Source organism: Thiomonas bhubaneswarensis (assembly GCF_001418255.1).
GTDB classification, from domain to species: domain Bacteria; phylum Pseudomonadota; class Gammaproteobacteria; order Burkholderiales; family Burkholderiaceae_C; genus Thiomonas; species Thiomonas bhubaneswarensis.
The window spans coordinates 415232-472902 of the sequence record NZ_LIPV01000001.1; the positions used below are offsets into that span (position 1 = coordinate 415232).

Genomic DNA, 57671 nt, shown 5'->3' on the forward strand with positions numbered 1-57671 from the left:
ACGTAGCCGCCACCCACGAACTGGCGACCGATGAGTCGCACTTCCGCGGCCTTGCACATCGCGTCGGCCGCTTCGATTGCGGGCACCAGGCCGCGAGTCTCGATCATGCCCAGGGCAATGCCCATACGTTCAGCCATTTGTCACTCCTTGTCTAAAAGTCGACTGCTCACCAAATTGCACCGAGCCGGCGCCCGACGTGCTCCCTTGCTCACGACTGCGTGGAACACCCGCTGACGGGTTCATTCCTCCCAGCCCTCGATGATTCCGCAGATGGTCAGATCCGTGGTCACGGTCGGATCGGGCATCGCCAGCCGCGCTGCGCTGCCCAGGGTGGTAAACACCCATTTCCCGACCGGCACGCCCACCGGATCGGTGGCCACCTCGATATTGCCCTTCAAACCCTGCAACACGCGCAAGGACGCCGACTTCAGCCCCGGCACACGCCGGGTACAGACCAGTTCGTCCTTGACGCGCCAGATTTCCATCAGCCCTCCGGGTTCCAGCTGTCGATGATGCCGACGATGGTGAGATCGGAGGGAAAGTCCTTGCTGCCCGCGGCCTCGCGCGCCGCCGACGAACCAACGCAGATCACCCAGTCTCCGGGCACGCAGCCCACGGCGTCGACCGCCACGCTGCGCGTGCCGCCCGGCTTGTCCTGGACGACGAGCAGCGGACGGTGGCCGAACGAATCGATCCGATTCGTCGAAACCAGCGTCTTTTCCACTCGCATGATGCGCATCTGTCTGTCCTCAATGTCCTGCGTCCGCCACCGCTTCGTCGACGAACACACAGCGTTCGGTGTCGAAACGGTCGGACAACGCCATGCGGCAGGTCAACAGGTTGCGCGCCACCAGCGCCGGATACCTGGACTCGATCGCCGCCTTGACCCGTTTGGCGCGCTTGAGCGCGCGGTCGCGCGAGCCGGGCACGCGCGACGAGTAATAGAAGTGCACCAGCACCGGAACCGGCAACCCATGGCGCACGTTCAGACCGGTGAAAATCTTGATGCCGACATCCATGTCGGCCGCACCTTCCTCGACCGTGTCGAGATGGGCGAAGTAATACTTGTTGCGCATCTGCACGTAATGCGTGGCTTCACCGGCGCAGATGAATTCCTCGTCGTGGCCCAGCACCGAGTAACGGCCCTGATGGTGGTGAATGACGAACTCGATCTGAGACAGATTGGCCTCGGCCAGCGCCAGCACCAGGCTGCGCATGCCGGCATCCATGTTGCCCCGGCCCTGGGCCCAGCCGTCCATGTGCTGGGCTTCGTCCACCCTCTGGGCAATGTGTGCGCGCGCAGCTTGCGCCGACAGGGCGACGGTCTCGCGGTACAGCTCGGCGGTATCGACGTAGCGATAAGGATTCACGTCGCCATCGGCGTCGGGCAGATGGATGCGCAGCGAATCGTGATCGGTGTCCAGACCGACCAGCAACACGGCGGGCGCCGCCCCCACGCCGTAGGTGCGCTCGATGGCCACGCGCAGCTCGTCGAGACGCTGCTTGGCCGACTCGACGGCCTGCTTGTCGTTGCTGGCATGGAAGGCACAGCCCTGATCGTGCGAGTGCGAACTGCTGAAGTGATAGACGGCGATCTTCAGATAGTTCTGCGATTCGCCCCCGGGGATGCCGCCGGTCAGGCGCTCGAGTTCGCGATGCGCCCAGTCGATCATGTCGGCTTCGACGTCGAACATCGCTCCAGCGTAGGCCTTGAGGTAGACGTTGCGGTTGGGCGCCATGCGGAACACGAAGGGCACCAGACCTTGCAGTCGGCCATCGGCGCAGGGGGTGATGTCGACGGTGTGATAGCCGCAGGCGGCGAGAAACTCGGGCGTGATCGCCATGCGGTCCAGCCACGGCGCCTGGTCGGCGTCGGTGTGGTCGACGGAGTTCTTGAAGCTCTGAAAAATGCAATGGGTATGCAGCGCCCTCATGTCCAGACCGGACACCCAGGCATCGTCGAGCAGTTCCTGCGGCAAGGCGTAGCCGAGGCGATCCTGGGCCAGGCGCTGCGCGCGTTCGGCGAAATCGGACTCGTGCTGCACTGCCGAGATGGCCTTGAGCGTATCGACGATGCCGCGAAAACGCCCGCGCACCGTGCGCTCATAGTCGTACAGGCGCTGGTTGAGCTCGGCATCGACCAGGGCGTGCTCGCAACGCTGACCCGCGCCGATGTTGCACGCGGGATTGCCGCCATCGGCCTGGGCATGAAACGCAGGACGAAATGCCGGGCGCATGATGTGCTGATGCGCTTGCGACGCATCCTGCCCACCGAGGTAGGCACCACTGGCCCGCAAGGCCGCCATGCGCTTTTGGGTATTCATCTCGCGATGCTCCGCCTCAGCCGCGTGCGCCGCCAGAGACGGTCACGGCAGCGCCGCGCTCGGTGTTGCCGGACGAGCCGGTCACGCGAGACGACGGAATCTCGGGACGCTCCACTTCACGGAACGTGGCAGCATTCGACCCCATGCCGCGCGGCTGGCCGCGCATCGACGGGTTGCGGGCGAGACTGGAAGCACCTTCGGTGCCCGTCACGCGCGACTTCTCCAGCCAGACGTCGCCGGAAATGCGCGGGCCTTGCTGGCTGCCCTCGCCGCTCAGACGTTGGGCGGCGCGTTGCACGAGTTCCTGCTGCTCCTGCTGCTGCGCCTGGAAACGCTGGATGTCCTGCTTGCGGAATTCGGGCGTGCCGGTGATCAGGCCTTCGGCCTTGTTGATCGAGCCGGTGATGCGCTCGGTACCCATGCCGTTGCCGGTCACATCGTTGCCGCGCTCGCGGCCGAGCGAGGCATGGCCCGGGGTCACGATGCTGAACTGCACGGGCGCGGGATCGCGGCTCGGCGTCTCGGCCGGGCGGGCGCGCGGCACGAAACGTCCGCTGGTGGCGCAATGGCCGGGCATGGTGTCCGCACCCAGGTAGGGCGTGCCGGTGACCGGACCGCAGGCGCCGCGCTCGTCGCCGGTCATCACCGAACCGCCGGCACCAGGCCGGTCGCCGGTGAGGGCACGCAGCGACACCGTGGCGCTGTCGCGCTGCACGTTGCGCTGCTGTTGCAGCGCGGGCGCTTCGCAAAACGCCTGGAACTGGCCTTGACCGATGTAGCTGTTGCCGCTGATGGGCGCGCAGGCCCCGGCTTCATTGCCGGTGACGCGGGCGGAGCGTCCGGGATAGCTCCCGGTGACGGTCTGGCCATTCCAGGTTTGATCGACCACCACCTTGGAGACGGGGGCGATCACTTCAGGTGCTTCACATACGGCGCCGAGCTGCTGCGCGCCGATGTAATCGATACCGGTGACGGGTTTGCACCCGAACGACTCGTCACCGGACAATTTTGGGCTGGGAGCGACCTCGGAGCCGGTCACGGAACGCCCGCCCAGCGTCTGCATAACGCTGACCTTGGCCGGAGCGGCCGTGGCGACCCCGCCAAAATCCTTGGCGTTGAAATACTGGTTGCCCGAGATGGCGCGGGAGGACCCGGCCTCGTTGCCGGTGACATGGACGCTACGGCCCACATCGGTGCCGGTCACGCTCTGGCCAGCGCGGCTGGACATGACGCTGACCTTGCGCGGCTGCGCCGGTGCGCCGGTCTGGCAGAACTGGCTGAACTGCTCGGACGAGAGATACTGGGTGCCGGTCACGGGGCGGCAGGCACCGGCCTCGTCGCCGGTCATGCTTTTGCGCGCACCGACGCCGGTGCCGGTCACGGTCTTGCCGCCAGCCGTCGTGGTGACCTCGACCTTGTTCGGCGCGGTGTCAGCACTGGCAGTGCTGTAACGGGTGCCGGTGAGGGCGCGGTCGGCGCCCTGTTCGCCGCCGGTCACCTTGACCTGGCGGTCGACCAGCGTGCCGGTGAAGCGCTGGCCCATCTCGGTGGTGCCACGGCCGACTTTCTCGACCGTGGGCTGGGGACGGGTTTCGCAGAATTCCTGATAGCGCTCGGCGCTGAGGTAGTCGGTGCCGGTAATGGCGCGGCAGGAGCCGGGCTCATCGCCGGTGACCTTGGTGGATCGACCGACTTCGGTGCCCGTCACGCGCTGCTCGCGCAGGGTGGTGCTCACCCCGACCTTGGGCGGGTTGGGCGCCGGGCGGGTCTTGCACAGCCCATCGAACTGCTCGGTGCCGATGTACTCGGTGCCGGTGATGGCGCGGCAGGAGCCGGGCTCGTTGCCACTGACCCGCTGGCTGCGCTCGACCTGGGTGCCGGTCACGCGCTGGCCGGAAAGGGTATGCCCTTCCTCGACCTTCACGGGCACGGTGGCACGGGTGTCGCGGGCCTTCATGCGCCCGCTGGGCCGCGAGGCTTCTGCGGCGGCGCCTGCGCGACCGACCAGGGACTGCACATGACGGCGCTGCATCGCCACCTGACGCGCCGTGGCGCCTTTGCTCATGGCGGCCTGCCAGTCCTGGCCCGGCAGCGTGGCGGCGATCTTGGTGGCCTGGGCCACACGGCGCAGACCGGCCTTGCCATCCTGCGCCAGCGCAGCGCGGCGGGCCTGGGCCAGAGCGCGGCCACCGGCCATCGGCACGGCGCGAACGGCAGCCGCCACATCAGCAGCCGGGGCTGACATCGCACCCTGGGTGGACAGCGCCGGGGTGGACGCGGTGTCGGCGCAACCGCAGCCGCAGGACGTCTTCGTGTCGCAGCCACACGAAGCCGACGCCTCACGAACGGCCGCAACCGACGTGGAAGCCGTGGGACGCAGATGCGCACTCGGTCGGCTCGGGCCGCCGTTGCCAGCCTGCTTCACGGCCGACTTGCCTTGCTGCGACATCGCCTGACGGCGCGCACGGGCAGGGCTGAGCTGCACCTGCGGCGGATTCAAGGGCGCGACGGCCGACGCAGCCATCGAGGACGCGTGCACCACGGGCGCTGCCGATGTCGCGGAGGCCGGACGCGACTGCGAAGAAGCGGCAGTCAGCGACGCGGCCATCTCCGGCCTTTGACGCGCAGAGGCGCCGGCTGGCTTGGCCGAACCGGCCTTGCCATGCAGCGCCATGGCCTGGCGCCGCTTGAGTGCCAGCTCGCGACCCGAGAGGGTCGCCTGCGCATGGCGATCGGCAGGGTATGTCATGGTGGACCTCGATGCAGAGAAGTCGTGAATTCAGAAAACTCGGTGTCTGGCGCCGGGGCACTCGGCCCCGGACATCCGGCGCGGCGGCAAACAGACCGTCACGCCCAGGCTGCCATTCGCGTTGAATCAGCGATAGACGACGAACGCGAGACCCTGGCTCTGGGCGTAGTTGTCGTAAGCGACGAAACGCACCATGTGATCAGGAAACTCGCGGTGGCAGGCTTCAAGTTCGGCCAGCACCACATCGACGGACTGCTCGCCGAACATCGGCAGCTTCCACATGTACCAGAAGCTCACCTTGGCGGGCGTGCCGCGCTCGGTGTGCTCGACGGCGGGGTTCCAGCCCTGCGCGATGGCGTAGGCGATCTGGCGACGCACCTGCTCGGGGGTCATTTGCGGCAGGTAGGAGAAGGTTTCGAACTTCTTGGTGGCTTTGTAGGCTTGCACGGTGGCCATGATGAATTCCTTTGAGAGCAAACGGTGTCAGGCAGCGGCGGTGCGCATCGCGCCCGCCGCACCGGGAACGATCACTTGTTGGCGACGTCCAGCTTGTCGACGGTGTCGAACTCGAACTTGATCTCTTTCCAGGTCTCCATGGCGATCTTCAGTTCGGGCGAATGCTGGGCGGCGGCGGTGAGAATCTCGCGACCTTCCTTTTCAACCTGACGGCCTTCGTTGCGAGCCTGCACGCAGGCCTCGAGCGCGACGCGGTTGGCCGCGGCACCGGCCGCGTTGCCCCAGGGGTGGCCCAGGGTGCCGCCGCCGAACTGCAGCACCGAGTCGTCACCGAAGATGGTGACCAGCGCGGGCATGTGCCAGACGTGAATGCCGCCGGAGGCCACGGCGAAGGCGCCGGGCATGGAGCCCCAGTCCTGATCGAAGAACAGGCCGCGCGAACGGTCTTCCGGCACATACGACTCACGCAGCAGGTCAATCCAGCCCAGGGTCGAGGCGCGGTCGCCTTCGAGCTTGCCCACCACGGTACCGGTGTGCAGGTGGTCGCCACCCGACAGACGCAGAATCTTGGTCAGCACGCGGAAGTGGATGCCGTGGTGCGGGTTGCGGTCGAGCACGGCGTGCATGGCGCGGTGGATGTGCAGCAGCATGCCGTTGTCCTGACACCATTGGGCCAGACCGGTGTTGGCGCAGAAGCCGCCGGTGATGTAGTCGTGCATGATGATGGGAGCGCCGATTTCCTTGGCGTACTCCGCACGCTTGAACATTTCGTCCGGGGTCGGCGCGGTCACGTTCAGGTAGTGGCCCTTGCGCTCACCGGTCTCGGCTTCGGCCTTGAGCGTGGCTTCCTGCACGAAGTCGAAACGCTGCTTCCAGCGCATGAAGGGCTGGGAGTTGATGTTTTCGTCGTCCTTGGTGAAGTCGAGGCCGCCGCGCAGGCACTCGTACACGGCGCGGCCGTAGTTCTTGCCCGACAGACCCAGCTTGGGCTTGATGGTGCAACCCAGCAGAGGACGGCCGTACTTGTTCATCACGTCGCGCTCGACCTGGATGCCGTTGGGCGGGCCGTTGCAGGTCTTGACGTAGGCCAGCGGGAAGCGGATGTCTTCCAGGCGCAGGGCGCGAATGGCCTTGAAGCCGAACACGTTGCCCACCAGCGAGGTGAACACGTTGACCACGGAGCCTTCTTCGAACAGGTCGATGGGGTAGGCGATGAAGGCGTAGAAGCAGGTGTCGTCGCCCGGCACGTCTTCGATGCGATAGGCACGGCCTTTGTAGTAGTCCATGTCGGTCAGCAGATCGGTCCAGACGGTCGTCCAGGTACCGGTCGAAGACTCGGCGGCCACGGCGGCAGCCGCTTCTTCACGATCGACGCCCGCCTGCGGGGTGATCTTGAAGCAGGCCAGAAGATCGGTGTCCAGAGGGGTGTACTCCGGCATCCAATAGGTTTGCCGGTACTCCTTAACGCCGGCCTGATAGGTCTTAACTGCCATATCGATCACTCCTTAGCGATGAACGCGACAAAAAAATGCGACAAAAATTCAATGTTCTGGCCAACAGGCTTGTGCGGCCAACCAATCACTGCCAAACCGCAACTCCGTACGAGCCGCCGTGGCGGTCTGACTTGCTGCGCTGCCTGGGATTTCACGCGGCCGAGCAGGCCAGAAAGCCCGGACACAAGCCACATATCCTTGAAAGCGGGTTAAAGAATACCGCCCCGCCATCATAAGAATCAATTTATATCGACAACACTTTCGTTCAATTTATCTGAACGAATGACAGCCTCTCAATTCCTGAACTTGACCGGCCGCCCCACCTGAATGTCGGAGACGAAGACCACGCCCGAATGCGCTTCGAAGAAGGGCTGGAAGCCATCGAGCAGCGGGCCGACCAATTCTTCGGGAACGGCAGCGATGATCATAATCAGCGCATCGTCCTCGTTGAACATGAGGTGGCCTTCGTACATGCCGTGGCTGCCCTTGCCCGACAGGTTGCCGACGATGGTGTAGCCCTTCACGCCCGCGCGGTCGAGCAGGTCGGTGGCGAATTCCTTGTGCGCCCCTTCGAGAATGATTTCCAGCTTTTTCAGCGGATGCAGCTTGATGGTGTTCATGCGACGAGATCCTCCTGAGTCTGGGGCACGAGCGGCGCGCGCTCTTCCCATTGCCCGTTGTTGTAGACGAAAGGCTTGTAGCCCTGGGTGGGGTCGATGACGATGGCGCGTATCCAGCCGCCGAGCACCAGGTTCTTCACCTTGACCACGCTTTGCAGCGCCCGCCCGGCAAAGTCGAGCGGCGCCTCGATGAGGGCGATCAGCCGCATCGGCTCGTGGTAGGGCTGGCCTTCGCGCATCACGGTCTGCATCGGCAGGCCGGTGCGCAGATCGCTCAAGTTTCCGGTCATCACGCCGAAGCGCCCGGCGACGTTGTGATAGGCCTTGCTGCCACTGCCCAGATGGGCATTGTCCACGGTGGAGAAGAAATGCTCGAGGTTGATCCACTCCCCAACCACCACGGGTGCGGCCAGCAGGTTTTCGAGCAGACGGCCCTTGGGGTCGCAGCGCCAGTCGTATGACAACAGGAAGGGGCGCCCTTCCAGGTCTGCCGCCTGGGACAGGCTGCGACGGCCGATGATGCCGTAGACGTTCTTCGACAGCCCCCATTCGGGCCGGGTCTGCGCCCAGTCGACCGCCAGCCGCTGCGCCGCGCGATAGGCCTGCGCGGGATCGAGTTCGCGCGCGTGCGGCAGCAGCCTGGGCATACGCTCGGCCGCAGCCAGCTTGGATGCGGCCCGCAGCCCGTTGCGCAGGCGATCCAGATACACCAGATGACGCGGCGGCAGGAGGTCGAGGTCGAGCAACTCGATGGCGTCGGTCGTGGTGATGTGCAGCGCCGGCAGGAACCAGGTGTCCTCGGGAATGGTGATGCCCATGGTGGCCAGACGCTCACGCACCGCGGACTTGTTGGCCATCTGCGCCAGCACGCGGGCGTTGACCAGGCCGCTGCCACCGCCGCAGGCGCCGCAGTCGAGGGCCGACTCATAAGGGTTGTTCTCGGTCTGACCGTTGTGGCCGACGATGAGCACGAAGCGCGAGAAGTTGCGCGTCAGCCCGATCATGGTCAGCGCCGTGTGCACATAGTTGACCTGCTCGTCGAGCGAATAGCCGATGCGGCCCAGGCGCACGAGCTGGTAGTTGGCGTAGTCGGCATCGATGCGGTAGTCCTCACGCAGCTTCGCGATGAAATCGGCCTCCTGCTTGTCGGCCACACCGAAGGCAGTGCGCAGCCGCGTCGGGCCTTCGCGGTGGCGCAGCGCCGTCTCGCGCAGCTCGCGGATCATGTCGTCGTCCACGCGCTCGCGCTCGATGTGCAGCTCGGCATGCAAGGCCTTGACGATCATCGCGCGCTGCAGGGTGCGGATGATGGAGTCGGCCTGTTCGCGGGTGAGCTTGTCGACCAGCAGGCGGGTAACCGGCTTTTCGGCGTCGATGCGGCTGCGCCAGCGGCTGTAGCCCAGCGGCGCGAGGGTCTTGCCGAACAGATCCAGCCCGAACAGCATGCCCACCGCCTCGACGGTGACGTAGGGCGAGAGCACCGAACTCTTGAGATCGTGCAGCACATGCCCCAGCGTGCTGACGAAGTCTTCGTCGTTGGGGTCGAGCGCGGCGGGAAGCTCCAGCACCAGGTTCTTCGGCGTCACCACCGCCGGGCAGAAATGGCTTTCGCTGCCCTTGCCGTAGCCGAGAAAACCCACGGGCACGCCGAAGAATCCGGCAATGCCGAAGGTCTGGTAGTCGCCCACGCGCTCGAGGTGACGACGGATGGGCTCGGAGCGCACGTCGATGCAGAACATGGCCTGGGCAAACGGCCGCTTGCCCGCGGGCAGGTCCTGCGGCACCTGCACGTTCGCCAGCAGATGGTCGATGGCCTGCGCCTCCATGGCGAGGGTCCAGACCATGCCTTCCTGCGGCACAAACTCTTGCAGCCCCTGCAGCAGCCCTGCCACGCCCTCCGGCGACAACGCGTCAAGCGCCGCGATGGCGTCGGCAGAAGCAGCCAGTTCGCGCAGTTCGCCAGCCTGTTCGCGCCCGAGCTGGGCCTGCCAGAGCGGCCAGTACTGCTTCAACAGGTCATCGCAGCGGGCACAGTCACCGCGCGACAGCACGTCGTCGATGCGCTGCGCCCAGCCTGGCAGCACCTGGCCGGTGTGCAGTGCCTCGCGCAGCAGACATTCGGCGCCGCGCTCTTGCAGCAAGGCGTCGAGCTGGTCGCGCCTCACCGGCGTGCGGCGCTGGCGCGCGCTTTCCTGCAACAGCGCCAGGCCGACGACCAGGCGAATGGCCAGCAGATCGACCACGTCGGCGGGGTAGCGTTGCGCCCAGTAGTAATGCTTGGCGGACGAACGCCAGCGCACGAAGCCTGTCCAGCCGTGCAGCCGGGTGAGTTCGTGGGTGAAATAGGCCGGCCAGTCGTCGGGGTCGATGCCCATCTCGTCCATGACGTGCACCACGGCGTTTTCCGCGTCCTGCACCTGATCGAGAATGCGCCGCACATGCAAGCCCCGCAGGAACAGACGCGCGTTGCGCCGGGCGATGTCACTCCAGGCGGCAAACAGCCCGCGCTCGCGCCCGGGCATGCGCCAGGACGACTGGTCTTCGTCGAAGAAGTCCAGGCAGCTCTTGATCACCAGTTCGTCGAGCTCGTCGGCCATGCGGGTGCCCCACAGCGCATCCACCGCGGCAGGCAGGGTGCGATGGTGCAGGCGTTGCTGCAGACCGGGGAGCAGGCCGGATACATCCACCGCCTGCGAAGACGGCGGCTGACCATGCAGCGCGGCGTGAACGTCCTGCGCCTTCGCTCCGGTCACCACCACATCGCGGTCATGGGGCAGTTGCATCAGGCTCATCAGCCAGCGGGGCCAGTCGATGCCCGGCACCGCAGGCAGGGCCTGCGAACGCCGCGCGATTTCGTCCACCAGCGTGTCGCGCCGCACCTTGCCTTCGCTCTGCCAGTGCTGATAGTTGCTGCGCGGCAAGAACATGCGCGCATGAAAAAGCTCCGCGCCACGGCGCACCGCCTGCTCGAACGGCATGTCCTCCAGGCCGTAGAGCGGGTTGTGGTGAATGAAGGTGCGCATCGGCCAGAAAAACGGAACCGGCTCCCCCGCCACGTAGGCGGTCGATCGCACCCGCAGGCGCTTGCCCAGATTCAGCGCATCCACCATGCCCAACTCCCGATGAGACCCAGAGACACCGCGATCAGCGCCAGCAGCACCCAGACCGCGCCCGCAGAAACCGATAGATCCGACGTCCCCACAGGCCGCGGCCAGGGGTCACCGAACAGACCGTGCTGCCACAGCAAGGCCGCAGCCCAGCTCCAGAGAATCCAGACGGCCAGCACGGTGAACACGCAGACCGCGGGCATTTGCAGCAGCACCGCCATCATGGAGAAGAAGCCCGGAAACGGCGGCGCCGCCAGGGCCGCCACCAGCGCCACCACCACCGCGCCGGTCAGCCGCGGATAGGCCGGACCCAGACGCCCGCGCAGCCCCAGATAGGCGCCCCCTAGACGACGGCGCAGCGCGCAGGCCAGGAGGGTGAGCACGGCAGCCGGCAGGCTCAGCGCCAGCGCCACGGCGATGAGACGGTCGTCCGGCATGCCGAACAGCCAGGCCAGCCAGATCAGAGGCCAGGCCGAGCTGGCCTGCAGCCGCGCCCAGATGAAGAGCTCGCGCACCGCCAACAGTCGCCAGGCGTAGAGCAGGGCGGTGACTGCGGCCAGCACCTGGATGACCCGGGCCAGCGGCCCCACGGGCACCGCCACGCCCCCCAGCACATAAGCCCCGGCCACCGGAAGCGCGACCAGCAACAGCGCGCGCAGCCAGGCGGGCACGGCCTGCAACACGGCATTGACGCCCAGACTGAACGGCAGCAGGGGCAGCAGCACGACGGCACAAACGAGCAGTTCGATCATCATGAGCTCCTCAGACCCACCGCAGCCACACGTTCACCCGCTTGGCCGCCGCAACCGCGCCACGCGACAACTGGGTGTAGACATCCGACACGTAAAACTCGCGCGAGAACAGGGTGTAGAGATTGAGATAGATGGCGTTCCACAGCGTGCCCGGCCGCCCTTCGAGGTCGAGCGACTGGGCATAGAACGTCACCAGCCAGGCCCCCACCAGCACCACGGTGAGGAAAATGATCATCAGGTCGAAGGCCAGCAGGTTGATGCCCGCCGCCGCGTAGGTGGCATCGCGCAGCACCGGGTCGGGGTAGAGGAAGGCCTCGAACACATGCGCGATCAGCGTGTAGCCCACCACCACGATCAGGAAGGACAGGAAGATCATGGTGAGCGAGCGCCACGGATTCTCGCTCGGCAGCTTGTGGATGGAGAAGAACACCTGCGCCCCGGTCACCCAGCCGAAGAACAGCAGCACGACCGCGCCTTGCTTGTGGAAGAAGTCCGCCGCAACCAACCAGTGCGACAGCCCCAGCACCACCGCGGGCACCAGCACCGTGATGAGCGCCGCGATCAGCCAGGGCACCTTCACCGCGCGCAGCGGCCGACGCTCGACCACGAAGGTGTAGATGTCGTCGGCGGGCACGCCGTCGTCGCGCCGGGTATCGCCGATCACATTGCCCGAGCTGAGGAACAGCGTGGCCTTGAACAGCCCGTGTGCGATGAGGTGATAGACCGCCAGCGAGAACGCCCCCAGCCCGCATTCCATGATCATGAAGCCCATCTGCCCCATAGTCGAATAGCCGAGTGATTTCTTGATGTCGTTCTGTGTGAGCATCAGCGCCGAACCGAGCAGCGCCGTCGCCAGCCCCACCACGAAGGCTAGGTGCAGCACGTCCGGCGCGTGAATGAGCAGCGGCGCGAAACGGTTGAACAAAAAGCCCCCGGCATTGACGATGCCCGCGTGCATCAGCGCCGACACCGGCGTAGGGCCGTCCATGGTGTAGGGCAGCCAGATGTGCAGCGGAAACTGGGCCGAGCGCGCAAACGCAGCCAGCGCCACCAGCAGCCCGGCCAGCGGCACCACGGCCACGCCGCCGAGCTGCACATGCGGATCGGCCGCGATGCGGGCGAACAGGCCGGGCAGATCCCACACGCCGTAGGCCTTGACCAGCAACAGCGCCGCCCCGACCAGGGGCAGATCGCCCAGGCGATAAGTGATGAAGGTCCAGAAGGCGTAGCGACCGGTCGCCTGGCGTTCGGTGTTGTGACCCAAGAGGAAATACAGCAGTTGTCCCACCGCAAACCAGGCGGCCAGCAGGGTGAGCAGATCACCGGCGCTGACCATCACCAGGATGGACGCCGTCATCAGATCGAGCAGGGAGAAGAAGCGCACATAGCCCGGCTCATCGGCCATGTAGTTCAGCGAGTACACGTGCACGATCAGACTGATGCCCGCGACCAGAACCGACATGGCCAGACTGAGCGGGTCGAGCAAGAGGCCGATCTGGGTCACGCCGACGAACATGGGCGCGCTCTGGGCGCTGTGCAAGTAGTGAACCAGAAGCACCAGCGCCAGCAGCACGGTCAGCGCGGTGAAACCAATGCTCCAGCGGGCGGCTCGCCTGCGGTTCTGCCCGCACAACAGGGGCAGCAGCGCGGCGGACAACAGTGGCAAGGCCGGCAGGGCCAGCACAGCGACATCGATCCAGTTCATCGGGCTTGAGACTCAGTGAGCGAACGGAGCTGGCGACTCAAGACCGATCGAGCCGCCCCGGCGTAAGGGCCATCAGACCCAGGGCCGATGACGGGTACCTATGCTATTGGCCGTCTTAGGTAAGGAAAATTGATAAATTCTGTTCTTCAGTTCATCAAATCTAAACTTATGGATCGAGTGCTGCCACGTGCGGCGCCTGCGCGCAGGCTGCAGCGCGCTCAAACGTCAGCTTGCTGGGCTTGTTCGGCCGCACCGACCTGCTCGGCCTCCGCGCCGAACACGGCCAGAGTGAGCGCACGCACCGCGGCGCGTTCGGGCTGCAGACTGTCGGGCGGCACGCGGGCGGCCTCGGCGCCGGCCAGCCGTTCCCGGTGCTGGATGCGTCGCAGCTCGCGATAGGCATCGGCTGCAGGTCGGCCCACGCCCGCGGGCAGCAGGCCCAGGGCTTCGGCCATGCCGAGCAGGGCGATGTTGCCCAGATCGGCGGTGAGCTGCGGGTAGTCGGCGGCGTGGGCCAGCACCAGAAACTGCACCGCGAACTCCACGTCGACCATGCCGCCTGGGTCGTGTTTGACGTCGAACAGCCCGCTGCGGTTGGGGTGGCCGTCGGCCACTTTCTGTCGCATGGCGAGGATTTCGGTGCGCAGCGCGTCCCCATCGCGCCGGGTGGTCAGCACGGCGGTACGGATGGCCTCGAAACGCGCGCCGATGGCCAGATCGCCCGCGCAGCAGCGCGCCCGGGTGAGCGCCTGATGCTCCCAGGTCCAGGCGGTGTTGCTGCCCCGGCCGCGCTGGTAGGCCTCGAAGGCCTCCAGGCTGGTGACCAGCAGCCCGGCGTTGCCGTTGGGCCGCAGCCGGGTGTCGATCTCGAACAGGCGACCGGCGGCGGTGTGCGCGGTCAGCCACCACACCAGCTTGCGGGCGAAGGTGGCGTAGATGTCCTGGGCATCGTCGGCCTTGTCGTCGTAAAGAAAGACGATGTCGAGATCGCTGCCGTAGCCCAACTCCTTGCCGCCGAGCTTTCCGTAGGCGATGACGGCAAATGCCGGCTGTTCGCGGTGTTTTTGCGGCAGTTCCCGCCAGCACCACTCCAGCGCGAGCTGCACGGTGGCATCGGCCAGGGCGGAGAGTTCATCGGCCACCTGCTCGACCTTGATGAGCCCGGCCAGATCGCGCGACAGGGTGCGGAACATCTCGGCGTGAAAACCGTGCCGCAGCAGGTCCATGCCTTCGCCGGCATCCCAGCGGCCCGCGTCGAGCGCGCGCTGGTGCTGTTGCAGAAGACCCTGCCGGTAGTCCTCGGCGTTGAAGCGCTCGCTGGGCGGCGTGATCAGCTCATCGACGACGGCCGGATGGCGCTTGATGTAGTCGGCGGCCCAGGCCGAAGATTCCAGCACCGTGCACAGCCGGGAGAGGGCCGCGGGCTGTTCGGCAAAAAAGGCCAGATAGGTTTCGCGGCGGCCGATGGCTTCGAGCAGGTCGATGACCCGGCTCAGGCAGATCTCCGCCGTGGGTCGTTCGGCCGCCATGCCGATGGTGCGGTCGAGCACGCGCAACAGCCGCAGCCGACCCACATCGCTCAGCGCGGTGTAGCGCGGCGAGGTTTCGAGCGCCTTGAGCCGCGCGACGATGGCATCGTGCGCCAAGCCCGCCTTGGCCAGCCGGTGCCGCACCGCGTCCAGGTTTTCCGGCGGCTTGCTGCAGCCGGTGCACTGCGGGCCGTTGTGCAGCAGCGCATCGAACTCGCTGGCGACGAACTCGCGCACGCTGTCGAGCTCGCGCAGCAGCTTGCAGCCCTTGGGGCAGGCGCCACGCCGCTGTGCGTCGTCATCGACGAAGCCCATGGCCCAGGCCAGGGCGTGCAGGTCGGCGTCATCGGCGGGCAGGCTGTGAGTCTGGGCGTCGTCGAGATACTGGATGCGGTGCTCCAGGCGTCGCAGAAACCGGTAGCTCGATGCCAGCCTTTCTGCCGCGTCGGCCTGCAACAGCCCCTGCGCCACGAGCAGTTTCAGCGCAGGCAACGTGGCGCGCTCGCGGATCTGCGGCATGCGCCCGCCACGCACCACCTGCAGGAGCTGCACGGTGAACTCGATTTCGCGGATGCCGCCGCGCCCCAGCTTGACGTCGTTGGCCTTGTCGGGCCGGGCGGCGGCGCGCTTGGTCGCCTCCGCCCGGATCTGCCGGTGCAGGGCGCGCAGGGCTTCGAGCATGCCGAAGTCGAGATAGCGGCGCCAGACGAAAGGCTCGACCACCGCCGCCAGACTCTGTTCTGCCCGCTGCGCCTGCGGCGTCTGCAGCGGCGACACCACGCGCGACTTGAGCCAGGCAAACCGCTCCCACTCGCGGCCCTGCACCAGAAAATACTCTTCGAGCATCGCCAGGCTGACCACCGGGGGGCCGCTGTCGCCGTTGGGGCGCAGCCGCGTGTCCACCCGGAACACGAAGCCGTCGCCGGTGACGTCGGACAGCAGCGGCACGAAGGCGCGCACCACGCGGCCGAAATACTCCCGATTGCTCAGACCGACGGCACCGTCGGTCTTGCCATCGTCGTCGTAGACGAAGACCAGGTCGATGTCGGACGAGACGTTGAGTTCGCGGCCGCCGAGCTTGCCCATGCCCACCACCAGAAACTGCGCCTCGTCGCCGCTGGCGGTGCGTGGCACGCCGAAACGCGCCTGCATCTCGGTCTGCACCGCGCGCAGACCGAAGGCCACCGCGCTCTCGGCGAGGTCGCTGATGCCGGTGCAGACCGCCTCCAGCGGCGATCCGGACAGATCGGCCTCGATCAGCCGCAGCATCAGCGCGTTGCGCACCCGGCGCAGCGCGGTGGGCAGCGCCGCGCCCTGCCGCGTCAGCGTGGCGACGGCGGCATCGAGTTCATCCCGGGTTGGAATGCCGGGCGACCAGCAGGCCAGCACATCGTCGAAACGACCGACATGGCGACGATAAAAACGGGAAAACTGCGGCAACTCCATCGGATGCGTCCGGCAACTGCGTTGGGGGCGGAGCATATTCCAGCCTCCACGAAGCTGCACCGAGGCTGACGAGTGTCCGAGGGCCAGACGCAGGATTGCACGACGCGCTTCAGCCTGGGCTTGCGCCAGCGCCCGTGCAGGGCAAAGCGGCGCCTCATGGACCATCTGGGTTGACTACCATCGCCCCGTCGATTGGTCCGCCTGAGCCGCATCCCTTGTCTCTGCTCCATCTTTCGCTGCGCGCCGCCACCCGCATCTGGGAGGCGGCTGTCATCCTCGTGCTCACGGTGTATTTCGTGCTCGGCGCGGGTCTGCTGACGCTGCGTTATGCCGTGCTGCCCAACGCGCAGGAGTTCAGGCCCTGGGTTGAGCAGGCCAGCAGCCAGGCGTTGGGGCTGCCGGTGCATATCGGGAAAATCAAGACCGAGTGGCACGGCCTGATGCCGCAATTCGCGCTGCACGATGTGCGCATCGACGGCCCGCAGGGACAGCCGGCCCTGCAGTTCGCCGAGGTCAGCGCGGCGCCTTCGTGGAAAAGCCTCACCCGGCTCACCCTCACCTTCGAGCAGTTGGTGATCCGCGGCGCCGATCTGACGGTGACGCGCCCGGACGCCAGCCATCTGGAGGTGGGCGGCATTCGCTTTGCTCTGTCAGGGTCGGGCAAGAACGACGCCGCGCAGCAGTTCGCCGACTGGCTGTTCAGCCAGGACGAGATCCTGATTCTCGACAGCCGCCTGACCTGGGTGAACGCCGCACGGCACGCGCAGCCCTTGCCGCTCACCCAGGTCAACCTCTTGCTGCGGAACTCACTGGTGACGCACCGCGCCGCGCTCACCGCCGAGCCGCCAGCGGGTTTCGGCGGTCGCATCGATCTGCGCGCCAGTTTCACTCAGCCGCTTTTTCTGCGCCACACCGCCGACTTCGCGCGCTGGAAGGGCACGCTTTACGGCGAAGTGACCGGCGTCGATCTGGCCGCGCTGCAACCGCAGCTTCCCCTGACCCTGCCCGCCCAGACGCAGACGGGGCGCGGCTCGGTGCGGGCCTGGGCGCAGTTCGACCAGGGCGCGCCGACCGCCTTCACCGCCGATCTGGCGCTGCGAGACATCGCGGTTCAACTCGCCCCGCAGCAAACCGCCGAGGCCCTGCGCCCGGTGGCGCTGCTGCCCCCCATCGCGCTCGACACCCTCTCCACCCGCATGACTTGGGCGCCGCTGCCCGGAGGGGAGAAGGCCAGCTTGCAGCATCTGCAGTTCCGCAACGTCCAGGGCCAGTCACTTGCTCCTGTCAGCGTGGACTGGCAATGGCAGCACCCGCCGGGGCAGGCCGCGCAGGGCCGTCTGCAGACAGGCGCGCTCGATCTCGGCGCCCTCGCCGCAGTGGCGCAGCGTCTGCCGCTGCCTGCGCTGTGGCAGGCCCGGCTGACCGCGCTGCAGCCGCAGGGCCGCATCGATCGATTCGAGGCTCAAGCCAGTTGGCCCAAGGGCGTGGCGCCTGCTGGAATGCCGCCGACCTTCAGCGTGCAGGCGCAGTTTGCCGACCTACGCTGGAACAGCCCCGCGGGCGCAGGCGAGAGCATTCCCCCCGCCGATCCCCATCACCTGATCGAGCGCGGCAAGGCCGCCGCGAAAGCGCTGCAACTTCCAGCCGATCTGCCGGGCGTGGGCGGTCTGTCGGGCACGCTCAGCGCAACCCAAGCGGGCGGCCAGGCACAGATTCACCTCACCAGCCTCGATCTGCCGCTGGTCTATGCCCCGGCCAGACTGGGGTTCGACACCTTGTCAGCCGATCTCGCCTGGAAGCGCGACAGAGCCGGGCAGTGGCAGGTCAGCACCCGGCGCTTCGATTTCGCCAATGCCGACGCGGCCGGAAGCGCCATCCTGACCTGGCGCAGCGCGCCCCGCGGCCTGGGCAGCATCGATCTGAAGGGCCAGCTCACCCGGGCCGACGCCCGCGCGGTGTGGCGCTACCTGCCCATCGACATTCCGCTGCACACCCGCGACTATCTGCGCAGCGCGATTGCCGCGGGCAATGCGCGCAAGGTCGATTTCTCGGTTCAGGGTCGGCTCGAAAACTTCCCCTTTGACACACCGGCCAAGGGGGGCACCTTCGAGGTGAACGCCCAAATCGAAAACGGGGTGTTCAATTACGCGCCCCGCGGCCTGTTGCCGCCGGGACAGACCGCCAGCGCCGAGAGCGTGCACGCCAACGCCGAGTGGCCCGAGTTCACCCAGATCAGCGGCGATCTGCGGGTGACCTCGCACAGCCTGGAAGTGCGCAATGCTTCGGCGCGAGCTTTCGGTGCGCGCATCAGCGGGGTCAACGGCAGCCTGCCGAGCTTCCACGACGGCGTGCTCAGCATCAGCGGCAAGGCTCAGGCACCGGCAACCGATGCCCTGCGCTACCTGGTCGAGAGTCCGATCAACCGACGGCTCGGCGGCGTGTTCGATGGCGTTCAGGCGCAGGGGCCGGTGGCGCTGGACATCGCCCTCGCCCTGCCCCTCGACCATCTCGACGACACCACCCTCAAAGGGCTGGCGACCCTGCAGGGGGTGGATGTGACATGGAGCCGCGATCTGCCGCAGTTCAACAAGGTGCGCGGCACGGTGGCGTTCGACCACCAAGGGTTCGACCTGGCGCTGAACGCACCCAACGTGCTCGGCGGCCCCGTCACCCTGCGCGGCGGCCAGAAGACGGGAGAGCCCTTGCAGTTGCAGGCCAGCGGCAGCTTCAGCAGCACCGGGCTGCGCGGCACCCGGGCCGACTGGATGCAGACCCTCGGCAAGGTGCTGCGAGGTCAGGCGCCCTACTCCCTGACCATCATCCAGCCTCGTGGCGCACCGGAGGCGACGCTGGAACTGCGCAGCAATCTGGTGGGCGCCGCCATCGATCTACCGCCGCCGCTGGGCAAGCCCGCCAGTGCCCCCGAGTCGCTGCTCTACACCCGCACGCCGCTGCCCCAGACCGCGGGCAGCGCAGGTCGGCGCCAGGTGGTGCAGATCGACCTAGGCGGACTGGCCCGTGCGCGCTACGTGCTCGAAGAACCGCAGGCTGCGGCAACCCCCGGCGCGAGCGCCGATTTCCGCGTCATCAGCGGCGGGCTGGCCATCGGCCCTCAGGCCGCGCTGCCGCAGCCCACGCAATCGGTGCAGGCCAATGTCAAGCTGCCGGTGCTCGATGTCGATGCCTGGGATGCCGCCCTCAAGCCCCTGCTCGACAGCGGCAACTCGGCCGCCCCGTCGCCCCCCCTGCTCGCCGCCTCGGCGGATGGCCGCGGGCTCACCGGTCTGCTGCCCACCACGGCGGCGCTCGACATCGGCCGCCTGACGCTGATGGGCCGGGTGATCGAGCAGGTGGTGGTCGGCGGTCATCGCAGCGGCGATCTGCTGCAGGCCAACGTGAACTCGCGCCAACTCTCGGGCTACATCGGCTGGCAGATCGGCCAGGGCAACAGCCCCGGCACGCTCAGCGCGAGGCTGGCCCGACTGGAGTTGCCCAAGTCGAGCGACTCGGATGTCGAGCACCTGCTCAGCCAGCAGCCCAGCAGCATCCCGGCGCTGGACATCGTGGCCGACGACGTCGATCTGCACGGCCACCGCTTCTCGCATCTTGAGGTGCAGGCAGTCAACCGCGGGCGGGTGGATGGCAGCAAGCAGTGGCAGCTCACCCATTTCGAGCTCGCCACCCCGGACAATGTGCTCACCGGCAGCGGCACCTGGTCCACCGTGGGCTCGCAGTTGACCGAGCCCGGCAGCGCCGAAGCCGCCTCGCCCGCGCGACGCACGAGCATGCAGTTCAAGCTCGCCATCGGCGACGCCGGCAACCTGCTGGCCACGCTGGGCAAACCCGGCCTGCTCAAAGGGGGCAAAGGCGAGATCACCGGCAATCTGGCTTGGCTGGGCTCGCCTTTGAGCCTCGATTTCCCGAGCATGATCGGGCAGTTCAAGCTGCAGCTCGGCAGCGGCCAGTTCCTCAAGGCCGATCCCGGCATCGCCAAGCTGCTGGGCGTGCTCAGCCTGCAAAGCCTGCCGCGCCGCTTCACCCTCGATTTCCGCGATCTGTTCGCGTCGGGCTTCGCCTTCGACAAGGTCGATGCCGACGTCGGCGTGGACAGCGGCATTGCCAGCACGCGCGATTTCCGCATGAGCGGGGTCTCGGCCACGGTGCGCATCGAGGGCCAGACCAACCTCGCGACCGAAACCCAGAACCTGCGCGTGGTCGTGGTGCCCAATATCAATGCGGGCGCCGCCTCGCTCGCCTACGCGCTGGTGAACCCCGTCGTCGGCCTGGGCACCTTCCTGGCGCAATACATCGCCCGCGAGCCCCTGGCGCGGGCCTTCACCCATGTGTACGACATCACCGGCACCTGGGTCACCCCCATCGTCAGCGAGGTTTCGCTCGACAGTCCCAAGCCTGCAGCACCCTGACGTAAGCTGAAAGGATTGATAGCCTCACCGCACCGCACCATGAAAATCGCCGCCCTCCAGATGGTCTCCGGCACGTCCGTCGCCGCCAACCTGCAACGCGCCGAAGGCCTGCTGGCCCAGGCTGCAGCGCAAGGTGCGCGCCTGGCCGTGCTGCCCGAATATTTCTGCCTCATGGGCCAGAGCGACGCTGACAAGGTGCGGGTGCGCGAAAAACCTGGCAGCGGCCCGATCCAGGACTTTCTCGCCGACGCCGCCCGCCGCCACGGACTGTGGGTGGTCGGCGGCACCCTGCCGCTGGAAAGCCCCGACCCGAATCGCGTGCTCAACTCCACGCTGGTGTTCAACCCCGCAGGGGAACTGGCCGCCCGCTACGACAAGATGCACCTGTTCGCCTTCCAGCGCGGCACCGAGCGCTATGCCGAGGCCGACAGCATCACCCCCGGCACCCAGGCCGTGGCCTTCGACTGCGAAGGTCTGCGCATCGGCCTGACCATCTGCTACGACCTGCGCTTTCCCGAGCTGTTCCGGGCGCTGTCCAACCCCGCGCCCTGCGACCTCTATCTCCTGCCCGCCGCCTTCACCCACACCACTGGCGAGAAACATTGGGAAGTGCTGCTGCGCGCCCGCGCCATCGAGAACCTGGCCTATGTGCTCGGCAGCGCGCAGGGCGGCGTACACGAAAACGGCCGCCGCACCTGGGGCCACAGCATGATCGTCGACCCCTGGGGCGAGGTGCTGGCGATGCAGGCCGAGGGCGAAGCCGTGGTCACCGCGACACTGGATCGCGACCGCATCGCCAGACACCGCGAAAGCCTGCCCGCGCTGGGGCATCGGGTGGTGTGAACGGAATGTCCGTATCCCTCCAGGAGCACTGACTCGGCAGCGCCGATTTCACTCGCGGGTTTTGTGTTCGATGCGCCGCGGGCCGTTGCGTGTGGCCAGGCCGATTTCAAGGGCGGTTTCCAGGCGGATGACGCGCTCGGTGAGCTGTTCGATCTTCTGCTGCTGGGTGACCACGGTGCCGGCGAGGCGTTCGATCTTGTCGTTCATCTTGATCACGGTGGTGAGCGCGTCCCACAGTTTCTCGGTCACGCCCATGTCAGTTCCGCCCGGCCGTTCCGAAGGTACTGACGCCCCCCTCGGGGGGTAACGCGCGCAGCAAGTGAGGGGGCTGTTTCATCTCAGGCTCCTGCGGTGCGGCGCTTGCGCGCGGAGGCCGCCGCCGGATGCGACGGGTCAAGCCGGGCCAGACGCTGCTCGGAGGCGGCAACGGCCTGCAGCGCGGCGTCGAGGGCGCGGTTGGCGCGTTCGGCGCTGAGCCGGATCTGCTCGGCCACCGCGTCGAACGCCCCAGCGTCCTGCGTGGGATCGTAGGCTGCTGCGGCGCGGCGAAGATACTCGCCCATGGACAGGCCCGCAGCTTCGGCCGCGCGGGCAATGCGCGCCTTTTGCTCGGCGGTCACGAGGATGGGAATGCGTTCGGTGACGACGGCCATGAAGTTCCTCCTGCCGCCCGTCGCGGGCGGTCTGGGCATCATAGGCCGCCTCAGCGCATCACCGCTTCGATGTCGGCCACGGTCTTGGGGGCCGCGGCGGTGAGCACCTCGCAGGGCTGACCACCGCCGCGCACGGCGATGTCGTCTTCGATGCGGATGCCGATGCTGTGGAAAGCGGCGGGCAGGTCGTCGGCCGCGCGCACGTACAGCCCCGGCTCGATGGTGAGCACCATGGACTCGCGCAGGATGCGCGCCGGGCGCTTGCGGGTGCCGTCGGGCTGGATTTCGAGCGCCGCATCGGGTTCGGCGTAGTCGCCGCAATCGTGCACGTCCATGCCCATCCAGTGGCTAGTACGGTGCATGTAAAAGCGCTTGTAGGCGCCGGTGGCGATGACGGCATCCACATCCGGCGCCGTGTCGCGCGGGATCAGGCCATGATCGAGCAGGCCCTGCGCCAGCACGCGCAAGGCGGCATCGTGCGGATCGGTGAAACGGGCGCCTTCGACGCTGGCGTCGAGCGCCGCCGCTTGCGCGGCCAGCACCACGTCGTAGAGCGCACGTTGCGCTCCGGTGAAGCGGCCGTCGGCCGGGAAGGTGCGGGTGATGTCGCTGGCGTAGCCGTCGAGTTCGCAGGCTGCGTCGATCAGCACCAGGTCGCCACCCCGCACGGGGGCATCGCTGGCGCGATAGTGCAGCACGCAGGCATTGGCGCCGGCAGCCACGATGGAGCCGTAGGCGGGTGCTTGCGACCCGCCCTGGCGGAAGGCGTGCAGCAGCTCGGCCTCGAGGTGATACTCGCGCAGCCCCTGCTGAGGCGGCTGCCGCAGACCGCGGCTGCTGGCCTGCATGGCGCGAATGTGCGCCTGCGCGGAAATGGCCGAGGCGCGACGGATCACGTCGAGCTCGTAGGCGTCCTTGAACAGCCGCATTTCGTCGAGGATGGCGCACAGATCGTGCTGCGAGCGCGGCGCAGTCACGCCGGTTCTGGCCTGGGCCCGTACCGCAGCGAGCCAGCGCTCCACCTGCGTCTCCAGCCCGGCATGCACGGCAAAGGGCCACCACACGGCGGGCTGGTCGGCCAGCAGCCTGGGCATTTCGGCGTCGAGGCTGTTGATGGACAGGGCGGCGTCGAAGCCGAACGCTTCGCGCGCGGCCTCTGGGCCCCAGCGGAAACCGTCCCAGATTTCGCGTTCCACGTCCTTGTCGCGGCAGAACAGCACGCTGCGGCTGCTGCCGTCGGCCCCTACCTGCAGCGCCAGCAGGCTGTGCGGTTCGGTGAAGCCGGTGAGGTAGTAGAAATAGCTGTCGTGGCGGTAGGGATAGTCGGCGTCGCGGTTGCGCATGGCCTCCGGCGCGGTGGGCAGCAGGGCCACGCCGCCGCCTGCGGCAGCGAGTTGGCGCACGACTTCCGCGCGGCGCGTGGCGCAGCGGACGAGCAAGGTGGAATCGGGCATGGGAAGGCGATTGAGGATCAATAGGCTAGGGCCTGTTAACGCTACGGGTGCACCCATAGCGTTAACAGGCCCTAAAGCCTAGTCCACCGCACGCAATTGCGCATCCAGCGCGGCCAGTTGCTCGGGGGTGCCGACGTTGTGCCAGATGCCGCTGAAGACCTCGCCGCTCACCCGCCCGGCATCGACCGCGCAGTAGAGCCAGGGAAAGAGCTTCCACGCCTGCGCCCGGGGCTGGCCGGCGAACAGCGCGGGGTGGAACACGCCGATATTGCCGTAGTTCAGCCGCTCGCCCTCGCGCCTGATGCGGCCTTGGGCGTCCAGCGCCATATCGCCGTCCGGGTTGTGCTCGGGGTTGGGCGTGAGGACGAGATGCGCCACGGTGCGCTGCGGATCGGCGGCGATGGCCCGCGCCACGGGCTGCAGCCGGGCGCAGTCGAAAGAGGTGTAGATGTCGCCGCTGACCACTAGAAAAGGTGCGTCGCCGAGCAAGGAAAGCGCGGTGGCGATGCCGCCGCCGGTCTCATACGCATCGGCGGGCTCGGGCGAGTAGCGCAGGCGCACGCCCCAGGTGCCGCCATCGCCTAAAGCGGCGGGAATCTGCTCGCCCAGCCAGCCGGTGTTGATGACAATGTCACGCCAGCCGCCTGCGGCCAGGCGTTCGATCTGCCAGACGATGAGCGGCTTGCCACCCACGGCGAGCAAGGGCTTGGGCGTGGCGTCGGTCAAGGGCCGCATGCGCTGGCCGCGCCCGGCGGCGAGAATCATGGCGCGCATCGGGAGGTTCAGATGCGTGCCGCTTCAGAAGGTGTAGCCCACTAGCGGACTGCGCTGCTCGATCTGGTCGAGCAGTTGCAGCAGCGGCTTGAAGGCGCCGTAGCGCGCTGCCACCAGCCGGGTGTGGGCAAGCACCACGGGCAGGTCGCCCAGGTATTGCGCCTTGCCGTCGCGGTGGTGCAACCTGGCGAAGATGCCCAGCACCTTGAGCGCGCGCTGCAGCCCCATCCAGTCGAGGTCACGGTAGAAGTCGGCGGCGTCGGGCGCCACCGGCAGCCCAGCCTTGCGGGCGCGCTCCCAGTAGCGGATGGCCCAGTCGAGCTGCTGCTCCTCGGGCCAGGCGATGTAGGCGTCGCGCAGCAGCGAGACCAGGTCGTAGGTGATGGGGCCGATCACCGCGTCCTGAAAATCGAGCACGCCAGGGTTGCGCTCGGGGGTGAGCATGAGGTTGCGGCTGTGCCAGTCGCGGTGCACCAGCACCTGCGGCTGCGCCAGGTTGTTGGCGACGAGCAGGGCGAAGATGCGCTGCAGCGAGGCCTGCTGCGCCTCGGTCAGGACATGGCCGTGATGCTGGCGCACGAACCACTCCGGGAACAGATCGAGCTCGCGTTGCAGCAGCGCCGCGTCATAGGCGGGCACCACGCCCGCGCCGGTTATGCCCTGGAGGGTGACCAGCGCGCCGAGCGCGTCGCGCATCAGGCCGTCGGCACGCTCGGGCTCGGCGGTGATCGCCTGCAGATAGGTGGTCTGACCCAGATCGGTGAGCAGCAGAAAACCTTGCTCCACGTCCTGCTCCAGCACCTGTGGCACATGCACGCCACCCGCGGCCAGCAGGCCTGCGATGGTGACGAAGGGACGCACGTTTTCCTTCGGCGGCGGCGCGTCCATGACGATCAGCGCGCCCTGACCTGCCTGGACGCGAAAGTAGCGGCGGAAGCTGGCATCGCTCGACGCGGGCTGCAGGCTCTCTGGCTGAAGATGATGCGTCGGCGCGACGCTCTGCAGCCAATGCTGCAAGGCCTGCATGCGGGCGGTGGGATCGGGTTTGAGCATGGCTAGGGCAACGGCGGGGCAGGGAAGATGCCCTACCTATAATCCGCGAACATTTTAGGCATCGCTGCGCGCGGCCTGCCGCCGGCTCCGGTGCTGCGGTCGTGCGGCGCCGAACCGCCCGCATGCGCCCGCCCCCGATCCGAGTCCCGTGCCTTTGTCCCCATCGCTTCGCCATTCGCCTCGCTTGAGCCCGCTCGCATGGGCGCTGGCGCTCGCGCTGGGGTGGACGGCACCGGCGCAGGCGCAAACGCCCGATGCCACCGTGTCTGCCCCGCTGCAGCTCACCCCCAGCCTGGACTTGCTGCAGCACCTGCCCGAAGAGGCGCAGGCATTCGAACCGGTCTTCGTCATCGCCGACAGGATCACGGGCCAGAACAACATTTACGTCCACGCCAGCGGCGATGTGCAACTGCGCAAGCACAGCGTGGTGATCAAGGCCGATCGGCTGCGGTACTACTTTGTCGAAAACGAGGCGGTGGCCAACGGCGATGTGCGGGTGCTGCGCGATGGCAACCTGTTCACCGGCCCGGCGCTGCGCATGCAGCTCGACACCTACCGCGGCCAGATGCCCGACGCCGACTACTACTTTCGCGTCACCCAGGGCCACGGCCACGCCGACAACATCGACTTTCTCGGCCGCGAACACCTCCAAGCCGACAACGCCACCTACACCACCTGCACCGCCAGCCCGGTCGACTGGTTCGTGCAGGCCACGCATCTCGACCTGAACCTGGCCGACAACACCGGCGTCGCACGCGATGCCCGCGTGGTGTTCAAGGGCGCCACCATCCTGCCGCTGCCCTACGCCAGCTTTCCGCTGAGCGATGCGCGCAAGTCCGGCTGGTTGCCGCCCACGCTGGGCATGGACAGCCGCAACGGCATCGACCTGGCGGTGCCGTACTACTGGAACATCGCGCCGAATTACGACGCCACCCTCACGCCTCGAATCATTCAGCGTCGCGGCTTCATGGGCAGCGTCGCCACGCGCTGGCTGGAACCGTCGTTCTCGGGCCGCAGCCAGTTCGACCTGTTGCCCTCCGACAGCAGCGACAACGGCAACAGCCGCTGGGCCGGCTATGTGCAGCAGAACGGCGGCCTGGGCCACGGCCTGAGCTATGCGCTGAACTACCAGCAGGTCTCCGACGACAACTGGTGGCAGGACTTCGGCGGCGTCAACCCGGTCATCGGCTCCAACCGCACCTTGCCGCAGCAGGGCAGCCTCACCTACAGCCTGCCTCTGGGTTACATGCAGCTCAGCGTGAACCGCTGGCAGACGCTACAGAACGTCGCTGCACCGATCGGCGTGCCGTACAACCAGCAACCGCAGCTCTACACCCATCTGCAGAGTGCGAATTACAGCGGTCTGAGCTGGCAGTTCGACGCGGCGGCGACCCGCTTCACCAACCCCACGGCCATCTCGGGCGACCGGCTCTACCTCAACCCGCAGCTCAGCTATCCGGTCGTGCGGCCGGGCGGATTTGTGACGCCCAAGCTGTCGTTCAACTTCACCCGCTACGTCACCGACACGCCGATGACCGGCGGCGCCACCACCGCCGACCGCACCGTGCCCACCTTCAGCCTCGACAGCGGCCTGGTGTTCGAGCGCTCGACCCAACTGTTCGGCCGCGCCTTGACGCAAACGCTGGAGCCGCGCCTCTACTACGTCTACACGCCTTATCGCAACCAGCAGAACCTGCCGAACTTCGACAGCGCCGACCTCGACCTGAACCTGTCGACCATCTACACCGACAATGTGTTCTCGGGCAATGACCGCATCGCCGACGCCAACAACCTCACCGGCGGCGTCACCTCGCGCCTGCTCGATCCTCAGACCGGCGTCGAGCTCGGGCGGCTCACGCTGGCGCAGCGCGTGCTCTTCAGCCCGCAGCGCGTCACCTTGAGCGGCAGCCCCATTCCCGCCGGGCTGAACGACACCTTCGCGCTGGCCAGCGCCAACCTCTCCGACCACTGGAGCGCGCAGGCCGCGTTGCAATACAACATGCGCCTTCGGCAAAGCCAGCAGATCGCCGCCGGTGCGCGCTGGTCACCCGCGCCCTACAAGACCATCAGCACGAGCTATGTGTATCAGAGCGCGGCGTCGGGCCAGATTCCGCTGCGCTATATCAACACCGCGTGGCAATGGCAGCTCAGCCCACGCTGGTATTCGGTGGGCCAGGCGAACTACAGCATTCTCGACAAACGCCTCAACGACGGCCTGCTGGGTTTCGAGTACGACGGCGGGTGCTGGATCGGCCGCATCGTGCTGCAACGCAATTCGCTCACCCAGGCCACGGCCTACACCCGCATCCTGTTCCAGCTCGAACTCGTCGGCTTTTCCAGGCTGGGCAACAATCCGATTTCGGCGCTCAAGCAGAATATCCCCGGCTACCAGATCCTCAGGCAATCGAACGTGCCGCCAAGCCGCTTCTCGAACTATGAATAAATCCCCTCTGCACCGCACTATCCTGGTCGGCCTTCTGGCCGTCATGGGCGCAAGCGCACAAGCCCAGGGCCTGCGGTCGTCGGGCGGCGGCTCCGGTCTGTCGGCCGCGGCCCCGGCCCTCGGCACGGCACCGCCGATGGCCCCGCCGCCCGCGCTGCCCTCCACCTTCGGCAGTGCCCGCACCAGCGACGGCATCGCCGCGATCGTCGGCAATCAGGTCATCACCGACTACGACCTGCAACTGCGGGTCGAGGCCACGCGGCAGCAGGCCCAGGCGGCAGGCGCCACGCTGCCACCGCCTGCGCAGCTTCGCAACCAGGTGCTCAACCAAATGATCGACGAGCTGGCGCTGGCGCAATACGCCGAGCAGATGGGCATGGGGGTGAGCGCCGACACGCTCGACCGCGCCGTGGCGCAGGTGGCGAGCAACAACAAGATGACCGTGCCCGAGCTGCGCCGCGCCGTCGAGAAAGAGGGCATGGGCTGGACCACTTACCGCGATCAGCTCAAGCGCGAAATTCTCATCAGCCGGGTGCGCGAACGCTCGATGGCGCAGCTGCCCACGATTTCCGAAAGCGAGATCGACGAATTCCTCTCCAAGCAGGATGCGGCGTCGGCCAGCCCGCAGGCTGCCTACGAGATCGCGCAGATCTTCCTGCCCGTGGCCCAGAATGCGAGCCCCGAGCAGGTCGCGGCGGTCAAGCAGAAAATGGACGCCATCGAGGCCCAGCTCAAGGCCGGGGCCGATTTCGCCAAGCTGGCCACCGAGGATTCGCAGGGTGAAGGCGCCAAACAGGGCGGCAACCTGGGCATGCGCCCTGTCGATCGTCTGCCCACGCTGTTCGTCAACACGGTGCGCGACATGCAGCCCGGACAGATCAGCCCGGTCATCCGCAGCGCTGCGGGCTTTCACATCCTCAAGTTGCTTCAGGTCGGCGGCGAGCAGGGCGCGCCGACCACGGCGATGCAAAGCCATGTGCGCGAGATCATGTTGAGCGCATCCACCGAGGCGCAGCGCCTGCGCGCCAAGGCCGAGCTGGGCCAGATCGCGCAGGCCGTGCAGGCGGGCAAGGTGAAATTCAGCGAAAAGGCGAAAGAGCTGTCGCAAGACCCGGCCACCGCCTCCAAGGGCGGCGACCTGGGCTGGGTGCTGGCCGGTCAGCTCGACCCGGTGCTCGACGCCGCGCTTGAGCACCTCAACCCTGGCGACGTGTCCGAACCCATCGTCATGGGCAACAAGGTGGTACTGCTGCAGTTGGTTGACCGCGCCGTGCGTCCGCTCGAGGCGTCGCAAAAACGCGCGCTGGCGCGGGAAATCCTGCAACGCCAGAAGGCGGCCCAGGATTTCGACGAACTGGTGCGCGACGTTCGTGCCCGCACCTATGTGCACATTCCCGAGAATGACTGAAGACGCGGCCTCGCCGGGCGGGTCGGCATGAAACGGCCGTCAGCCCGGCCACGTGGCGCGGCCCAGACCACCCACGTCGCACGCAAGCGCTTCGGTCAGCATTTTCTGATCGACGCGCAGATCATCCACGGCATCGTTGACTGCATCGCCCCAGAGCCTGGTGACCGGCTGGTGGAAATCGGCCCAGGACTGGGCGCCCTGACCTGGGCGCTGCTGGAGCGCGTGCCCCGACTGGCCGCCGTGGAGATCGACCGCGACCTCGCCGCGCGCTGGCGCCAGCAGTCACCCGATCGCGTGGAGCTGATCGAGGCGGATGCGCTCACCTTCGACTTTGCCAGCTTGGGCGCTGACCTGCGCCTGGTCGGCAACCTGCCCTACAACATCTCCACGCCGCTGCTGTTTCACCTGATGGACGTGGCCGACCGGGTGCGCGACCAGCACTTCATGCTGCAAAAGGAAGTGATCGACCGCATGGTGGCAACGCCCGGCGGGCGTGATTTCGGACGTCTGTCGGTGATGCTGCAGTGGCGCTATCACATGGTCAATCTGCTGGACGTGCCGCCGGACTCGTTCGACCCGCCGCCCAAAGTCGATTCAGCCGTCGTGCGCATGACGCCGCTGTCGGGTTCAGCCCTGCAGTGCGTCGATCGCGCCCTGCTCTCCGCGCTGGTGACCGCCGCGTTTTCCCAGCGCCGCAAACTCCTGCGGCATAGCCTGGGCCCCTGGCTGGACCAGCACGGCTACGGCGGTCATTTCGATCTGCAGCGCCGCGCCGAGGAAGTGAGCACTGCCGAATATGTCGCACTGGCGCAGGCCATCCCTGCCGGGCGACCATGAAAAATGGCGCAGAGCCGCGAGGCCATGCGCCATGTTCAACCCATCGAGAGCCTGGATTACGCCACCGGCCACGCAACCGATCACGCCACCAATTGCGCCCAGGCGCCCTCCCAGGGTGTGCAGACCTTCACGGTCTTGACTTTGGGTTCCGGTACCGCTTCGCCCCGCATCTCCTCCCGGCCAGGAGTGCGGGTTACAGAAAAGAATAGAAGACCCTGAAAGCCACACCTCGCTCCGCCCAAAAATCGGCGGCGTCGCGGAACACATCGAGCAAGGTTTCACGCGCCTCCTTGTCGAAGCGCTGGGTTGCGGGCAGTTGCTCCAGCACGACGACGAAACCCGGTTGCGGCCCGCCGCCGTGAACCACGTCGGTCAGGCAGTCGTGCAGCGCATCGAGGTTCTTGCCGAAATGCTTCGGAAACAGAAAGGAGCGTGCAATGGTCTCGAGCACTTCCTGCTTGGTCGTGGCTTCGGAGAGATTGGCGTATAGAAAATGCTGGCCGGTCGTCTCGGCTGCTTCTTGCAGCTGCTCGACTCGGTAAGCCCGGATCGACTGCACGATGTTCGGCCGTACCGATTTGAGCAGCACGGCGGGATCGGCATCAAGGGACGATGCGTCGGAAACTGGCATAGTGATCATGGGTGTAGTAACAGACTTCAGGTTGGCGCTTGGGCCCGCCACAGACGATGCGACGAGCGCCGCGATTTCTGGCGCCCGGTGTCGGAACGGTGTATTCGCGATAAAAACCACGGCGTTTTGAGGGCAAAAGCCGCTCATAGTTTCCAAAAATGACTCCGTCCTTCTCGTATTCAAACGGGCCGCCCCGCTCGATTCGCCGCAGTACATCGCGAGCCTGAACCGGCAGATCGGCTTCCGCAACGACGGGCAACGCCGAGACTCCGGCGGCTTGCCCTGGGGTCTCACGGGCTTGCGCAATGGGCCACGCCGTCATTTCGCCCAGCGCCACGAACGACCCCAGGAGGAGCAGGAGTCCCGTCAGGATGAGGGAGCGCAGCGTGGAGTGAATGCACCGGCGATTCATGCTGCAGCGCGGTTTACGCGCAAAAGGGAACAAATGGACGCAAATGCGTTAAAAATGCAAGCAGACAACCAGGCCAAGACGATGAGACTGGTGCCTTGAAAGTTTGCTGCCGCCTTATTCAATAAGGCAGCAATCGTAGCGAAAGCGCCACGAAAACACAAGGATTCGCCCAATTTTTAAGCAGGTTTTACCGCGCCTGGGAGCCTGTCGGGCTTGGGGCGCGGATAGCGAAAAATGGGCATGCGGATGCCATGTGGCAACGGATTTGCAGCCCCATAGCCCGAGCTATGGGGCAAAAAGCCGCTGCCGCAGGGCGCCTCAGGGCCATTTTGCAGCCCGCGATCCTCAAGCCCGGCAGGCTCCTGTGAGCCTGTCGGGCAGGCAGCCGATCATAGGTTGGCTTCGGCCACAGTCAGCGCGGTCATGTTGACGATGCGGCGCACCGTGCTGGACGCGGTGAGGATGTGCACCGGCTTGGCCGCTCCCAGCAGAATAGGCCCGATGGCGATGTTGTTCCCCGCGGTGGCCTTGAGCAGGTTGTAGGCGATATTGGCTGCATCCAGATCCGGGAAGACCAGCAGATTAGCCTCGCCGCTCAGGGTCGAATCGGCCAGCAGGCTGGCGCGCAGCGCGGGATCGACCGCGGTATCGCCCTGCATTTCTCCGTCGACTTCGAGCTCGGGCTCGCGCTGGCGCAGCAGTGCGAGCGCCTCGCGCATCTTCAGCGCCGAGGGTGCCGTGGACGACCCGAAATTGGAGTGCGACAGCAAGGCCACCTTGGGCGCGATGCCGAAGCGGCGCAGCTCCTGCGCGGCCATGCTGGTGATCTCGGCGATTTCAGCCGCGGTCGGGTCGATGTTCACATGGGTATCGACCAGGGCCACCTGGCGTCCGGGCAGCACCAGCACATTCATCGCCGCATAGACGTTGGCGCCGGGCCGACGGCCGATGACCTGATCGATGTAATGCAGATGAATGTGCGTCTGACCCCAGGTACCGCAGAGCATGCCGTCGGCTTCGCCCTTGTGCAGCATCATCGAACTGATGAGGGTCAGGCGACGGCGCATCTCGATCTTGGCCATGGCCGGCGTGACGCCTTTTCGCCCGGCGAGCTGGTGGTAGCTCTGCCAGAAGTCGCGATAGCGTTCGTCGTGATCGGTGTTGACCACGTCGAAATCTCGCCCTTGCTCCAGCCGCAGGCCGAAGCGCTCGATGCGCTGGGCGATGACCGCCGGGCGCCCCACCAGAATGGGCCGCGCCAGATGCTCATCGACCACCACGCGCACCGCGCGCAGCACCCGTTCGTCCTCGCCCTCGGCATAGACGATGCGCTTCTTGGCTGCCTTCTTGGCCACGCTGAACATCGGCCGCATCAGCGCACCAGACTGATAGACGAACTGCTGCAGGCTGTCGCGGTAGGCGTCCATGTCGGCAATGGGACGCCGCGCCACGCCGCTCCTCGCCGCGGCCTCGGCGACCGCCGGCGCGATCTTGATCATCAGGCGCGGATCGAAGGGCTTGGGAATGAGGTAGTCGGGGCCGAAACGCAGCGGCTCGCCCACATAAGCAGCCGCCACCACGTCGCTTTGCTCGGCCTGGGCCAGTTCGGCAATGGCGTGCACCGCGGCCACTTCCATCTCCGCAGTGATGGTGGTGGCGCCACTGTCGAGCGCCCCCCGGAAAATGTAGGGAAAGCACAGGACGTTGTTGACCTGATTGGGATAGTCGGATCGGCCCGTGGCAATGATGGCATCCGGGCGCACGGCCTTCGCGTCTTCGGGCAGGATTTCGGGATGCGGATTGGCCAGCGCCAGGATGATGGGTTTGTCCGCCATCCGCTGGGCATATTCCGGCTTGAGCACGCCGCCGGCCGAAAGGCCGAGGAACACGTCGGCCCCGTCGATGATCTCGGCCAGGGTGCGGGCCGTCGTCTCCTGGGCGAAGCGGCGCTTGTCGTCGTCCATCAGCTCGGTGCGACCTGCGTACACCACCCCGGCCAGATCGCTGACCCAGATGTTTTCGCGCTTCATGCCCAGATCGACCAGCAGGCTCAGGCAGGCCAGCGCCGCCGCGCCTGCGCCCGAGCACACCAGCTTGACCTGGGCGATGTCCTTGCCCACCACCTTCAGCCCATTGAGAACGGCCGCGCCGACGATGATGGCCGTGCCATGCTGATCGTCGTGAAACACCGGTATGTTCATGCGGGTGCGCAGCTTGCGCTCGACCTCGAAACACTCCGGCGCCTTGATGTCCTCGAGGTTGATTCCGCCGAACGTGGGCTCCAGCGCGGCGATGACCTCGACCAGTTTCGCAGGGTCTTTTTCATTCACCTCGATGTCGAACACATCAATGCCCGCGAACTTCTTGAACAGAACCGCCTTGCCCTCCATCACCGGCTTGGCCGCCAGCGGGCCGATGTCGCCCAGGCCCAGCACCGCCGTGCCGTTGGAAATCACCGCCACGAGGTTGCCGCGCGCGGTGTAGCGAAACACGTCGTCAGGGTTGGCGTGGATCTCCTCGCAGGCCGACGCCACCCCCGGCGAATACGCCAGCGCCAGGTCGCGCTGGTTGGACAACTGCTTGGTGGCGACAACGGCCAGTTTGCCGGGACGTGGAAACTCGTGATACTCGAGCGCGGCCAAGCGCAGCTTGGCCTTGGTGTCTTCTGAGCTGGACATGACTGTCTCCGCCTCGCACGGCCGTTGTGAACGTTTCGCATCTTGTCGCCGCGGGGTATCGATCGATTGTAGGAGCCTGTCGGCACGCCGATATGCGAACATTGCGCGCCCCTTCCACGCCACATCATGACCAAACCTCTTGGCGAATTCGACCTCATCGCCCGCTTTTTCACCCGCCCACCGCGCCGCGCCGTGCTCGGCGTGGGCGACGACTGCGCCCTGCTGGCCGCGCCGCCGGCGGATGAACGGCTGGCCATCTCCAGCGACATGCTGGTCGAGGGGCGACATTTCTTCGCCGACGCCGACCCCGAAGCGCTGGGGCACAAAACGCTAGCGGTCAACCTCTCCGATCTGGCCGCCATCGGCGCGAAGCCGCTGGCCTTCACCCTGGCCATGGCCTTGCCCGAAGCCGATGCCGGGTGGCTGGCGGGGTTCTCGCGCGGACTCTTGAATCTGGCCGACCGCTACGACATCGAGCTGATCGGCGGCGACACCACCCGCGGCCCGCGCAACCTCTGCGTCACCGTGCTGGGCACCGTGCCACAGCGCGCGGCGCTGCTGCGCAGTGGCGCAAAGCCCGGTGACGACCTCTGGGTCTCGGGCACCGTCGGTGACGCCCGGCTCGCCCTCGGTCACCGCCTCGGCGAATGGACGCTGGATGCGCCCGAGCAGACCGCGACCATGCTGCGCATGGATCGCCCCGAGCCCCGCATCGCCCTCAGCCTCGCACTGCGCGGCGTGGCCCATGCCGCACTCGACATGTCCGACGGTCTGCTCGCCGACCTCGGCCACATCCTGCGCGCCAGCGGCGTGGGTGCCACGGTCGAGGCCGACGCCTGCCCGGCCAGCGCGGCGCTGCGCACGCAGGAGTTGCCGCGCCGACGCCTGTGCCAGCTCGCCGGTGGCGACGATTACGAGCTTCTGTTCACCGCACCGCAGGCCGCACGCCGCGCCGTGGAAGAAGCCGCCGAGCAAGCGGCCACGCCGGTCACCCGCATCGGCCGCATCGATGCCGAGCCGGGGCTGCGGCTCATCGACGCCTTGGGACGGGTGTTGGACAATGCGTATGCGGGATTCGATCATTTCCGCCCCTCATCCTCGCCTCCATGACCGCATCCACCCCCATTCCGGCCTCGGCGCAAGGCGCGTCCTGGCGTTTCATGTGGCGCAACCCCCTGCATGTGTTGGCGCTGGGCTTTGGCAGTGGCCTCGCACCGATTGCGCCCGGCACTGCGGGCACCCTGTTCGCCTGGGCCAGCTACGACCTGCTCGCGCTCTGGCTGGGACCGCTGCAATGGGCGGTGATCATCGGCGCGGGCGCCCTCATCGGCGTCTGGGCCTGCGGCCACACCGCACGCGCCCTCGGCCTGGAAGACCCGTCTCCCGTGGTGTGGGACGAAATCATTGCCTTCTGGCTCGTCCTGCTACTGGTGACGCCCGCCGGATGGGCCGAACAGCTCGCGGCCTTTCTGCTGTTTCGCGCCTTCGATGCCGGCAAGTGGCTGGCGGTCGGCTGGGCCGATCGGCATGTGAAGGGCGGCTTGGGCATCATGCTCGACGACCTGATCGCAGCCGCCTTCACACTGCTGGTCATGGCCCTGGGCATCCGCCTTTACGCCTGGATCTGAACCGTGCCGACCCCCGATTTCTCAGACCTGTGCGCCCTGGCAGCCGATGTGGGCGCGGTGCTGCAGGGGCGGCGGCTGCATCTGGCGACGGCCGAATCCTGCACCGGGGGGCTGATCGCCGCGGCGATCACCAGCGTGGCCGGTTCGAGCGCCTGGTTCGAGCGCGGTGTGGTCACCTACGCCAACAGCGCCAAGACCGATCTGCTCGGGGTCGAGGCCAGCCTGTTCGAGAAGGTCGGCGCCGTCAGCCCTGAAGTCGCGCGAGCCATGGCCCTGGGCGCACGGCTGAGGGCCGAAGCCGATCTGGCCGTGGCCGTCACCGGCATTGCCGGGCCGAGCGGCGGCAGCGCGGAAAAACCGGTGGGCACGGTCTGGTTCGGTCTTGCCACGGGGCAGGGACTTGCGCAGAGCCTGGAAGCGCGCCACGCCCTGTTCGCCGGAGACCGCGGCGCGGTGCGCATGCAGGCGGCGCACTTCGCCCTGCAATGGGTGCTTGAGGCCGCGCAGCGCCGCTGATCAGCCTTGCGGCGGTGCGGTGTCGCGAAACGACGGGCGCTGCATCAGCTTGTCGTAAAGCTTGGCGAGATTGGGATATTGCTGCTGCCAGGCCAGATCGGGGAAGCGAAACACCACATAACCCAGCGCCGCGCCCACGGCGATGTCGGCCAGGGTGAGGTGGTTGCCGCAGCAGAACGGCTTGTCGCCCAGACCGTGCGACATGGCCTTCAACCCTGCGCCCACCTTGCCCATCTGCCGCTCGATCCAGGCCGGGCTGCGCTGGGCCTCGGTGCGCCCAGGCCAGGTCTGCTCCAGTCGGGCGGTGGCTGCGGCGTCCATCACGCCATCGGCCAGGGCCTCCCAGGTGCGCACTTCGGCGCGTTCGCGCCCGCCTGCGGGAATGAGTTTGCCCACGGGGGTCAGCGTGTCGAGGTATTCGACGATCACCCGAGAGTCGAAGATCGCCTCGCCGTCATCGAGCACCAGGCATGGCACCTTGCCCAGCGGGTTGGAGCGGGCGATCTGGGTGGCCTCCGACCAGACGTTCTCCTCCTCCCACTTGGCGTCGATTTTCTTTTCGGCCAGTGTGATGCGCACTTTGCGCACATAGGGACTGGTCAGGGAGCCGATGAGTTTCATGTTCCTGGGGAGCAGCAAAAACGGTGGTTCAGTATATCAATCGACCCTGCCGGGGCGTTGCGGCTTCCTACAATGGCAGCATGAGTACAAACTCCTCCCCCACCTCCGCCGCGCTGTCCACGCTGGACGCGCTTTCGCCCCTGGACGGGCGCTACGCACCCAAGGTCGATGCCCTGCGCACTCATCTGTCCGAAGCCGGGCTGATGCGTTGCCGCGTCCAGGTCGAAGTGGCCTGGTTCATCGGCCTGTCCGACCTGGGCTTGCCCGAGTTTGCGCCGCTGTCGTCTTCGGCGCGCGAGGCATTGAACGCTTTGGTCGCGGGCTTTGGCAGCGCGCAGGCCGCCGAGATCAAGGCCATCGAGCGCACCACCAATCACGACGTCAAGGCGGTGGAATACTGGCTCAAGGCGCAGACGGCGGACATCGCCGAGGTGCATCGCCACACCGAGTTCTTCCACTTCGCCTGCACCTCGGAAGACATCAACAACACCGCGCATGGTCTGATGCTCGCAGGCGCCCGGCGCGAGGCCTTGATGCCGCTGTTGCGGCGGGTGCTGCGCCGTTTGCTTGACCTTACCGACGAGCTGGCCGACCAGCCCATGCTGTCTCGCACCCATGGCCAGACCGCCAGTCCCACCACCCTGGGCAAGGAATTTGCCAATGTGGCGCATCGGCTGCAAAAGGCCATCGCCGCCATCGAGGCGGTGCAGCTCACGGCCAAGATGAACGGCGCGGTCGGCAACTACAACGCGCATCTGGCCGCCTACCCCGAGGTGGACTGGGAAGTCTTCTCGCGCAAGGTGGTCGAGTCGCTCGGGCTGACGTTCAACCCCTACACCATCCAGATCGAGCCGCACGACGCCATGGCCGAGCTGTTCGACGCCGTGGCGCGCACCAACACCATCCTCATCGACCTCAGCCGCGACATCTGGGGCTACATCTCCTGGGGCTATTTCAAGCAGAAGACCAAGGCGGGCGAGATCGGCTCGTCCACCATGCCGCACAAGGTCAACCCCATCGACTTCGAGAACGCCGAGGGCAATCTGGGCATCGCCAACGCCCTGCTGCGTCACCTCAGCGACAAGCTGCCCATTTCGCGCTTCCAGCGCGACCTGACCGATTCGACCGTGCTGCGCAATATGGGCGTGGCGCTGGGCCACAGTGTGCTGGCGTGGGATTCGCTGCTGCGCGGGCTCGACAAGCTGCTGGTCCATCCTCAACGCCTGGATGAAGACCTCGACAACGCCTGGGAAGTGCTGGCCGAGCCGGTGCAGACCGTCATGCGCCGCCATGGCCTGCCCAACCCCTACGAGCAGCTCAAGGAGCTGACCCGCGGCAAGGCCATCACCGAAGAGTCGATGCGCGCCTTCATCGCCGGGCTGAACCTGCCCGAAGCCGATCGGCAGCGTCTGCTGGCCATGACCCCGGCGAGCTACACCGGGCTGGCCGCCGAACTGGCCCGGCGCCTTGCTGCGGGCCGCTGACCCTCGAGGAGCCCATCATGCTGCTCAAGTTGTTGCTGAAGTGGCTGCTGTCGGCCTGTGCCCTGCTGGCCGTGGCCTATCTCTACAGCGGCGTGCAGGTCGCGGGCTTCGGCGCCGCCATGTGGGCCGCGCTGTTCATCGGCCTGCTCAACACGCTGGTGCGGCCCATTCTGTTCATCCTCACCCTGCCGATCACCATCCTGACGCTCGGGCTGTTTTTCTTCGTGCTCAACGCGGCGATGTTCTACGCCGCGTCCGGGGTCATCGAAGGTTTCGCCGTGCGCAGCTTCGGCGCGGCGATTCTCGGATCGATTCTCTACAGCATCGCCGGGGTCATCATCGACAGCGCCCTCGAAGGCGTGCAGTTCGGACGGCGGAGATAGTCACGCAACTCACCCCTGCCAGGCTCGCGCCGACCCGGACTGCGCCATCTGCATCAACCGGGCCACGCGCTCTTCGGTGGCCGGGTGCGTGCTGAACAGCTTGGCGATGCCGCCGCCGTGCAGCGGGTTGAGAATCATCATCTGCGCCGTGGCCGGATGCGCCTCGGCGGCCGCAAACGGCACGCCGCGCGCGTAGGCCTCGATTTTCTGCAGAGCCGAGGCCAGCGCCGCCGGATCGCCCGAAATCTCGGCGCCACCCCGATCGGCCTCGAATTCGCGCGCACGGGAAATCGCCATCTGGATCAGGCTCGCGGCCAGGGGCGCGAGGATGGCCACGGCGATGCCGGCAATCGGGTTGACCGGACGACCTTCGGAGTCGCGTCCGCCGAAGAACATGGCGAAGTTCGCCAAGGCCGAAATGGCACCGGCCATGGTCGCCGAGATGGTGGAGATCAGAATGTCGCGGTGCTTGACGTGCGCCAGTTCATGCGCCATCACGCCGCGCAGTTCGCGGGCGCTGAGCACGCGCAGGATGCCCGTGGTGGCCGCCACCGCCGCATGCTCCGGGTTGCGCCCGGTGGCGAAGGCGTTGGGCGCGTCTTCCTGGATCAGATAGACCCGCGGCATCGGCAGCCCGGCGCGCTGGGCGAGTTCCTGCACCATGGCATAGAACTGGGGCGCGCTGCTGGCATCGACCTCCTGCGCGTTGTACATCTTCAGCACCATCTTGTCGCTGAACCAGTAGCTGAAGAAGTTCATCCCCAGCGCGAACAGCAACGCCAGCATCATGCCCTGCCTGCCGCCCAGCAGCGAGCCGATCACCACGAAAAGCGCGGTGATCGCAGCCATCAGGATGGCGGTTTTCATGAGGTTGAACATGCTTATGCTCCGATACGTTTGGATACAACAACGCTAGATTGTGCAGCGAAAACAAAGTTCAAGCCCATCGTGGGGGCAAGGCATCAGGTAAGCATCTTCCCAGTCAGGTCGGGAGCCGACTGCCGCCATTGCGCCACGGGCTGCATGGTGCCACCGGGTTTTTGCAGCTTGGTGATACGCAGCACGCCCTCGCCGCAGCACACATCCAGTCCTTCGGGGCCCGAGCGCAGCACTTGCCCAGGCGAACCGGATTGCGGGTGCTCCTGCAAGGCCTCGGCGGCACCCACTTTGACCACGGTGCCGTCGGGCAGACTGAACTGCGTCCCCGGCCAGGGGGTGAACGCACGCACTTGTCGCTCCAGCCGTTGCGCGGGCTGCGTCCATTGCAGGCGCGCTTCGTCCTTGGCGATCTTGGCGGCATACGTCACCCCCGCTTCGGGCTGCGGGCGGGGCTGCAGTTCGCCCCGCTCGAGGGCATCGAGGCCCTTCACCACCAGTGCCGCCCCGAGGTCGGCCAGTTTGTCGTGCAGCGTGACCGCCGTATCGGCTGGGCCGATGGCCATCGCTTGCGCCATGAGCATGTCGCCGGTGTCGAGTCCGGCATCCATCTGCATCAGGGTGATGCCCGTCTGCGCATCACCCGCCTCGATGGCGCGCTGAATCGGCGCGGCTCCGCGCCAGCGCGGCAGCAAGGACGCATGGATGTTCACGCATCCGAGCCTCGGCAGAGTCAGCACCGACGGCGGCAGAATCAGTCCGTAGGCGGCCACAACCAGCACCTCCGCCTCGGCATCGCGCAGCGCTTCGTGGGCTAGTGCGGCCTGGTCACCGTAGCGACCCTCCAGCCGCAGGCCTTGGGGCTGCAGGACGGAAAGCTGCGAACGCAGCGCAAGCTGCTTGACCGGACTGGCCTGAAGTTTCATGCCCCGACCGGCCGGACGGTCGGGCTGGGTCAGCACCAGAGGAACGGGGTAGCCTGCCTCGAGGATGGCGCCCAGAGCCCGGGCGGCAAACTCAGGCGTACCTGCAAACGCGACTCTCAGGCGCCGCGCAGCCTCTGGCGTGGAAGGCGCCCGATTCAAGCGGCCTGCCTCTGACGCTTGATCATCTTGGTCTTGATGCGGCTGCGCTTGAGCGGCGAGAGGTAATCGACGAACACCTTGCCCTGCAGATGGTCCATCTCGTGCTGGATGCAGACCGCGGTCAATCCGTCGGCGTCCATTTCGAAGACTTGGCCTTGCGCGTCGAGCGCGCGCACGCGCACCGTGGCCGGTCGAGTGACCTTGTCGTACACCCCGGGAACGGACAGACAACCCTCTTCCCATTCCTTCTCCTCGTCGCTGTGGCGGACGATTTCCGGGTTGATCAACACCACCGGGCGGTTGCGCTCTTCCGAGGTGTCCATCACGATGATGCGCTCATGCACATCGACCTGGGTCGCCGCCAGCCCGACGCCATTGGAGGCGTACATGGTTTCCAGCATGGCCGCGGTCAATGCGCGCACCCTGTCGTCGACGGCCTGCACCGGCTTGGCCACGGTGTAGAGACGCGGGTCGGGATATTGGAGAATGGTCAAAGTATCCATGGTGCTCATTTTAGTTATTTCCGATGACATCGGCCTTTTCCATTGCCAAAATGGGGTGGGACGCCCTCACACGCGCCGCCAGGCGACGCAGGCCGCGCAACATTCTTGCAACTGCAAGCCCGCCCAAACCGCGCCACAGCCGTGATTTGATTGCCGCATCAAGGTGTTGCATGCACAATGTGCTCAACAATTTTGAGATATGGGCCCTGGAATCGCAAAGTTCCACGGGGGGCAGATGCACAAAAAGCCACACCGCACAGGATGTGGTCATCGTTTGATCTGGGGACTAGCGCCATGCTGAAGTCGGCTTTCCACCACCCTTTGTCGAGCCAGGGCTTGCGTCACCACGCGCTAACGGCCGTTTTCTTGCTGATGAGTGCAGCGCCGTGGGCCGCCCACGCGGCCGACACCCCTTCCGCTGCGCCCTCGCTGCACGGTCTGCCCAACTACCCGGTCGCCCCGGCGCAGCGCGCCCAGGCCGAGCTCACGGCGCAGACCGGCGTGCCGGTATCCGAACTCGCGCCCAATGCGCCGTCGCGCTACACCGTCAAGCGCGGCGACACGCTGTGGGCGATTTCCGGCATGTACCTGCGCAAACCGTGGAACTGGCCGCAGCTGTGGGGCATGAATCTGCAGCAGATCCGCAATCCGCACTGGATCTTCCCCGGGCAGGTGCTCTACCTCAACATCGCCAACGGCCGCGCCAGCCTCAGCATGGGCAGGGGCGATCAGGGCATCCCCACGGTCAAGCTCAACCCGCAGGTCGAGTCGTCGGCATTGCCGCCCGAGGGCATTCCCACCATTTCGCCCGAACTGATCGCGCCCTTCCTCACCCAGCCGCTCATCGTCGAGCCCGACACCCTCGAAGCCTCGCCCCGCATCGTCGCTCTGCCCAAGGGGCATACCATGGCCTCGCCCGGCACGCAGGTCTATGTGCGAGGCGACGTGAGCAAGGCCACGCGCTACCAGATCTACCGCCCGGCCAAACCGCTGGTCGACCCCGAAACGAAAAAGATCATCGCCTATCAGGCCGAATACCTCGGCACCACGAGTCTGGCCGAGCCCCCGTCCGGCCCGGATGCGGTGTCCGTGTTCCGCATCGATGGCATCGAGCGTGAGGTCGGGGTGGGCGACCGCCTGGTCATCGCCCCGCCGCGCGAATACCTGAACTACACCCCGCATGCCCCGGCCAAGCCGATCAGGGGCGATGTCGTCTCCATCTACGGCGACCTGAGCATGGCGGCCAAAAACAGTGTGGTCGCGCTCAACCGCGGCGCCGACGACGGTCTGGAGCGCGGCGACGTGCTCGCGCTGTGGCACAACAGCCGCATGGTCAAAGACGTCACGGCCCCCGGCAAGCCCGAAATCGAGCTGCCCGACCGCCGCATCGGCCTGATGATGGTCTTCCGCACCTTCAGGCATGTGGCCTATGCGCTCATCCTGTCGGCCGACGAGCCGGTCGAGGTCGCCGACCGTTTCACCCAGCCCTGATTCAAGCCCAGGTATTCGGTTCGGCTTGGCATGACGGCCCCCGAAGACCTCGCCGACTGGGTGCGGCTGATGCAGACGCCGGGCGTCGGCCCACTCACTGCGCGGCAACTGCTGTCGGCTTTCGGCCCGCCGCGACAGGTTTTCCAGGCTTCTCACGCGGCGCTCGCGCGGGTGGTGAGCAGCACGGTGGCGGCTGCGCTGCTGAATGAGCCCGATGGCCCGACGCGCGATCTGATCGACCGCACCCTGCACTGGGCCGCACAACCTGGACAGACTTGCCTGACCCTCGACGACCCCGCCTACCCACAGAGCCTGCTCGACACCATCGATCCGCCGCCCTTGCTCTACGCCCTGGGCGACGCCACCCTGCTCAACGCGCCGCGGCGGCTGGCGATGGTCGGCGCCCGCACCCCCACCGCACAGGGCGAGCGCGACGCCCAGGCTTTCGCGCGGGCCTTCAGCGAAGCCGGGGTCACCATCGTGTCGGGCTTCGCTCTGGGCATCGACGCTGCGGCGCATCGCGGCGCGCTGGAGGCAACTGGCGAGCTCGCGGGCTCGACCATCGCCGTCCTCGGCACCGGGTGTGACCGCGTCTATCCGCCGCGTCACAAGGAACTGGCGCATCTCGTGGCCGAGCGCGGTTTGCTGCTGTCCGAGTTTGCCCTGGGCACCTCGCCGACGAAGGGCAATTTTCCGCGGCGCAACCGTCTCATCAGCGGACTGTCGCGCGGTGTGCTGGTCGTGGAAGCCGCCACGCACTCCGGCTCCCTCATCACCGCCCGTCTGGCAGGCGAGCAGGGCCGGGAGGTCTTTGCCATGCCCGGTTCGATTCACAACCCTCTGGCGCACGGCTGCCACCGGCTGATCCGTGAAGGCGCCAAGCTCGTCGAAACCGCCCAGGACGTGCTCGAGGAATTCGGCTGGGACTCACCGTTGCCCACGCTCCCCACCACGCCGCAAGCCACGAACGACATCGACGCCTCAGATGACGACCCGCCGGAACGCGACACCGAATGCGACATCCTGCGCGCCCTCGGCTATGAGATCCGCGACTTCGACGACCTGTCGGCCCGCACCGGCTGGCCCCCCGACCGGCTGGCCGCGCGCCTGCTCGACCTCGAACTTCAGGGCCGGATCGCGCGTCTGCCCGGCGGGCGTTTCCAGCGCATCGCGCACGCTTAAAGTCCGGGAAACAACCCGTCATCGCGCCATGCATAGAATGGACTCATGTTTGACATCCTCATGTATCTCTACGAGTCCTACTGGCACCCGGAGGCCTGCCCCGAGTTCGGTCAGCTCACGCGCAAACTCAGTGCCGCCGGATTCGAGAACGACGACATCCACGAGGCCCTCGACTGGCTTCGTGGGCTCGACAGTGCCGTCGGCGGCCTCGGCACGCAGCAGCAGCAGAGCCCGCATGCCATCCGCCTCTATGCCCAGCAGGAGCTCGACTGCCTTGGGCTCGAGGCTATCGGCTACCTCAACTTCCTCGAAACCGCGGGCGTGCTCAAGCCGCACTTGCGCGAGCTCACCATCGAGCGCGCGCTGGCCACGGGCATGCAGCCACTGCCGCTGGAGCACCTCAAGACCATCGTGCTGATGATCTTCTGGCGCCTCGACGAAGAGCCCGACGCCCTCATCCTCGACGAGCTTTTCGTCGAAGCCGACGACCGCGTGGTGCATTGACCCGTTTTCTGCCCAACTGCAGCGCTTAGGTGCGACCTGCATAGCGACTCAACCCTATCCCTGAAAGCATTCCGATGCCACTCTCCCGACTCCGCATCAGCCTGGGCACCGTCCTGCTCGGCAGCCTGGCCCTCGCCGGCTGCGGCGGCGGTTCGACGAACACCAACTACTCCGGCTCGACCGTCGTCGGGCAGGTGCTCATGGGCGCCAACAGCCCGGTCAACGGCAACGGCACGCAGAACGTGTGCGCCTATGCCGTCGTCAACGGACAGGGCAATCCGCTCATCACCACCGTGCTCCCCTACACCAACACCGGCACCTTGCTCAGCTGCGTGCCGTCGGGCGCGGATGGCAGCTTCAGCATGAACCTCACCAGTTTCTACGGCCCGGTCTTGCTGCAGGTCGTGGGGGGTACCTACAGCTATAAAGGCGCATCGCAGAATCTCAACAGCCTGACTTCAACGGCGCTGAATCTGGCCGCAAGCGATGCCAATGCGGCTCTTGCGACCAATGCCAGTCTGCAGGCCATGGTCAATGTGGGCGGTGGCAACACCGTCACCGCCAATATCACGCCTCTGACCACCTTCGCCGTGGCGCGCATCACCCCTAACAGTGGTCTGACGATCGCGAATTACACGGCATCGCTGCAGAACATTGCGGGGCTGTTCGGCCTTGGCAGCCTGGCGCTGGCGACGGCGGTTCCTGCGAGTGGAGACGCTTACGACAAAGCGCTGATGGGCGTGGAACAGTATTTGGCGACCATGACGCCCAATGGCAGCAACACGGACGACCCCTACGCGGCCCATTTCCTGAACTGGACCAACCTCGCCACGGTGTCGGCCGATTACTCGACTGCTTACAACACCGCCAACGGCACGAGCGGGGTCAGCTTCAATTTCAACTGACGCCGCCATTGCGCTCACAAAAAAAGCCAGCTCACGCTGGCTTTTTTGGCCTTCACCGTACCTTCACACCACGGCGCCGGCGTTCGGGTCGTTGCTGTTGCTGGGCTTGTTGCCGCCGGGCTTGATCAGGTCTTCGCGCTTCACGCCGAACCACATCGCCAGGGCCGCGGCGACGAAGACCGAGCTGTAGATGCTCATGGAGATGCCGATGATCAGCGCCAGCGCGAAGTAATGCAGCGCCGGGCCGCCGAAGAAGAACATGGAAAACGCCATGGCCAGCGTGGAACCGTGGGTGATGACGGTGCGGCTGATGGTGTTGGTGATGGCGCTGTCGATCACCTGCACGGTGCTGTACTTGCGGTAGCGGCGAAAGTTCTCGCGCACCCGGTCGAAGATCACCACCGACTCGTTCACCGAATAGCCCAGCACCGCCAGCACGGCCGCCAGCACCGGCAGCGAGAATTCCCACTGGAACAGGGCAAAGAAGCCGAGCACGATGATGACGTCGTGCAGGTTGGCGAGAATGGCGGCCACCGAGAACTTCCACTCGAAGCGCACCGCCAGATAGGCGACGATGCCGAAGATCACCAGCGCCAGCGCCTTGAGGCCATCGGTGGCCAGCTCGGAGCCGACCTGCGGGCCGACGAATTCGGTGCGCCGCTGCTGCGCCTGTGGGTCGGCGGCAAGCAGGCCAGCCATGACCTTGGCGCTCTGCTCGGAGCTGGTCTCGCCCTTGTGCAGCGGCAGGCGGATGACCACATCGTTGGCATTGCCATAGGCCTGCACCTGGGCATCGGCATAGCCGAGCTTGTTCAGCGTGGCGCGGATGCCGTCGATATTGGCGCCCTGGCTATAGCCGACTTCCATCACCGTGCCGCCGGTGAACTCGATCGAGAGATTGAGCCCGCGGGTGAAGAGGAAGAACACCGCGGCGACGAACAGCAGCACCGAGATGACGTTGAAGGTCAGCGCCGACCGCATGAACGGAATGTCGCGCTTGATTCTGAAAAATTCCATGGTCTTGCCTTGAAGGAAAGAAAGGACGCCGTCGCCCGATCAATGCACCTTGCGGCGCGGCTTGGTGGCGCGCGGCGTGGGCGCGTCCAGCGACTTGCCCGCCTTGACGGCCTGACTGGCGGTCTCGGATGACAGCGCCCTGGCCTTGGCCTGCGCCGCCTCGGGCTTCCAGATCTGGCCGATCGAAATGCTCTGTAGACGGCGCTTGCGGCCGTACCAGAGGTTGATCAGCCCGCGCGAGAAGAACACCGCCGAGAACATCGACGTGAGAATGCCCAACACATGCACCACGGCGAACCCGCGCACCGCGCCGGAGCCGAAGATGAGCAGCGCCACACCGGCAATCAAGGTGGTGACGTTGGAATCGAAAATCGTGGCCCAGGCGCGCTCATAGCCGTGGAAGATGGCGTTTTGCGGACTGGCGCCGTTGCGCAATTCTTCACGCACGCGCTCGTTGATCAGCACGTTGGAGTCGATCGCCATGCCCAGCGCCAGCGCCATGGCGGCGATGCCGGGCAGGGTGAGCGTGGCCTGCAGCATGGACAGCACGGCGACCAGCAGCAACAGGTTCACGGCCAGCGCAATCGACGACACCACGCCGAAGAACATGTAGTAGATCGACATGAAGATGACGATGGCGACGAAGCCCCAGGTCACCGAATGGAAGCCCTGCGAAATGTTCTGCTGACCCAGGCTGGGGCCGACGGTGCGCTCCTCGATGATGGTCATCGGCGCGGCCAGGGCTCCGGCGCGCAGCAGCAGCGCGGTGTCGTTGGCTTCCTGCACCGTCATATTGCCCGAGATCTGCACCCGGCCCCCGGCGATCTCGCTGCGGATGACCGGCGCGGTGATGATCTCGCCACGGCCACGGTCGAACAGGATCATGGCGGTACGCTTGCCGACGTTCTCGCGGGTCACGTCCTGGAAGATGCGCGCGCCCTTGGAATCGAGGGTGAGGAACACCGCGGGTTCGTTGGTCTGCTGATCGAAGCCGGGCTGAGCGTCGGTGAGGTTGTCGCCGGTGAGCAGGACGTCGCGCTTGACCACCAGCTTGCCGCCGCTGCGGTCGGGGAAGATCTGGTCGCCAGGCGGCAGCGGGCCTTGCCCGGCGAGCGCGGTCTGGGCAGCGGCGCTATCGTCCACCATGCGCACTTCCAGGCTGGCGGTGCGGCCCAGAATGTCCTTGGCGCGGGCCACGTCCTGAATGCCGGGCAGCTCGACCACCACGCGGTCGCGTCCCTGCTGCTGGATGATGGGCTCGGCCACGCCGAGTTCGTTGATGCGGTTGTGCAGCGTCTGGATGTTCTGCTTGATCGCGTAGTCTTCTTCCTGCGTCACCGCGACAGGCGTGAGGCTGGCGCTGAAGCTGTTGGGCCCGGCGGGCGGCTGGGCCGCGAGCTGCAGATCGGGATGCTGGCGGGTGATGAGTTGCTTGGCCTGATCGAAGGCCGCGGCATCGACGAACACGCCCTGGATGGTGTCGCCTACGCGCTCGAGCTTGGTGTAGCGCGCGTCCTTGTCGCGCAGGCCGCTGCGCAGCTCGCCGGCGATGGAGTCCAGCTTCTTGTGCACCGCCGCCTGCATGTCCACCTGCAGCAGGAAATGCACGCCGCCGCGCAGATCGAGGCCGAGGTACATGGGGTTGGCGCCCAGCGCCGTCAGCCATGAGGGCGAGCGCGGCAGCAGGTTCACCGCAACGACGAAATGCGGATTCTCGGGGTCGGGGTTGAGCGCCTTGGCCAGCACGTCGCGCGCCTTGAGCTGCACGCTGGTGTTGCTGAAGCGGTAGTTCACCGTGGTGCCGTTGAAGTCGGCCGAGTCGGGCCTGAGGGCTGCGGCGTCGAGGATCTGCTCGCCCCTGGCCAGCAAGGCGTTGTCCACCTTGCCACCGTTGGTGCTGGAAATCTGCACGGAAGGCGATTCGCCGTACAGATTGGGCAGCGCATACACCGCGCCCACCACCAGCACGACGACCATGATGAGATATTTCCACCAGGGGTAACGATTCATGACCACAACCTCGATTCACCCGCGCATGCACACGGGTTCAAACAAAAACGCCGCGCAAGTTGAACTGCGCGGCTGGTCCCGCGATACCGCGGGCGGAAAGCGCGCGATCAGACGCCGCTCTTAATGGTTCCCTTGGGCAGCACCATGGTGACGGCGTTGCGCTGCACCTGCACTTCGGTGTTGGCGGCGATTTCCAGACCGATGTAGTTCTCGCTGACCTTGGTGATCTTGCCCACGACACCGCCCGATGTCACGACTTCATCACCCTTGGCCAGGGCCGCGAGCATGGCGCGCAACTCTTTTTGCTTCTTCATCTGCGGACGCAGCATGACGAAGTAAAGAATGACGAACATCACGATGATGGGTAGCAGGCTCATCAGGGTGGAACCAGCGCTGGGCGCGGGAGCGGCGGCTTGAGCGTGGGCGACGGAAATGAAGTTCATGAGGGGTTCAAACGGTGGAAATCATCGGCATCCTGGCAAGCGGCCAGGGTCGGTCAACCGCGTATTGTCGCAAAGCTGCGCGCATCTGGCGAAAATTCCGGCAATACTTGCTCGAAGCAGCTCGATCCAGCGTCGCACAAAGCCCATAAGATGGCAGTTTTATCGAGGGTTTCCATGAAACGTCTGCGCATCGGCATCGTTGGCGGCACCGGCTACACCGGGGTGGAATTGTTGCGTCTGCTGGCTCGCCACCCGCAGGCGGAACTGGCGGCCATCACCTCGCGCAAGGAGGCGGGCACGGCGGTGTCGGACATGTTCACCAGCCTGCGCGGTCATGTGGATCTGGCCTTCTCCACACCCGAAGACGCACCGCTGCACACCTGCGACATTGTGTTCTTCGCCACACCGCACGGCGTGGCGATGGCTCAGGCGCGGCGGCTTTTGGAGGCCGGGGTGCGGATCATCGACCTGGCCGCCGACTTCCGGCTGCAGAACCTGGCCGAATTCACCCAGTGGTACGGCATGGAGCACGCCTGCCCCGATCTGCTGCAGGAGGCGGTGTACGGCCTGCCCGAACTGCATCGCGCAGCCATCGCCAAGGCGCGCATCGTCGCCAATCCGGGCTGCTATCCCACCACGGTGCAACTGGGTTTCGCGCCGCTGTTGCGCACCCCCGGCCTGGTCGATGCCAGCCACCTCGTGGCCAACTGCGCCTCGGGCGTCTCGGGCGCGGGGCGCAAGGCGGAAATCGGCCTGCTGTTCAGCGAGGCCTCCGACAACTTCAAGGCCTACGGCGTCAAAGGCCATCGGCACGGGCCTGAAATCAACGAGCAACTTCGGCGCATCGCGGGTGTCGCCCCCGGCAGCGACGCGGTCGACTGTCTGTTCGTGCCTCACCTCACGCCGATGATCCGCGGCATGCACGCCACGCTCCACGCCCGCCTCACACCCGCCGGGCAGGCGCTCGACCTGCAACGCCTCTTCGAGGACTTCTACGCCCAGGAGCCTTTTGTCGATGTGCTGCCCGCAGGCAGCACGCCCGAGACCCGCTCGGTGCGCGGCGCCAACACCCTGCGCCTGGCCGTGCACAAGCCGCGCCCTGACACCGCGCTGATCCTGGTGGTGCAGGACAACCTGACCAAGGGCGCCTCCGGCCAGGCGGTGCAGAACATGAACGTCATGTTCGGCCTGCCCGAAGCCATGGGGCTCGACGGACTGGCAGTGTTGCCCTGAATGAGCTTGGCAATGCCGCTGCGCGCCGAAGGGTCTTGTGCGGCACTAAAATTGAGGTCCTTTTCAGGAGAAGTCCATGAGCGCCATGCTTGACACCGCCCCCGCCGCCGAAATGGCCGTCCCGCCCGCGCCGCTGCTGTTCACCGACAGCGCGGCAGCCAAGGTCAAGGAACTGATCGACGAGGAGGGCAACACCGATCTGAAACTGCGCGTGTTCGTGCAGGGCGGCGGCTGCTCCGGCTTTCAGTACGGCTTCACCTTCGACGAAGCGGTGAACGAAGACGACACCCAGATGGTGAAAAACGGCGTCACCCTTCTGATCGACGCCATGAGCCTGCAATACCTGGTCGGCGCCGAGATCGACTACAAGGAAGGGCTGGAAGGCGCCCAGTTCGTCATCAAGAACCCGAACGCCACAACGACCTGCGGCTGCGGCTCGTCGTTTTCGGTCTGACAGTCCTTCAGCACTCCCCCTGAAAGCAGCAACCGCCCTCTCTGGGCGGTTGCTGCTTTCAGCTTCAGGCCCACTGCCCGTCTGCCTTGCGTCGGTGCGTGTCGCCCGAGGCATCGATCTGCAGGATGTGTAGCCAGCCGCCATCGACCAGTTCACGCACCAGTTGGTGCCTGGCGATGACGGCATCGATTGCCTGCTGCGGCGCCTCAAGGAACACCGACAGCCGCACCGGCTCGTGCATCCACCGCTGACCGTCATGCACCGACTGCAGCGGCAGGCCCACGCGCAAATCGCCGCCGTTGCCCTCGAGCACACCGATGGCGCCGCCGACGATGTTGTGCAGCACCTTGTTGCCACTGCCCAGGCGCGCGGCATCGATCACTGAGCCGTAGTACTGCAGGTTGATCCAGTTGGCCACGACCATCGGCGCGGTCATGATGAGCTCCAGAATCTTGAAGCCCTCATCGTTCTGCCAGACATAGTCGTGCAGAAAGGCGCGGCCCTGCAGATCGATCGCGGCGGTGCGCTGGCGCGGCGCGGCGATGAACGCGGCGTTGTTGGCCAGAGCCCATTCCGGCCGTACCTGCGCCCAGTCGCGGCTGCGCTTTTGCACCTCGACATGCACCTTGTGGTCGGGCAAGTGGGCCAGCCCGAGCAAGGCGGCGCGCTCCATGCGGGCGAGGTCGCCTGCCTGCTCCAGCCACTGCCGGGTCTGTGCCAGATCGTCGTTGAATTCCACCGGGAGGTCGTCGGTATCGAACACCCGCATCGCATCGGTGGTGGTGTCGTGCAGCGCGGGCAGGAACCAGGTGTCCTGCGGGATGATGATGCCGCGCGCCCGCAGTCCCTCACGTACAGCAGGCTGGTTGAGCAGCGCAGCGACCACCCGTGCGCTGGCCTCGCCGGTCTGCCCGGCGCAGGCCCCACAGTCCAGGCTGGTTGCGTGCGGGTTGTTCACCGTGGTGCTTCCATGCCCGACCAGCAGCACCAGGCGGGCGAACTGCTCGGTCAGCGCCATGCTGCGCAGAATGCGCTCGGCGTTGTCCACCCGGTCGGCCTCGGGAATGCCAACAGGCAACACCCGCGTCGGATGCGCATGGCCGCAGCTGGCCGCAGCAGCCGAGGAAATGACCGGGCGCAGCCGGGCGAAGGTGCCAGCGTCCAGCCCCTGCGAGGCGGGATCGGGCACAGGGCGCGACCAGCCCAGGCTGTTGGCCAGTAGCTTGGGCGCGTACATCAGGCCGGCGGCTTCGACGAAAGAAAAACAGGACGCGGCCGACAGCTTGAACCCCTTCCACGCCTTGGCCAAGCCCAGACGCTGGCGGCGCTGCTGCGCGAGATGCGGTGCGCTGCCGCCCTCGATCTGCTCGGGAATGCAATAGCTCGGGTTGAAAATCACCGGCACATGCGTGCGCCCTTGGTCGGCGCCCAGCGGCAGGACTTCGATGAACATGCCGAAGAACCCGGCGAAACCCAGGGTCTGAGCCTTCGGAGCCACGGTTTCCAGACTGCGGCGAAACACTTCCGAGCGTACATCGATGCAGAACGCCGCCTGCACTGCAGGCCGGGGCGTCTGGGCAGCGACGGCGCGCTTGAGCCCGTGGGTGATAGGGCGCTGCACCCCGACTTCCATCGCCAGCAGCAGCACACGGTCGATTTCCGCAGCGGCCTGACGCTTGGCTGAAGGCGCACGCATGCTCTCGGCCAGCATCTCGTGCCAGCGCGCCACCAGCGCCGAGCTGCGCTTTTCCTGGTAGAGCAGCACATCCCACATCAGCCGGATCGCCAGCAGATCGACCACCGAGTCGTTCTGCTCACCCTGCAACTCGGCCTGCCAGCTCAGGTAGCGGGTCCACGAGGCCCAGCCGTTGATGCTCAGCAGTGCGGCATGCAGGTAGCGCTCGACCGCGGCGTCGGGAATCTCCAATTGCGCCAGCGCCCAGGCGATCGCCTCGCGCGGCCTCTCGGGCAGGCGAGCGACGGCGGCGCGAAAGTCGCCCAGGCCCATCATCGCCGGACTGCGGTCGATCATCGCTGCGGCTTTCCAGCTGGCGTAGAGCCCCTGCCCACGCCAGGGCATGGCCACCATCGCCTGACCGAGATCGAAATACGCCGCGCAGTTCAGGCTGATGCGTTCGGTGACGAAGCTGGACCACAGCCCGCCCTCGACCCGCTCCAGGATCACGCTGACCGGTGCCATTCCCAGCCGCGGCTTGGGCGCGCGCGTGGACAGGGTTTGCAGCACGTCCTGCACCTCAAGCGCGCTGCCCAGTCGGGTGAGTGCCTCGTCGATGTCGTCAGGCGTTAGGCGGCCGCTGTCGATCTGCTCGCGCCAATAGTCCCATGGCATGTACAGGCTGCTGCCGACCACCCGCGCGAGCAGATCCGAGGCATCCTGGAAACGCAGGTCACGCAACCCGAAATACGGATTGACCGCAACGAAATGCTTGAGCGGCCACAGCGGGGCGATGCGCGCGCAGGCGGCATCGATGCGGGCGTCGAGCTGTGCCGCGGAGGTGATGGCTTGGGAGGCGTCGTTGAGGTTCATGTCAGGCTCCAGTCGAAAGGTGGGAAGCGGTTTGCGGCGTGGCCTGCGTCGGCGAGGGCCACGCCCGCTGCAGCAGGCGGGTGATCGCCACGTCGATGTACAGGCCGTTGTAGAGGTGCACCCACAGGCGCCGACGCAGCGCTGAGGAGCTGCTGGCGATGAAGCGCTGCGCACCGAGAAGCAGAAGGAACAGCGCGATGACCAGCGGCACCAGCCACGCCTGCGCTGCCGCAGCGCCGGGCTGCAGAGGCAGCACGCTGCCGCGCAACATCATGTCGAATGCGGCATGTAGCAGGTAGTAAGCCGAGCACACCACGGCGGCCAGTCCCACCGCGCGCAGCCACTGCGCCGCGCCAAGCACCGCCGTGGTCTGCAACAACAGCTGGGCGGTGGCCACTGACACGATGGCCGCAGCGGCGATCAGCGCCGGCTCTTGGCGCCAATCCAACCCGAACGTGGCCGCCAGACTGACGGACACCGCCGCGGCAACGGCCAGGATGCCCACCGTCCGCATCGCGCCGCCGCGGGAACTGGAATAGCGCACCACCGGGGCGCGAAAGCCGTCCACCCCGCTGCCGGAGGCCAGAAACGCATGCGCCTTGTACAGCGAATGCGCCACCAGATGCAGCATCGCCAGGCTATAGAGGCCCAGGCCGCATTCGAGCAGCATGAACCCCATCTGCGCGGTGGTGGACCAGGCCAGCGACACCTTGATGCTGGTCTGGGTGAGCATGACCAGCGAGGCCAGCGCTAGCGTCGTCAGACCGATCAGCGCGAGCACCGCCAGCGCCAGACCGGACTGCGACATCAGCGGACTCATGCGCAGCACCAGGAACGCCCCGGCATTGACGATGCCCGCGTGCAGCAGCGCCGAAACCGGCGTGGGCGCCTCCATCACCTGGATCAGCCAGCCGTGCAGCGGAAACTGCGCCGACTTCAGCGCCGCGCTGACCACGACCAAAAGAGCCGCCGCCTGCAGGCCGAGCGGCAGCGGCTGCAGCGGCGCCGCCAGCCGTGCGTACAGCTCGGGCAGCTCCAGGGTGTGCAGGTTGCTGCCGATCAGCAGCACCGCCAGCAGCAGTGCGGCATCGCCGATGCGGCTGGCGACGAACTTCTTGTGCGCCGCGAGCATCGCCGCCGGACGCTCGCGGTAGAACGTGAGCAACTGATGCAGGCACAGGCTGGTGGACATCCACGCCAGCGCGAACAGCAGCAGATTGCCGCTGACGATCAGCGTCAGGATGGACGCCAGGGTCCACATCAGCCACAGGTGAAACCGCCCCTGCCCGACTTCGCGATCGAGGTAGGTGCGGGCATAGCGCGAGACGATCACGCCAACGAAGGAAACCAGCAGCAGCATCACCAGGGTGACCGCGTTCAGGTAGACGCTCAGCGAAAACGCGCCCACATCGCCCGGCAGGGCAATGGAAAACGCAGTCCACGCCACAGGCGGCTTCAGCGCGAAGATGGCGGCGATGCCTGTCGCTGCGGCGAAAGCGGCCCAGGCAGCCGCCGTATTGAGCCTGGCGACAGCGGAAGGCCGTGCCGCAGCCCAGCGGCTGCCGACCAGTCCGGCCAGCCAGAGCACCGCAGGGGGCACCAGGCCGATGGCGGGAGAAATAGCAGGTGTGATGTCCGTCATGGGGCTCTCCTTGGATTGATCGCAGCGCCGCCGGAATGGGCACGCTTTGGATGGGGAGGCAGTCTAGGGAGAGCTCCAACAAAACTCTAATGAATTGTTATCATAAAAACCATTGCCTTAAAGCTATACATTGCCGGAGCGACCCGATGCTGCATGTCACCCTGCGTCAATTGCGCACCTTTGAGGCCGTAGCGCGGCTGCGCAGCTTTTCGCGCGCGGCCGACGAGCAGCACGTCACCCAGCCCACGGTGTCCAAGCAGATTCGCTTGCTTCAAGAGACCGTGGGGCTGCCTCTTCTCGAGCAGATCGGCAAGCGCATCTATCTCACCCAGGCAGGCGAAGCGCTGTATGCCACCTGCGGTGGATGGCTGGAGACCTGGGGCCGGTTCGAGCAGACCATCGCCGACCTGAAAGGCATCAAGCAGGGGAGGCTGCGCATCGCCACGGTGACCACCACCAAATACTTCATGCCGCGTTTGCTCGGTCCGTTCTGCAATACCTATCCCGGCATCGACATCGCGCTGGAAGTAGTCAACCGCGACCGCGTACTCGAACGCATGGCGCGCAATCAGGACGATCTGTATGTGATGGGCGTACCGCCGGACGATCTGGACATCGTGCGCGAGCCCTTTCTGGAAAACACCCTGGTCGTGCTGGCCGCGGCGACGCATCCACTGGCCGGGCGCAGCGATATCACCCTGGACGAAGTCGCCAAGGAGCCTTTCATCCTGCGCGAGCACGGCTCGGGCACGCGGCTGACCGTGGAGCGGGTGTTTCGCGAACGCGGTCTTAGCTTGAGTGTGCGCATGGAACTCGGTAGCAACGAGGCGATCAAGCAGGCAGTCGCTGGCGGGCTGGGGCTGGGCATCCTGTCTCTCAGTACCCTGCATGCCGACCCGCGTCTCGACGAGGTTGCGGTGCTCGACGTGGAGAACTTCCCCATCCGACGCCACTGGTATGTGGTTTGGCCACGCGACAAGGAACTGTCTGTGGTCGCCAAGGCCTTTCTGGACTTTTTGCGCGGCCATGTGGATCTGCTCACGCACCGCGAGCCAGTGCCGACTTCGGCATGACATGCCGACAGGAGTCTGTCGGCGTCCGGTTGTCACGCCGGGTAGATCGCCCCGAGGATGCGCGGCCCGGCCGCGCCGGTGACCGCGGGCAGGTTGCCGGGCAGGCCGAGCAAGGTTTGCCGTGCCAGCCAGGCGAAGGCAGCGGCCTCGACCTGATCGGCGGGAATGCCGAGCGCATCGCTGGTTTGGCAAGCCACGCCGGGCAATGTGGCCTGAAGGCGGCGCAGAGAATCGGCGTTGCGCGCGCCGCCGCCGCAGATCACGAGCTGCGCGACCTGCGGCATGGCGCGCAGCAGCGCCTGCGCGACGCTGCTCGCGGTCAGTGCCGACAGCGTGGCCTGCACGTCCTGCGGCGCGGGGGGCTCAGGCAGTCGCGCCAGGTGGCGTTCGAGCCAGGCGGGATGGAAGTCGTCGCGCCCGGTGCTCTTGGGCGCGACGCGGGCAAAGAACGGATCGGCCAGCAAGGCGCGCAGCAGTTCCGGCAACACCACTCCGCCTGCCGCCCATGCGCCGCCTTCGTCGAACGCCTGGCCGATGTGGCGCTGCGCCCAATGGTCGAGCAAGGCGTTGCCCGGGCCGGTGTCGAAACCGAGGGTGCGGCCATCGGCGAACAGCAGGGAGAGATTGGCAAACCCGCCCAGATTCAGCACCGCGACATCGGCTCCGGGCTGGGCGAACACGGCGCGGTGAAAGGCGGGCACCAGCGGCGCGCCCTGGCCACCAGCCGCCACGTCGCGGCTGCGGAAATCGGCCACCACGGCGATGCCGCAACGCTCGGCGAGAAGGGCGGGCGCGCCCAACTGCACGGTGTAGCCGAGGTCGGGGCGATGACGCACCGTCTGCCCGTGCGCACCGATGGCGCGCACTGCGGAGGCTTTCAGCCCCGTGGACTGCAGCAAGTCCGCGACCACGGCTGAGTAGAGCTCCACGAGTTGGAGCGACGCGAGGGCGCCGCGATGCAACTCGTCTGCCCCGGCAGTATTGAGCGCGAGGAACTCGGCGCGCAATCCCTCAGGAAAAGGGCGCGCGGCATGCGCCCGCACCTGGGGTGTTCCGCCAGCAAGCGGACTGTCGAGCAGTACGCCGTCGACCCCGTCGAGCGAGGTGCCCGACATCAGGCCGATGTAGAGCGAGGCGGGATCAGAGGGTGTGAATGAATCCGGCGTGGCCGAGCAGCGCATCCCAGGGGCTCCAATCAAGGCGCAAAGCACAGCCGTGCCCGCCAGCACGGCGAGCATTTGCAACGCCGAGTGGGGCCCCTGGGGTGCGATGAGCGGCCATGGCGGATTTGTTCACACCCTCTCTCTCAATCAACACGCGCCAGCCGGACTGCGTCGTCGCTGCCCGCGGCCTGCGCGAGCTGGTTGCGCATCACCGCCGTGGCGGCGTAGAAGGAAGCCTTCTCGCCCGGCGGCAGCGGCTTGCCCTGGGGCACATAGCTGGCCATGCGCAACGGGTCGATCAGACGCCCGGCGGCATGGAATTCAAAATGAAGGTGCGGTCCGGTGGACGTGCCGGAATTGCCGGTCTTACCGATGATCTGGCCTTCGCTGACCGTCTGCCCGGGCTTGACGGCGATGCTGCTCAGGTGAGCGTAAACCGTCTCGAAGCCACCGGCATGGTTGATCTTGATGACGTTGCCGTAACCACTCTGCACCCCGGCAAACTTCACCCGCCCCTCGGCCACGCTGGGCACGGGCGTGCCGATGGGCGCGGCAAAGTCCACGCCTTCGTGCATTTCACGCGTGCCGCGCACCGGGTGGGTGCGCATGCCGAAGGGTGAGGTGACCTTGGCACCGGGCAGGGGCGAAGACGCCCAGGTCTTTTCGAGGCCCATGCCGGCCGGGGTGTAATAGGCGCCGGTGGTATCGCCAGGGCTGGCAAACCAGACGGCCTGCCGCACCACGCCACGGCTGCGCACCTCGGCGGCGAGCAGGCGCCCGGGGCGCATGTCGCGGCCGTCGAGGGTGTGCATCTGATAGACCAGCGCCACCTGGTCGCCACGGCGCAGGCTGCGCCGCAGATCGATCTGGGGTGCGAACACCTTGATGAGCTGGGTGCCGACGGACGCGGGCACGCTGGACTGCGCCAGCGCGGTGCTCAAAGCGCCGCGCACCGGCACCGACGCCAGCCGGGTGCGCACCTCCATGCGGCGCTCAACGGTTGCCACGTTCAGCGCGCCGTCCGCGGCCGAGCGCACCTGCAGTTCACGCCACACCGGCACGGCGTAGGGGTCGATATCGCTGGGCAGGGGCAGCATGGCATCGAGCTGAAGCAGTTCG

General features: G+C 66.6%; 50 protein-coding genes (1 of these 50 cut by a window edge). 17 read left to right on the forward strand and 33 right to left on the reverse strand.

From position 1 onward, the window contains the following. From ASC45_RS02025 to glnE, 12 genes are all read right to left on the reverse strand, one after another. On the reverse strand, positions 1–137 hold a 137-nt coding region (locus ASC45_RS02025), incomplete at its 3' end, for a BMC domain-containing protein (protein ID WP_141655708.1). 102 nt (positions 138–239) lie between these two features. Beyond that, positions 240–485, reverse strand: coding sequence for a carboxysome peptide B (locus ASC45_RS02030; RefSeq protein ID WP_055449346.1), 246 nt, complete (start codon positions 483–485; stop codon positions 240–242). Further along, the gene (gene csoS4 / locus ASC45_RS02035) at positions 485–739 is read right to left on the reverse strand and encodes an alpha-carboxysome shell vertex protein CsoS4 (RefSeq protein ID WP_055449347.1); all 255 of its coding nucleotides are present in this window, start codon (positions 737–739) and stop codon (positions 485–487) included. The genes ASC45_RS02030 and csoS4 overlap by 1 nt, the downstream gene beginning before the upstream one ends. Before the next feature lie 10 nt (positions 740–749). Beyond that, positions 750–2324: a carboxysome shell carbonic anhydrase gene (locus ASC45_RS02040; protein ID WP_055449348.1), complete on the reverse strand. Its 1575-nt coding sequence runs from the start codon at positions 2322–2324 to the stop codon at positions 750–752. Between the two features lie 16 nt (positions 2325–2340). Further along, positions 2341–5073, reverse strand: coding sequence for an alpha-carboxysome scaffolding protein CsoS2 (locus ASC45_RS02045; protein ID WP_055449349.1), 2733 nt, complete (start codon positions 5071–5073; stop codon positions 2341–2343). A 126-nt stretch (positions 5074–5199) separates the two neighbouring features. Further along, the gene (locus ASC45_RS02050; RefSeq protein WP_055449350.1) at positions 5200–5529 is read right to left on the reverse strand and encodes a ribulose bisphosphate carboxylase small subunit; all 330 of its coding nucleotides are present in this window, start codon (positions 5527–5529) and stop codon (positions 5200–5202) included. Positions 5530–5600: 71 nt separating this feature from the next. Beyond that, on the reverse strand, positions 5601–7022 hold the full coding sequence (locus tag ASC45_RS02055; RefSeq protein WP_055449351.1) for a form I ribulose bisphosphate carboxylase large subunit: 1422 nt from the start codon (positions 7020–7022) through the stop codon (positions 5601–5603). Positions 7023–7315: 293 nt separating this feature from the next. After that, positions 7316–7642, reverse strand: a complete 327-nt coding sequence (locus ASC45_RS02060) for a P-II family nitrogen regulator (RefSeq protein WP_055449352.1) — start codon at positions 7640–7642, stop codon at positions 7316–7318. Continuing rightward, on the reverse strand, positions 7639–10752 hold the full coding sequence (locus tag ASC45_RS02065; RefSeq protein WP_055449484.1) for a DUF2309 domain-containing protein: 3114 nt from the start codon (positions 10750–10752) through the stop codon (positions 7639–7641). Before ASC45_RS02065 ends, ASC45_RS02060 begins: the two co-directional genes overlap by 4 nt. Next, entirely contained in the window at positions 10737–11501 is a 765-nt protein-coding gene (locus ASC45_RS02070) for a hypothetical protein (RefSeq protein WP_055449353.1), read from the reverse strand. The genes ASC45_RS02065 and ASC45_RS02070 overlap by 16 nt, the downstream gene beginning before the upstream one ends. Positions 11502–11511: 10 nt before the next feature. Beyond that, entirely contained in the window at positions 11512–13206 is a 1695-nt protein-coding gene (locus tag ASC45_RS02075) for a proton-conducting transporter transmembrane domain-containing protein (protein ID WP_055449354.1), read from the reverse strand. A 218-nt stretch (positions 13207–13424) separates the two neighbouring features. Further along, positions 13425–16181, reverse strand: coding sequence for a bifunctional [glutamate--ammonia ligase]-adenylyl-L-tyrosine phosphorylase/[glutamate--ammonia-ligase] adenylyltransferase (gene glnE, locus ASC45_RS02080; protein WP_055449355.1), 2757 nt, complete (start codon positions 16179–16181; stop codon positions 13425–13427). Between the two features lie 215 nt (positions 16182–16396). Between glnE and ASC45_RS02085 the strand changes: the two genes are divergently transcribed. Both ASC45_RS02085 and ASC45_RS02090 read left to right on the forward strand, forming a co-directional pair. After that, positions 16397–20605, forward strand: a complete 4209-nt coding sequence (locus ASC45_RS02085; RefSeq protein ID WP_055449356.1) for a YhdP family phospholipid transporter — start codon at positions 16397–16399, stop codon at positions 20603–20605. A gap of 39 nt (positions 20606–20644) precedes the next feature. After that, positions 20645–21448 carry a carbon-nitrogen hydrolase family protein gene (locus tag ASC45_RS02090; protein WP_055449357.1) on the forward strand — a complete coding sequence of 268 codons (804 nt, stop codon included), beginning with the start codon at positions 20645–20647 and terminating at the stop codon, positions 21446–21448. A gap of 48 nt (positions 21449–21496) precedes the next feature. Here the strand turns inward: ASC45_RS02090 and ASC45_RS02095 are convergent, their stop codons facing one another. The 5 genes from ASC45_RS02095 to ASC45_RS02115 all read right to left on the reverse strand — a co-directional run bounded on the left by ASC45_RS02095 (position 21497) and on the right by ASC45_RS02115 (position 25382). Further along, positions 21497–21703: a hypothetical protein gene (locus ASC45_RS02095; RefSeq protein WP_055449358.1), complete on the reverse strand. Its 207-nt coding sequence runs from the start codon at positions 21701–21703 to the stop codon at positions 21497–21499. 83 nt (positions 21704–21786) lie between these two features. Next, the gene (locus ASC45_RS02100) at positions 21787–22101 is read right to left on the reverse strand and encodes a plasmid mobilization protein (RefSeq protein ID WP_055449359.1); all 315 of its coding nucleotides are present in this window, start codon (positions 22099–22101) and stop codon (positions 21787–21789) included. A 50-nt stretch (positions 22102–22151) separates the two neighbouring features. After that, positions 22152–23555: an aminopeptidase P N-terminal domain-containing protein gene (locus tag ASC45_RS02105; RefSeq protein WP_055449360.1), complete on the reverse strand. Its 1404-nt coding sequence runs from the start codon at positions 23553–23555 to the stop codon at positions 22152–22154. A gap of 78 nt (positions 23556–23633) precedes the next feature. Further along, entirely contained in the window at positions 23634–24320 is a 687-nt protein-coding gene (gene murU, locus ASC45_RS02110) for an N-acetylmuramate alpha-1-phosphate uridylyltransferase MurU (protein WP_082454202.1), read from the reverse strand. Between the two features lie 33 nt (positions 24321–24353). Further along, a complete protein-coding gene (locus tag ASC45_RS02115) occupies positions 24354–25382 on the reverse strand; it encodes an aminoglycoside phosphotransferase family protein (protein ID WP_055449362.1) in 1029 nt (342 codons plus the stop codon). Positions 25383–25566: 184 nt separating this feature from the next. Between ASC45_RS02115 and ASC45_RS02120 the strand changes: the two genes are divergently transcribed. Genes ASC45_RS02120 through rsmA form a run of 3 tightly spaced genes read left to right on the forward strand, consistent with a single transcriptional unit; the run spans position 25567 to position 30070 of the window. Then, positions 25567–27825 carry an LPS-assembly protein LptD gene (locus ASC45_RS02120; RefSeq protein ID WP_245609914.1) on the forward strand — a complete coding sequence of 753 codons (2259 nt, stop codon included), beginning with the start codon at positions 25567–25569 and terminating at the stop codon, positions 27823–27825. Continuing rightward, the gene (locus ASC45_RS02125) at positions 27818–29233 is read left to right on the forward strand and encodes a peptidylprolyl isomerase (RefSeq protein WP_055449364.1); all 1416 of its coding nucleotides are present in this window, start codon (positions 27818–27820) and stop codon (positions 29231–29233) included. The genes ASC45_RS02120 and ASC45_RS02125 overlap by 8 nt, the downstream gene beginning before the upstream one ends. 27 nt (positions 29234–29260) lie before the next feature. Continuing rightward, positions 29261–30070 carry a 16S rRNA (adenine(1518)-N(6)/adenine(1519)-N(6))-dimethyltransferase RsmA gene (gene rsmA / locus ASC45_RS02130; RefSeq protein ID WP_055449365.1) on the forward strand — a complete coding sequence of 270 codons (810 nt, stop codon included), beginning with the start codon at positions 29261–29263 and terminating at the stop codon, positions 30068–30070. Between the two features lie 193 nt (positions 30071–30263). On the opposite strand, the gene ASC45_RS02135 is transcribed toward rsmA, so the two are convergent. The 3 genes from ASC45_RS02135 to ASC45_RS02140 all read right to left on the reverse strand — a co-directional run bounded on the left by ASC45_RS02135 (position 30264) and on the right by ASC45_RS02140 (position 33791). Continuing rightward, positions 30264–30710 carry a barstar family protein gene (locus ASC45_RS02135; protein WP_055449366.1) on the reverse strand — a complete coding sequence of 149 codons (447 nt, stop codon included), beginning with the start codon at positions 30708–30710 and terminating at the stop codon, positions 30264–30266. Beyond that, the gene (locus ASC45_RS15395; protein WP_072242944.1) at positions 30673–31113 is read right to left on the reverse strand and encodes a guanyl-specific ribonuclease; all 441 of its coding nucleotides are present in this window, start codon (positions 31111–31113) and stop codon (positions 30673–30675) included. The genes ASC45_RS02135 and ASC45_RS15395 overlap by 38 nt, the downstream gene beginning before the upstream one ends. Positions 31114–31502: 389 nt before the next feature. After that, a complete protein-coding gene (locus ASC45_RS02140; protein ID WP_055449367.1) occupies positions 31503–33791 on the reverse strand; it encodes an NADP-dependent malic enzyme in 2289 nt (762 codons plus the stop codon). Between the two features lie 126 nt (positions 33792–33917). On the opposite strand from ASC45_RS02140, the gene thiL reads away from it, so the two are divergent. From thiL to ASC45_RS02155, 3 genes are read left to right on the forward strand one after another with little or no spacing between them, the layout of a single operon-like run. After that, entirely contained in the window at positions 33918–34901 is a 984-nt protein-coding gene (gene thiL, locus ASC45_RS02145; protein WP_055449368.1) for a thiamine-phosphate kinase, read from the forward strand. Beyond that, positions 34898–35419 (forward strand): phosphatidylglycerophosphatase A family protein, encoded by a 522-nt coding sequence (locus ASC45_RS02150; RefSeq protein WP_072242945.1) that lies wholly within the window; start codon positions 34898–34900, stop codon positions 35417–35419. The genes thiL and ASC45_RS02150 overlap by 4 nt, the downstream gene beginning before the upstream one ends. 3 nt (positions 35420–35422) lie before the next feature. Beyond that, positions 35423–35935, forward strand: coding sequence for a CinA family protein (locus ASC45_RS02155; RefSeq protein WP_055449369.1), 513 nt, complete (start codon positions 35423–35425; stop codon positions 35933–35935). On the opposite strand, the gene ASC45_RS02160 is transcribed toward ASC45_RS02155, so the two are convergent. Continuing rightward, a complete protein-coding gene (locus ASC45_RS02160; protein WP_055449370.1) occupies positions 35936–36556 on the reverse strand; it encodes a glutathione S-transferase N-terminal domain-containing protein in 621 nt (206 codons plus the stop codon). 80 nt (positions 36557–36636) lie between these two features. Here ASC45_RS02160 and purB point away from each other — a divergent pair, with 80 nt between their 5' ends. Further along, entirely contained in the window at positions 36637–38040 is a 1404-nt protein-coding gene (gene purB / locus ASC45_RS02165) for an adenylosuccinate lyase (RefSeq protein WP_055449371.1), read from the forward strand. A 20-nt stretch (positions 38041–38060) separates the two neighbouring features. Then, positions 38061–38423 carry a phage holin family protein gene (locus ASC45_RS02170; RefSeq protein ID WP_174514696.1) on the forward strand — a complete coding sequence of 121 codons (363 nt, stop codon included), beginning with the start codon at positions 38061–38063 and terminating at the stop codon, positions 38421–38423. A 9-nt stretch (positions 38424–38432) separates the two neighbouring features. Here the strand turns inward: ASC45_RS02170 and htpX are convergent, their stop codons facing one another. The 4 genes from htpX to ASC45_RS15665 form a co-directional block, all read right to left on the reverse strand. Further along, positions 38433–39302 carry a zinc metalloprotease HtpX gene (gene htpX / locus ASC45_RS02175; protein ID WP_055449373.1) on the reverse strand — a complete coding sequence of 290 codons (870 nt, stop codon included), beginning with the start codon at positions 39300–39302 and terminating at the stop codon, positions 38433–38435. A gap of 83 nt (positions 39303–39385) precedes the next feature. Then, positions 39386–40384 (reverse strand): methionyl-tRNA formyltransferase, encoded by a 999-nt coding sequence (gene fmt / locus ASC45_RS02180; RefSeq protein ID WP_082454186.1) that lies wholly within the window; start codon positions 40382–40384, stop codon positions 39386–39388. Then, entirely contained in the window at positions 40381–40887 is a 507-nt protein-coding gene (gene def, locus ASC45_RS02185) for a peptide deformylase (RefSeq protein ID WP_055449487.1), read from the reverse strand. The genes fmt and def overlap by 4 nt, the downstream gene beginning before the upstream one ends. A 10-nt stretch (positions 40888–40897) precedes the next feature. After that, on the reverse strand, positions 40898–41059 hold the full coding sequence (locus tag ASC45_RS15665; protein WP_156346977.1) for a hypothetical protein: 162 nt from the start codon (positions 41057–41059) through the stop codon (positions 40898–40900). A gap of 200 nt (positions 41060–41259) precedes the next feature. Between ASC45_RS15665 and ASC45_RS02190 the strand changes: the two genes are divergently transcribed. The 4 genes from ASC45_RS02190 to ASC45_RS02205 all read left to right on the forward strand — a co-directional run bounded on the left by ASC45_RS02190 (position 41260) and on the right by ASC45_RS02205 (position 44969). After that, positions 41260–42378, forward strand: a complete 1119-nt coding sequence (locus ASC45_RS02190; RefSeq protein WP_141655702.1) for a LysM peptidoglycan-binding domain-containing protein — start codon at positions 41260–41262, stop codon at positions 42376–42378. 30 nt (positions 42379–42408) lie between these two features. Next, the gene (gene dprA / locus ASC45_RS02195) at positions 42409–43560 is read left to right on the forward strand and encodes a DNA-processing protein DprA (RefSeq protein ID WP_055449374.1); all 1152 of its coding nucleotides are present in this window, start codon (positions 42409–42411) and stop codon (positions 43558–43560) included. A gap of 45 nt (positions 43561–43605) precedes the next feature. Further along, a complete protein-coding gene (locus tag ASC45_RS02200; RefSeq protein WP_055449375.1) occupies positions 43606–44064 on the forward strand; it encodes a Smg family protein in 459 nt (152 codons plus the stop codon). Between the two features lie 74 nt (positions 44065–44138). Beyond that, complete coding sequence (locus tag ASC45_RS02205) at positions 44139–44969, forward strand: hypothetical protein (RefSeq protein ID WP_055449376.1); 831 nt, start codon at positions 44139–44141, stop codon at positions 44967–44969. 63 nt (positions 44970–45032) lie between these two features. On the opposite strand, the gene secF is transcribed toward ASC45_RS02205, so the two are convergent. From secF to ASC45_RS16130, 4 genes are all read right to left on the reverse strand, one after another. Continuing rightward, positions 45033–45986, reverse strand: coding sequence for a protein translocase subunit SecF (gene secF, locus ASC45_RS02210; protein WP_055449377.1), 954 nt, complete (start codon positions 45984–45986; stop codon positions 45033–45035). Positions 45987–46025: 39 nt separating this feature from the next. Beyond that, positions 46026–47996, reverse strand: a complete 1971-nt coding sequence (gene secD / locus ASC45_RS02215; RefSeq protein WP_055449378.1) for a protein translocase subunit SecD — start codon at positions 47994–47996, stop codon at positions 46026–46028. 107 nt (positions 47997–48103) lie between these two features. After that, positions 48104–48439 (reverse strand): preprotein translocase subunit YajC, encoded by a 336-nt coding sequence (yajC, locus tag ASC45_RS02220; protein ID WP_055449379.1) that lies wholly within the window; start codon positions 48437–48439, stop codon positions 48104–48106. Positions 48440–48492: 53 nt separating this feature from the next. Beyond that, complete coding sequence (locus ASC45_RS16130; RefSeq protein ID WP_281173285.1) at positions 48493–48615, reverse strand: hypothetical protein; 123 nt, start codon at positions 48613–48615, stop codon at positions 48493–48495. Here ASC45_RS16130 and argC point away from each other — a divergent pair. Then, a complete protein-coding gene (argC, locus tag ASC45_RS02225) occupies positions 48614–49672 on the forward strand; it encodes an N-acetyl-gamma-glutamyl-phosphate reductase (RefSeq protein WP_055449380.1) in 1059 nt (352 codons plus the stop codon). The genes ASC45_RS16130 and argC overlap by 2 nt on opposite strands. Positions 49673–49748: 76 nt before the next feature. Then, the gene (erpA, locus tag ASC45_RS02230) at positions 49749–50126 is read left to right on the forward strand and encodes an iron-sulfur cluster insertion protein ErpA (protein WP_055449381.1); all 378 of its coding nucleotides are present in this window, start codon (positions 49749–49751) and stop codon (positions 50124–50126) included. A 64-nt stretch (positions 50127–50190) separates the two neighbouring features. On the opposite strand, the gene ASC45_RS02235 is transcribed toward erpA, so the two are convergent. Both ASC45_RS02235 and ASC45_RS02240 read right to left on the reverse strand, forming a co-directional pair. Beyond that, positions 50191–52674: a YbcC family protein gene (locus tag ASC45_RS02235; protein WP_055449382.1), complete on the reverse strand. Its 2484-nt coding sequence runs from the start codon at positions 52672–52674 to the stop codon at positions 50191–50193. A gap of 1 nt (position 52675) precedes the next feature. Further along, entirely contained in the window at positions 52676–54316 is a 1641-nt protein-coding gene (locus ASC45_RS02240) for an NADH-quinone oxidoreductase subunit L (protein WP_055449383.1), read from the reverse strand. Between the two features lie 146 nt (positions 54317–54462). Here ASC45_RS02240 and ASC45_RS02245 point away from each other — a divergent pair, with 146 nt between their 5' ends. Further along, positions 54463–55389, forward strand: a complete 927-nt coding sequence (locus ASC45_RS02245; RefSeq protein WP_055449384.1) for a LysR family transcriptional regulator — start codon at positions 54463–54465, stop codon at positions 55387–55389. A gap of 32 nt (positions 55390–55421) precedes the next feature. Here ASC45_RS02245 and ASC45_RS02250 read toward each other — a convergent pair whose 3' ends face one another. Beyond that, positions 55422–56570: an anhydro-N-acetylmuramic acid kinase gene (locus ASC45_RS02250; protein ID WP_055449385.1), complete on the reverse strand. Its 1149-nt coding sequence runs from the start codon at positions 56568–56570 to the stop codon at positions 55422–55424. Positions 56571–56695: 125 nt separating this feature from the next. Beyond that, positions 56696–57671, reverse strand: the 3' portion of a protein-coding gene (locus tag ASC45_RS02255) for a M23 family metallopeptidase (RefSeq protein WP_055449386.1). The gene runs 425 nt beyond the window's last position; 976 of the gene's 1401 nt are visible here — the last part of the coding sequence; its start codon lies off the right edge, out of view; it ends in the stop codon at positions 56696–56698.

Coding starts and splice junctions, on each gene's coding strand:
- rsmA (WP_055449365.1), top strand. CDS start 29,261: ATGAAACGGCCGTCAGCCCGGCCACGTGGCGCGGCCCAGACCACCCAC.
- ASC45_RS02095 (WP_055449358.1), bottom strand. CDS start 21,703: ATGGGCGTGACCGAGAAACTGTGGGACGCGCTCACCACCGTGATCAAG.
- ASC45_RS02105 (WP_055449360.1), bottom strand. CDS start 23,555: ATGCCCGATTCCACCTTGCTCGTCCGCTGCGCCACGCGCCGCGCGGAA.
- ASC45_RS02150 (WP_072242945.1), top strand. CDS start 34,898: ATGACCGCATCCACCCCCATTCCGGCCTCGGCGCAAGGCGCGTCCTGG.
- secF (WP_055449377.1), bottom strand. CDS start 45,986: ATGGAATTTTTCAGAATCAAGCGCGACATTCCGTTCATGCGGTCGGCG.
- ASC45_RS02200 (WP_055449375.1), top strand. CDS start 43,606: ATGTTTGACATCCTCATGTATCTCTACGAGTCCTACTGGCACCCGGAG.
- ASC45_RS02040 (WP_055449348.1), bottom strand. CDS start 2,324: ATGAATACCCAAAAGCGCATGGCGGCCTTGCGGGCCAGTGGTGCCTAC.
- ASC45_RS02075 (WP_055449354.1), bottom strand. CDS start 13,206: ATGAACTGGATCGATGTCGCTGTGCTGGCCCTGCCGGCCTTGCCACTG.
- ASC45_RS02050 (WP_055449350.1), bottom strand. CDS start 5,529: ATGGCCACCGTGCAAGCCTACAAAGCCACCAAGAAGTTCGAAACCTTC.
- def (WP_055449487.1), bottom strand. CDS start 40,887: ATGGATACTTTGACCATTCTCCAATATCCCGACCCGCGTCTCTACACC.
- ASC45_RS02090 (WP_055449357.1), top strand. CDS start 20,645: ATGAAAATCGCCGCCCTCCAGATGGTCTCCGGCACGTCCGTCGCCGCC.
- ASC45_RS02125 (WP_055449364.1), top strand. CDS start 27,818: ATGAATAAATCCCCTCTGCACCGCACTATCCTGGTCGGCCTTCTGGCC.
- argC (WP_055449380.1), top strand. CDS start 48,614: ATGAAACGTCTGCGCATCGGCATCGTTGGCGGCACCGGCTACACCGGG.
- dprA (WP_055449374.1), top strand. CDS start 42,409: ATGACGGCCCCCGAAGACCTCGCCGACTGGGTGCGGCTGATGCAGACG.
- ASC45_RS02135 (WP_055449366.1), bottom strand. CDS start 30,710: ATGATCACTATGCCAGTTTCCGACGCATCGTCCCTTGATGCCGATCCC.
- ASC45_RS02045 (WP_055449349.1), bottom strand. CDS start 5,073: ATGACATACCCTGCCGATCGCCATGCGCAGGCGACCCTCTCGGGTCGC.
- csoS4 (WP_055449347.1), bottom strand. CDS start 739: ATGCGCATCATGCGAGTGGAAAAGACGCTGGTTTCGACGAATCGGATC.
- ASC45_RS16130 (WP_281173285.1), bottom strand. CDS start 48,615: ATGGAAACCCTCGATAAAACTGCCATCTTATGGGCTTTGTGCGACGCT.
- yajC (WP_055449379.1), bottom strand. CDS start 48,439: ATGAACTTCATTTCCGTCGCCCACGCTCAAGCCGCCGCTCCCGCGCCC.
- ASC45_RS02205 (WP_055449376.1), top strand. CDS start 44,139: ATGCCACTCTCCCGACTCCGCATCAGCCTGGGCACCGTCCTGCTCGGC.
- purB (WP_055449371.1), top strand. CDS start 36,637: ATGAGTACAAACTCCTCCCCCACCTCCGCCGCGCTGTCCACGCTGGAC.
- erpA (WP_055449381.1), top strand. CDS start 49,749: ATGAGCGCCATGCTTGACACCGCCCCCGCCGCCGAAATGGCCGTCCCG.
- ASC45_RS02060 (WP_055449352.1), bottom strand. CDS start 7,642: ATGAACACCATCAAGCTGCATCCGCTGAAAAAGCTGGAAATCATTCTC.
- ASC45_RS02115 (WP_055449362.1), bottom strand. CDS start 25,382: ATGCTCAAACCCGATCCCACCGCCCGCATGCAGGCCTTGCAGCATTGG.
- ASC45_RS02070 (WP_055449353.1), bottom strand. CDS start 11,501: ATGATCGAACTGCTCGTTTGTGCCGTCGTGCTGCTGCCCCTGCTGCCG.
- ASC45_RS02140 (WP_055449367.1), bottom strand. CDS start 33,791: ATGTCCAGCTCAGAAGACACCAAGGCCAAGCTGCGCTTGGCCGCGCTC.
- ASC45_RS02240 (WP_055449383.1), bottom strand. CDS start 54,316: ATGACGGACATCACACCTGCTATTTCTCCCGCCATCGGCCTGGTGCCC.
- murU (WP_082454202.1), bottom strand. CDS start 24,320: ATGATTCTCGCCGCCGGGCGCGGCCAGCGCATGCGGCCCTTGACCGAC.
- glnE (WP_055449355.1), bottom strand. CDS start 16,181: ATGGAGTTGCCGCAGTTTTCCCGTTTTTATCGTCGCCATGTCGGTCGT.
- ASC45_RS02235 (WP_055449382.1), bottom strand. CDS start 52,674: ATGAACCTCAACGACGCCTCCCAAGCCATCACCTCCGCGGCACAGCTC.
- ASC45_RS15665 (WP_156346977.1), bottom strand. CDS start 41,059: ATGCAACACCTTGATGCGGCAATCAAATCACGGCTGTGGCGCGGTTTG.
- ASC45_RS02065 (WP_055449484.1), bottom strand. CDS start 10,752: ATGGTGGATGCGCTGAATCTGGGCAAGCGCCTGCGGGTGCGATCGACC.
- ASC45_RS02160 (WP_055449370.1), bottom strand. CDS start 36,556: ATGAAACTCATCGGCTCCCTGACCAGTCCCTATGTGCGCAAAGTGCGC.
- ASC45_RS02190 (WP_141655702.1), top strand. CDS start 41,260: ATGAGTGCAGCGCCGTGGGCCGCCCACGCGGCCGACACCCCTTCCGCT.
- ASC45_RS02100 (WP_055449359.1), bottom strand. CDS start 22,101: ATGGCCGTCGTCACCGAACGCATTCCCATCCTCGTGACCGCCGAGCAA.
- ASC45_RS02055 (WP_055449351.1), bottom strand. CDS start 7,022: ATGGCAGTTAAGACCTATCAGGCCGGCGTTAAGGAGTACCGGCAAACC.
- secD (WP_055449378.1), bottom strand. CDS start 47,996: ATGAATCGTTACCCCTGGTGGAAATATCTCATCATGGTCGTCGTGCTG.
- ASC45_RS02245 (WP_055449384.1), top strand. CDS start 54,463: ATGCTGCATGTCACCCTGCGTCAATTGCGCACCTTTGAGGCCGTAGCG.
- htpX (WP_055449373.1), bottom strand. CDS start 39,302: ATGTTCAACCTCATGAAAACCGCCATCCTGATGGCTGCGATCACCGCG.
- thiL (WP_055449368.1), top strand. CDS start 33,918: ATGACCAAACCTCTTGGCGAATTCGACCTCATCGCCCGCTTTTTCACC.
- ASC45_RS02250 (WP_055449385.1), bottom strand. CDS start 56,570: ATGCGCTGCTCGGCCACGCCGGATTCATTCACACCCTCTGATCCCGCC.
- ASC45_RS15395 (WP_072242944.1), bottom strand. CDS start 31,113: ATGAATCGCCGGTGCATTCACTCCACGCTGCGCTCCCTCATCCTGACG.
- ASC45_RS02030 (WP_055449346.1), bottom strand. CDS start 485: ATGGAAATCTGGCGCGTCAAGGACGAACTGGTCTGTACCCGGCGTGTG.